Annotated in this window: 59 protein-coding genes (2 of these 59 cut by a window edge); 17 read left to right on the forward strand and 42 right to left on the reverse strand. The window is 60.9% G+C overall.

What is annotated here, in order from left to right; all coding sequences use genetic code 11:
• From AC0Z42_RS03545 to flgB, 4 genes are all read right to left on the reverse strand, one after another.
• Nucleotides 1-331: the start of a flagellar hook protein FlgE gene (locus tag AC0Z42_RS03545; RefSeq protein ID WP_485466866.1), read on the reverse strand. It extends 983 nt beyond the left edge of the window; 331 of the gene's 1,314 nt are visible here — the first part of the coding sequence; the start codon lies at nt 329-331; the stop codon falls past the left edge of the window.
• 63 nt (nt 332-394) lie between these two features.
• Nucleotides 395-1,048: a flagellar hook capping FlgD N-terminal domain-containing protein gene (locus AC0Z42_RS03550; RefSeq protein WP_485466867.1), complete on the reverse strand. Its 654-nt coding sequence runs from the start codon at nt 1,046-1,048 to the stop codon at nt 395-397.
• 3 nt (nt 1,049-1,051) lie between these two features.
• The gene (gene flgC, locus AC0Z42_RS03555; RefSeq protein WP_485466868.1) at nt 1,052-1,468 is read right to left on the reverse strand and encodes a flagellar basal body rod protein FlgC; all 417 of its coding nucleotides are present in this window, start codon (nt 1,466-1,468) and stop codon (nt 1,052-1,054) included.
• Nucleotides 1,469-1,473: 5 nt separating this feature from the next.
• On the reverse strand, nt 1,474-1,839 hold the full coding sequence (gene flgB, locus AC0Z42_RS03560) for a flagellar basal body rod protein FlgB (protein ID WP_485466869.1): 366 nt from the start codon (nt 1,837-1,839) through the stop codon (nt 1,474-1,476).
• A gap of 378 nt (nt 1,840-2,217) precedes the next feature.
• On the opposite strand from flgB, the gene flgA reads away from it, so the two are divergent.
• Nucleotides 2,218-2,739, forward strand: a complete 522-nt coding sequence (flgA, locus tag AC0Z42_RS03565) for a flagellar basal body P-ring formation chaperone FlgA (protein ID WP_485466870.1) — start codon at nt 2,218-2,220, stop codon at nt 2,737-2,739.
• Nucleotides 2,740-2,750: 11 nt separating this feature from the next.
• Here the strand turns inward: flgA and AC0Z42_RS03570 are convergent, their stop codons facing one another.
• From AC0Z42_RS03570 to AC0Z42_RS03655, 18 genes are all read right to left on the reverse strand, one after another.
• Nucleotides 2,751-3,506: a glycoside hydrolase family 73 protein gene (locus AC0Z42_RS03570; RefSeq protein WP_485466871.1), complete on the reverse strand. Its 756-nt coding sequence runs from the start codon at nt 3,504-3,506 to the stop codon at nt 2,751-2,753.
• Nucleotides 3,493-3,933, reverse strand: a complete 441-nt coding sequence (gene flgN / locus AC0Z42_RS03575) for a flagellar export chaperone FlgN (protein ID WP_485466872.1) — start codon at nt 3,931-3,933, stop codon at nt 3,493-3,495. The genes AC0Z42_RS03570 and flgN overlap by 14 nt, the downstream gene beginning before the upstream one ends.
• Nucleotides 3,930-4,220, reverse strand: coding sequence for a flagellar biosynthesis anti-sigma factor FlgM (gene flgM, locus AC0Z42_RS03580; protein WP_485466873.1), 291 nt, complete (start codon nt 4,218-4,220; stop codon nt 3,930-3,932). The genes flgN and flgM overlap by 4 nt, the downstream gene beginning before the upstream one ends.
• Nucleotides 4,221-4,236: 16 nt before the next feature.
• Nucleotides 4,237-5,244, reverse strand: a complete 1,008-nt coding sequence (locus AC0Z42_RS03585) for a flagellar motor protein MotB (RefSeq protein WP_485466874.1) — start codon at nt 5,242-5,244, stop codon at nt 4,237-4,239.
• Nucleotides 5,228-6,142 (reverse strand): flagellar motor stator protein MotA, encoded by a 915-nt coding sequence (gene motA / locus AC0Z42_RS03590; protein ID WP_485466875.1) that lies wholly within the window; start codon nt 6,140-6,142, stop codon nt 5,228-5,230. Before motA ends, AC0Z42_RS03585 begins: the two co-directional genes overlap by 17 nt.
• Before the next feature lie 51 nt (nt 6,143-6,193).
• Nucleotides 6,194-6,949, reverse strand: a complete 756-nt coding sequence (locus AC0Z42_RS03595) for a FliA/WhiG family RNA polymerase sigma factor (RefSeq protein ID WP_485466876.1) — start codon at nt 6,947-6,949, stop codon at nt 6,194-6,196.
• Between the two features lie 27 nt (nt 6,950-6,976).
• A complete protein-coding gene (locus tag AC0Z42_RS03600) occupies nt 6,977-7,453 on the reverse strand; it encodes a flagellar basal body-associated FliL family protein (RefSeq protein ID WP_485466877.1) in 477 nt (158 codons plus the stop codon).
• Nucleotides 7,453-9,477: a flagellar hook-length control protein FliK gene (locus tag AC0Z42_RS03605; protein WP_485466878.1), complete on the reverse strand. Its 2,025-nt coding sequence runs from the start codon at nt 9,475-9,477 to the stop codon at nt 7,453-7,455. Before AC0Z42_RS03605 ends, AC0Z42_RS03600 begins: the two co-directional genes overlap by 1 nt.
• The gene (locus tag AC0Z42_RS03610; RefSeq protein ID WP_485466879.1) at nt 9,474-9,791 is read right to left on the reverse strand and encodes a hypothetical protein; all 318 of its coding nucleotides are present in this window, start codon (nt 9,789-9,791) and stop codon (nt 9,474-9,476) included. Before AC0Z42_RS03610 ends, AC0Z42_RS03605 begins: the two co-directional genes overlap by 4 nt.
• On the reverse strand, nt 9,784-10,173 hold the full coding sequence (fliS, locus tag AC0Z42_RS03615) for a flagellar export chaperone FliS (protein ID WP_485466880.1): 390 nt from the start codon (nt 10,171-10,173) through the stop codon (nt 9,784-9,786). Before fliS ends, AC0Z42_RS03610 begins: the two co-directional genes overlap by 8 nt.
• A 45-nt stretch (nt 10,174-10,218) precedes the next feature.
• Entirely contained in the window at nt 10,219-11,631 is a 1,413-nt protein-coding gene (gene fliD, locus AC0Z42_RS03620) for a flagellar filament capping protein FliD (protein ID WP_485466881.1), read from the reverse strand.
• A gap of 86 nt (nt 11,632-11,717) precedes the next feature.
• Nucleotides 11,718-12,155, reverse strand: a complete 438-nt coding sequence (locus AC0Z42_RS03625) for a flagellar export protein FliJ (RefSeq protein ID WP_485466882.1) — start codon at nt 12,153-12,155, stop codon at nt 11,718-11,720.
• A gap of 8 nt (nt 12,156-12,163) precedes the next feature.
• Complete coding sequence (fliI, locus tag AC0Z42_RS03630; RefSeq protein ID WP_485466883.1) at nt 12,164-13,474, reverse strand: flagellar protein export ATPase FliI; 1,311 nt, start codon at nt 13,472-13,474, stop codon at nt 12,164-12,166.
• On the reverse strand, nt 13,471-14,160 hold the full coding sequence (gene fliH, locus AC0Z42_RS03635) for a flagellar assembly protein FliH (protein ID WP_065306498.1): 690 nt from the start codon (nt 14,158-14,160) through the stop codon (nt 13,471-13,473). The genes fliI and fliH overlap by 4 nt, the downstream gene beginning before the upstream one ends.
• Nucleotides 14,157-15,197, reverse strand: coding sequence for a flagellar motor switch protein FliG (locus AC0Z42_RS03640; protein WP_485466884.1), 1,041 nt, complete (start codon nt 15,195-15,197; stop codon nt 14,157-14,159). The genes fliH and AC0Z42_RS03640 overlap by 4 nt, the downstream gene beginning before the upstream one ends.
• The gene (fliF, locus tag AC0Z42_RS03645) at nt 15,175-16,932 is read right to left on the reverse strand and encodes a flagellar basal-body MS-ring/collar protein FliF (protein ID WP_485466885.1); all 1,758 of its coding nucleotides are present in this window, start codon (nt 16,930-16,932) and stop codon (nt 15,175-15,177) included. The genes AC0Z42_RS03640 and fliF overlap by 23 nt, the downstream gene beginning before the upstream one ends.
• 42 nt (nt 16,933-16,974) lie before the next feature.
• Nucleotides 16,975-17,313 (reverse strand): flagellar hook-basal body complex protein FliE, encoded by a 339-nt coding sequence (gene fliE, locus AC0Z42_RS03650; protein WP_485466886.1) that lies wholly within the window; start codon nt 17,311-17,313, stop codon nt 16,975-16,977.
• A 32-nt stretch (nt 17,314-17,345) separates the two neighbouring features.
• Complete coding sequence (locus tag AC0Z42_RS03655; RefSeq protein WP_485466887.1) at nt 17,346-17,660, reverse strand: hypothetical protein; 315 nt, start codon at nt 17,658-17,660, stop codon at nt 17,346-17,348.
• On the opposite strand from AC0Z42_RS03655, the gene AC0Z42_RS03660 reads away from it, so the two are divergent.
• The 9 genes from AC0Z42_RS03660 (at nt 17,659) to AC0Z42_RS03700 (ending at nt 24,998) form a co-directional block, all read left to right on the forward strand.
• Complete coding sequence (locus AC0Z42_RS03660) at nt 17,659-18,774, forward strand: FliM/FliN family flagellar motor switch protein (protein ID WP_485466888.1); 1,116 nt, start codon at nt 17,659-17,661, stop codon at nt 18,772-18,774. The genes AC0Z42_RS03655 and AC0Z42_RS03660 overlap by 2 nt on opposite strands.
• A gap of 1 nt (nt 18,775) precedes the next feature.
• Entirely contained in the window at nt 18,776-19,141 is a 366-nt protein-coding gene (locus AC0Z42_RS03665; protein ID WP_485466889.1) for a FliM/FliN family flagellar motor switch protein, read from the forward strand.
• Complete coding sequence (fliP, locus tag AC0Z42_RS03670; protein WP_485466890.1) at nt 19,138-19,908, forward strand: flagellar type III secretion system pore protein FliP; 771 nt, start codon at nt 19,138-19,140, stop codon at nt 19,906-19,908. Before AC0Z42_RS03665 ends, fliP begins: the two co-directional genes overlap by 4 nt.
• Nucleotides 19,909-20,181, forward strand: coding sequence for a flagellar biosynthesis protein FliQ (gene fliQ / locus AC0Z42_RS03675; RefSeq protein ID WP_485466891.1), 273 nt, complete (start codon nt 19,909-19,911; stop codon nt 20,179-20,181). It abuts the gene before it with no gap.
• 11 nt (nt 20,182-20,192) lie between these two features.
• Nucleotides 20,193-20,993: a flagellar biosynthetic protein FliR gene (locus AC0Z42_RS03680; RefSeq protein ID WP_485466892.1), complete on the forward strand. Its 801-nt coding sequence runs from the start codon at nt 20,193-20,195 to the stop codon at nt 20,991-20,993.
• On the forward strand, nt 20,983-22,122 hold the full coding sequence (locus AC0Z42_RS03685) for an EscU/YscU/HrcU family type III secretion system export apparatus switch protein (protein WP_485466893.1): 1,140 nt from the start codon (nt 20,983-20,985) through the stop codon (nt 22,120-22,122). Before AC0Z42_RS03680 ends, AC0Z42_RS03685 begins: the two co-directional genes overlap by 11 nt.
• Entirely contained in the window at nt 22,119-24,209 is a 2,091-nt protein-coding gene (locus AC0Z42_RS03690; protein WP_485466894.1) for a flagellar biosynthesis protein FlhA, read from the forward strand. The genes AC0Z42_RS03685 and AC0Z42_RS03690 overlap by 4 nt, the downstream gene beginning before the upstream one ends.
• A 103-nt stretch (nt 24,210-24,312) precedes the next feature.
• Nucleotides 24,313-24,567, forward strand: a complete 255-nt coding sequence (locus AC0Z42_RS03695) for a type II toxin-antitoxin system Phd/YefM family antitoxin (protein ID WP_485466895.1) — start codon at nt 24,313-24,315, stop codon at nt 24,565-24,567.
• Complete coding sequence (locus AC0Z42_RS03700) at nt 24,564-24,998, forward strand: PIN domain-containing protein (RefSeq protein ID WP_485467308.1); 435 nt, start codon at nt 24,564-24,566, stop codon at nt 24,996-24,998. The genes AC0Z42_RS03695 and AC0Z42_RS03700 overlap by 4 nt, the downstream gene beginning before the upstream one ends.
• Before the next feature lie 28 nt (nt 24,999-25,026).
• On the opposite strand, the gene AC0Z42_RS03705 is transcribed toward AC0Z42_RS03700, so the two are convergent.
• The 14 genes from AC0Z42_RS03705 to AC0Z42_RS03770 form a co-directional block, all read right to left on the reverse strand.
• A complete protein-coding gene (locus tag AC0Z42_RS03705; protein WP_485466896.1) occupies nt 25,027-26,097 on the reverse strand; it encodes a hypothetical protein in 1,071 nt (356 codons plus the stop codon).
• A 95-nt stretch (nt 26,098-26,192) separates the two neighbouring features.
• Nucleotides 26,193-27,350 (reverse strand): flagellin N-terminal helical domain-containing protein, encoded by a 1,158-nt coding sequence (locus AC0Z42_RS03710; RefSeq protein ID WP_485466897.1) that lies wholly within the window; start codon nt 27,348-27,350, stop codon nt 26,193-26,195.
• Between the two features lie 110 nt (nt 27,351-27,460).
• Nucleotides 27,461-30,349, reverse strand: coding sequence for an O-linked N-acetylglucosamine transferase, SPINDLY family protein (locus AC0Z42_RS03715; RefSeq protein ID WP_485466898.1), 2,889 nt, complete (start codon nt 30,347-30,349; stop codon nt 27,461-27,463).
• A gap of 421 nt (nt 30,350-30,770) precedes the next feature.
• Nucleotides 30,771-31,130 (reverse strand): class I SAM-dependent methyltransferase, encoded by a 360-nt coding sequence (locus AC0Z42_RS03720; protein ID WP_485466899.1) that lies wholly within the window; start codon nt 31,128-31,130, stop codon nt 30,771-30,773.
• Nucleotides 31,127-32,647 (reverse strand): O-linked N-acetylglucosamine transferase, SPINDLY family protein, encoded by a 1,521-nt coding sequence (locus AC0Z42_RS03725; RefSeq protein WP_485466900.1) that lies wholly within the window; start codon nt 32,645-32,647, stop codon nt 31,127-31,129. The genes AC0Z42_RS03720 and AC0Z42_RS03725 overlap by 4 nt, the downstream gene beginning before the upstream one ends.
• Before the next feature lie 23 nt (nt 32,648-32,670).
• Nucleotides 32,671-33,267: a tetratricopeptide repeat protein gene (locus AC0Z42_RS03730; RefSeq protein WP_485466901.1), complete on the reverse strand. Its 597-nt coding sequence runs from the start codon at nt 33,265-33,267 to the stop codon at nt 32,671-32,673.
• Nucleotides 33,268-33,291: 24 nt separating this feature from the next.
• Nucleotides 33,292-34,392 (reverse strand): class I SAM-dependent methyltransferase, encoded by a 1,101-nt coding sequence (locus tag AC0Z42_RS03735; protein ID WP_485466902.1) that lies wholly within the window; start codon nt 34,390-34,392, stop codon nt 33,292-33,294.
• A gap of 51 nt (nt 34,393-34,443) precedes the next feature.
• The gene (locus AC0Z42_RS03740; RefSeq protein WP_485466903.1) at nt 34,444-34,686 is read right to left on the reverse strand and encodes a phosphopantetheine-binding protein; all 243 of its coding nucleotides are present in this window, start codon (nt 34,684-34,686) and stop codon (nt 34,444-34,446) included.
• 21 nt (nt 34,687-34,707) lie between these two features.
• Nucleotides 34,708-35,859: a Gfo/Idh/MocA family protein gene (locus tag AC0Z42_RS03745; protein WP_485466904.1), complete on the reverse strand. Its 1,152-nt coding sequence runs from the start codon at nt 35,857-35,859 to the stop codon at nt 34,708-34,710.
• A gap of 1 nt (nt 35,860) precedes the next feature.
• Complete coding sequence (locus AC0Z42_RS03750; RefSeq protein WP_485466905.1) at nt 35,861-37,414, reverse strand: class I adenylate-forming enzyme family protein; 1,554 nt, start codon at nt 37,412-37,414, stop codon at nt 35,861-35,863.
• Between the two features lie 2 nt (nt 37,415-37,416).
• Nucleotides 37,417-38,091 carry an acetyltransferase gene (locus AC0Z42_RS03755; protein WP_485466906.1) on the reverse strand — a complete coding sequence of 225 codons (675 nt, stop codon included), beginning with the start codon at nt 38,089-38,091 and terminating at the stop codon, nt 37,417-37,419.
• Nucleotides 38,088-39,230 carry a DegT/DnrJ/EryC1/StrS family aminotransferase gene (locus tag AC0Z42_RS03760; RefSeq protein ID WP_485466907.1) on the reverse strand — a complete coding sequence of 381 codons (1,143 nt, stop codon included), beginning with the start codon at nt 39,228-39,230 and terminating at the stop codon, nt 38,088-38,090. Before AC0Z42_RS03760 ends, AC0Z42_RS03755 begins: the two co-directional genes overlap by 4 nt.
• Nucleotides 39,227-41,905 (reverse strand): tetratricopeptide repeat protein, encoded by a 2,679-nt coding sequence (locus AC0Z42_RS03765; RefSeq protein ID WP_485466908.1) that lies wholly within the window; start codon nt 41,903-41,905, stop codon nt 39,227-39,229. Before AC0Z42_RS03765 ends, AC0Z42_RS03760 begins: the two co-directional genes overlap by 4 nt.
• A gap of 156 nt (nt 41,906-42,061) precedes the next feature.
• On the reverse strand, nt 42,062-43,738 hold the full coding sequence (locus AC0Z42_RS03770; RefSeq protein ID WP_485466909.1) for an electron transfer flavoprotein-ubiquinone oxidoreductase: 1,677 nt from the start codon (nt 43,736-43,738) through the stop codon (nt 42,062-42,064).
• 249 nt (nt 43,739-43,987) lie between these two features.
• On the opposite strand from AC0Z42_RS03770, the gene AC0Z42_RS03775 reads away from it, so the two are divergent.
• Nucleotides 43,988-44,764, forward strand: coding sequence for an SDR family oxidoreductase (locus AC0Z42_RS03775; protein WP_485466910.1), 777 nt, complete (start codon nt 43,988-43,990; stop codon nt 44,762-44,764).
• Between the two features lie 6 nt (nt 44,765-44,770).
• Here AC0Z42_RS03775 and AC0Z42_RS03780 read toward each other — a convergent pair whose 3' ends face one another.
• Nucleotides 44,771-45,337, reverse strand: coding sequence for a LuxR C-terminal-related transcriptional regulator (locus AC0Z42_RS03780; protein ID WP_485466911.1), 567 nt, complete (start codon nt 45,335-45,337; stop codon nt 44,771-44,773).
• A gap of 169 nt (nt 45,338-45,506) precedes the next feature.
• On the opposite strand from AC0Z42_RS03780, the gene AC0Z42_RS03785 reads away from it, so the two are divergent.
• Both AC0Z42_RS03785 and AC0Z42_RS03790 read left to right on the forward strand, forming a co-directional pair.
• Nucleotides 45,507-46,208, forward strand: a complete 702-nt coding sequence (locus tag AC0Z42_RS03785) for a CoA transferase subunit A (protein ID WP_485466912.1) — start codon at nt 45,507-45,509, stop codon at nt 46,206-46,208.
• A 20-nt stretch (nt 46,209-46,228) separates the two neighbouring features.
• A complete protein-coding gene (locus AC0Z42_RS03790; protein WP_485467309.1) occupies nt 46,229-46,879 on the forward strand; it encodes a CoA transferase subunit B in 651 nt (216 codons plus the stop codon).
• Nucleotides 46,880-46,928: 49 nt separating this feature from the next.
• On the opposite strand, the gene AC0Z42_RS03795 is transcribed toward AC0Z42_RS03790, so the two are convergent.
• Nucleotides 46,929-47,345: a DoxX family protein gene (locus AC0Z42_RS03795; protein WP_485466913.1), complete on the reverse strand. Its 417-nt coding sequence runs from the start codon at nt 47,343-47,345 to the stop codon at nt 46,929-46,931.
• A gap of 200 nt (nt 47,346-47,545) precedes the next feature.
• Nucleotides 47,546-48,847 carry a dicarboxylate/amino acid:cation symporter gene (locus AC0Z42_RS03800; protein ID WP_485466914.1) on the reverse strand — a complete coding sequence of 434 codons (1,302 nt, stop codon included), beginning with the start codon at nt 48,845-48,847 and terminating at the stop codon, nt 47,546-47,548.
• Between the two features lie 281 nt (nt 48,848-49,128).
• Here AC0Z42_RS03800 and AC0Z42_RS03805 point away from each other — a divergent pair, with 281 nt between their 5' ends.
• Genes AC0Z42_RS03805 through AC0Z42_RS03815 form a run of 3 tightly spaced genes read left to right on the forward strand, consistent with a single transcriptional unit; the run spans nt 49,129 to nt 52,680 of the window.
• On the forward strand, nt 49,129-50,010 hold the full coding sequence (locus tag AC0Z42_RS03805) for an alpha/beta fold hydrolase (RefSeq protein ID WP_485466915.1): 882 nt from the start codon (nt 49,129-49,131) through the stop codon (nt 50,008-50,010).
• A 56-nt stretch (nt 50,011-50,066) separates the two neighbouring features.
• Nucleotides 50,067-50,417, forward strand: a complete 351-nt coding sequence (locus tag AC0Z42_RS03810; protein WP_485466916.1) for a RidA family protein — start codon at nt 50,067-50,069, stop codon at nt 50,415-50,417.
• A 7-nt stretch (nt 50,418-50,424) separates the two neighbouring features.
• On the forward strand, nt 50,425-52,680 hold the full coding sequence (locus AC0Z42_RS03815) for a RelA/SpoT family protein (protein WP_485466917.1): 2,256 nt from the start codon (nt 50,425-50,427) through the stop codon (nt 52,678-52,680).
• A 10-nt stretch (nt 52,681-52,690) separates the two neighbouring features.
• On the opposite strand, the gene AC0Z42_RS03820 is transcribed toward AC0Z42_RS03815, so the two are convergent.
• The 3 genes from AC0Z42_RS03820 to AC0Z42_RS03830 form a co-directional block, all read right to left on the reverse strand.
• Nucleotides 52,691-53,638: a cation diffusion facilitator family transporter gene (locus AC0Z42_RS03820; protein ID WP_485466918.1), complete on the reverse strand. Its 948-nt coding sequence runs from the start codon at nt 53,636-53,638 to the stop codon at nt 52,691-52,693.
• Between the two features lie 124 nt (nt 53,639-53,762).
• Complete coding sequence (locus AC0Z42_RS03825) at nt 53,763-54,656, reverse strand: pirin family protein (protein ID WP_485466919.1); 894 nt, start codon at nt 54,654-54,656, stop codon at nt 53,763-53,765.
• 31 nt (nt 54,657-54,687) lie between these two features.
• Entirely contained in the window at nt 54,688-55,287 is a 600-nt protein-coding gene (locus tag AC0Z42_RS03830) for an FMN-dependent NADH-azoreductase (protein WP_485466920.1), read from the reverse strand.
• Nucleotides 55,288-55,411: 124 nt separating this feature from the next.
• On the opposite strand from AC0Z42_RS03830, the gene AC0Z42_RS03835 reads away from it, so the two are divergent.
• A protein-coding gene (locus AC0Z42_RS03835) for a LysR family transcriptional regulator (RefSeq protein ID WP_485466921.1) crosses the window boundary here: on the forward strand, nt 55,412-55,435 show its 5' portion. It continues 882 nt past the right edge of the window; the window shows 24 of its 906 coding nt (coding positions 1-24); it begins with the start codon at nt 55,412-55,414; its stop codon lies off the right edge, out of view.

Raw genomic sequence — 55,435 nt, forward strand, 5'->3', positions numbered from 1 at the left:
AATCGACCAGATAGCCGCTGCTGCTGGCGCTGAAAATGCCGACACGGCTGTAGCTCATGGTGTTCTGCGCATCGCGGCTGACAAAGTAGCCACGGCCGTCGATCGCCGCGTCGAGCGTGCGGCCGGTGTTCAGCACGCCGCCGTTGACGCTCATGCTTTGCGTGGTCGAGCCGATTTCCACGCCGGTGGCGCGGTCGCCGGCGTACATCGACGAGAAGTTGGCGCGGCTGCTGCGGAAACCGTAGGTGCCGGCGTTGGCGATGTTGTTACTGGAAGCGGTCAATTGCTCGTTGATGGCCTGGATGCCGGACAGTGCGATGTCGAAACTCATGGAGGTTCCTTTAATGAAGGACGGGATTAATTGGGCAAAAAAGCAAAGGGCGTTACAGGCGTATCAAGAGGTCTTGCCATTGAAACCGGTGATCGCGCCAGGGCTGACTTCACCCAGGTTGGCGACGTTCAAAATCATGCTGCCGGTAGCCGACAGGCGAACGCTGCTGAGTTTGCCCGCGATATCGACCGTCGGTTTCTCGCCGCTGCTGGTGGTCACGGCCATGGTGTAGGTGCCGGCTGGCAGGCCCAGCTTTTCCGGGTCGATGGTGAAGGTAGCGTTGCCGGCCGATTTGGCGCCCAGTTCCATCGTGTATTCCTTGTCGAACGCATCCTTCAGCGTCAGGGTGGTTTTGCTGCTGTTGGACGACAGGGCGATGCTGCCGCTGACTTTGACACCGTCGAGCTGTACCGTGCTGGAATTGACCATCACTTCGGATCCCACCTGGGCGCCCAGCGCCAGTACCTGCATGCTTTGCAGCACGCTGGCGTTGGCGCTGGTCAGGGTCGACAGGTTCTGCATCGCTTCGGTCTGCGCCTGCTGCGTCAACTGGTTGACGAACTGGCTGGGATCGGTCGGCGCCAGCGGATCCTGGTTGCGGATCTGCGCCACCAGCAGCTTGGTGAACATGTCTTGCGTGGCGTTGTTTTGCGACGCGACCGCATTGCTGCTGGTGCTGCCGGTGCCGGTACTGCCGGTAAAAAGGGTGGTTTCCATGGCTTACACTTCACCTAATTTGAGGAGCGACTGCTGCATCGACTTGATGCGGCCCAAAACTTCAACATTTGTTTCAAAAGCGCGCGAGGCCGACATCATGTCGGTCATCTCGGCCACCTGGTTGACGTTCGGGTAGAACACCATGCCGTCCGCGTTGGCCATCGGATGGCCCGGTTCGTACACCTTGCGCAGCGGCTCGTCGCTCTGTACCACGTCGAGCACCTGCACGCGCCCGCCGGCGCCCGAGGCACCGCTGCCGTCCATCACGGCCGCAAACACCGGCTTGCGGGCACGGTAGGTTTCGGCTTCGGAGCCGGCAACCGATTCGGCGTTGGCCAGGTTGCTGGCGATGGTGTTCAGGCGCACGGTCTGCGCCGCCATCGCCGAGCCGGCAATCTTGGAAATATCCTGGAAGCTCATGCTGCTTATCCTTGTCCGGAAATGGCTTTTGCCAGTCCCTTGAGTTTCATGTTGACGAAACTGAGACTGGTCTGGAAGTCGCTGGCGTTTTGCGAAAACGCCGCCTGCTCGACGCCGATCTCGACCGTGTTGCCATCGCGGCTGGGCTGGTAGGGCACGCGGTACAGGGAGGTGGCGTCGTCATCGGTCGACAGCATGCCCGCTTCGCTGTCCTGCAACTGTTGCAGCGCACTGCCGAAATCCATGTCCATGGCCTGGAAGCCTGGCGTGTTTTCGTTGGCGATATTAGCCGCCAGCACGCGCGTACGATCTGCGCGCAGGGCCAGCGCGTCGGCATGCACACCGAGTGCATCCTTGAAATTAATCCCCATGGTCATCCTTTGTGTTGAATTCGGTGGTGCGGGCTGGAGTGTGAATGCAGGAGTAAAATGCCTGCCTGGTCATGTTGACGCATGGTAAGGTCATGCTGTTTCGATGTTTTTGATCAGGATTAGTAAATAAGGTTAGCAATGATTCATTTCACCAATTATGCCGCTGCATCCATCAAGGCACGTGCATGTCGCACATTGCTGCCCGGTCTGTTTTTACTGACCAGCCTCTATAGTAGTGCAGGACGCGCCGAATTGCCAGCCGACAATATATTTTTGCAGGTAGAACAGCTGGCTCAGGAGCAGCTGGCGCAGCAGGCTGCCTCTGCGGGGATGCTGGAACCGCTGTTTCAGGTCACTGTTGTAAAAACCACGCGTGTCATGCCTGCATGCCCGGTGCGAGTGCAGCTGGAAGCGGTCGACAGCCGCTCGCCGCAGCGCATGCGCTTTGTCGCCAGCTGTCCCGGCGCGGGCGGCTGGCGCTATGAAATGCTGGCGCGCGCCACCATTACGGCCAGGGTGGCGGTCACGAAATCGGCCGTCACGGCGAATACGCCGATGGGGCCCGGCGACGTCGAGCTGGCGCGGCGCGACGTGACGATGGTGGCCGACAGCATCTCTTCGCTGCCAGCCGTGGCGGGCCTGTCGAGCCGGCGCAGCCTGCGTGCGGGCGAAGTATTGCGCCAGGGTCAATTGGCGTCGCCGGTGCTGGTCAAACGCGGCGCGCCGGTCAACATCATGGCGCGCAAGGAGCAGGTGCAGGTCAGCATGGACGGCGTGGCGCTGGATCCTGGCGCTCAGGGAGAAATAATCCGGGTGCGCAACGCCACCAGCGGCACGGTGATCCGTGCGCGCGTGGTGGAGGCGGGGGTGGTGGAGCCGGCCGATATCGGCGGGCGGTGACCGATAAGTGATCAGTCTGCCACTGCGGTGCGCTGCAGGCGCGTGGCAAGCTGGCTCAGCTTGGCTGCATAGTTGGGATCGGTGGCATAGCCGCCGCGCGCCAGTCCTTGCGCGAAGGCCTGTGCATCGTTGCCGGTATTGAGCGCGGCGCGGTAGCGGGGATTGTCGAGCAGTACCTGGGCATAGTCGCGGAAGGCGCTGGCCTGGTCCGGATAGCTGCGAAAGCGCTCGGTTTTTTTCAACGCAGTGCCGCTGTCGCCAGCGTATTCGGTGGTCAATGCATTGGCCACTTCGCCTTGCCATTTGCCGCCTGCCTTGATGCCGAACAGGTTATTGGTATCCGTCGTGCCCTGGCGCAATGGGCGCTGGCCCCAGCCCGATTCCAGCGCCGCGTGGGCGGCAACGATTTCCGGCGCCACGCCCAGGCGCGCACCGGTTTCCTCGGTCCATGGTTTGATGGAGGCTAAAAACTGTTGCTGCACTTCGCCGATCTCGCCACCCTGGTTGATACTGCCCAGTACATTCGCCGGCGCACTATTGGCCGACCAGGCACGGCCTTCCGGGCTCAGCATGGTGGCGTTGCCGCCACCCTGTTCGATAAAGGTTGCCACTTCGCCCTGCACCTGCTGGAACACGCTGCTGAAACTGGCGGTCGAGGCGGTGCTGCCGGTCGCGCGCATATTGCTCTGCACGCCAGCAGTGGGGGCAGTCGACGCCGTCGCCGCCACGGCGCGGGCATTGCTTGCAAAAAAATCAGCCTGGCGCATAAATGTGTTCCTCGCCATGCAGCACGCGCTGCATGGTCGTGTATTGTTCAGTTAACAGCTGGCTGTTGCGGGTGTTCAGGCGCTTGCATTCAAGCACCATCTGTTCCAGCACTTCCCAGCTGGCGACAGCCTTGTTGCGCGCGTCGACCTGCAGCAGCGCAAACAGCTGTGTCATGTCGGCCTTGGGGCCGAGCAGGGCGCTGACCAGGCTCATGCGCTGGCGGCGGCGGCCATCGAGCGGCTCGACGGCCGCCACGACCTGTTCGGCCAGTACTTTCAATTGCCCCGTCTGGTGGCGAAGGGTAGCCTGGAATTGTTCTTCCAGCAAAGCCAGCAGTTCGGCATAACCGTGGTGGTCATCGGTGATGCCCTGCAGTACGCGCTGCACGGCTTCCTGGCGCGTGAGACCCTTGCGTGGCGCGGTCATGTGTCGCTGCCATGGAAGCGTTGAATGAGTCCGGCGATCTTCGAAGGATCGAACGGCAGTTCGCCCTTGGCCAGCGCGTCGCGCAGAAATGCCACGCGCTCATGATCGATATCGGGCATGGCGCGCAGTGCGGTAATGGCTGGCTGCAACACGGCCGACTGCAGTTCAGCGCCCGCGGACGAACCGCCGGCAGCCGCAGCGGCGCTGGCGTTCTCGGCGATCGCTTCGGTGGGCGCCACGGCAGAGCTGGGCACGGCGGCGCCGGTATTGCCGGAAGAAATTTTCATGCGTTGACCCTTGCCTTTAATTTGCATTGTCGGCCCGTTCTTTCTTCGCTGGCAGGCCCAGCTTGTCACGTAAACGTTGCAGTGTAGCCGAATCCGGCTCGCCCACCTCGATATCCTGGCCTTGATGCTCGGCTTTTTGCCCGGTCATGCCGAACATGGAGGCGATGCTGTCGGCCTGGCCACGCGTCAATATTAACAGCTCGATGCGGCGGTTGATGCCGGCGCCGGCATTTTTCGTGTCCAGCGGCGCGCGGTCAGCCATGCCGACCACCTGCAACACGCTTTCCGGGTTCATGCTGCCGGCCAGCAGCTGCGCACGGGCCGACATGGCGCGGTTGGCCGACAGCGTCCAGTTGGAATAGCCATCATAGCCAGTATTGGCGTATTGCATCGAATCGGTATGGCCGACGATCAGCATCTGGTTTTCCATCTGCGCAAAAATCGGCCCCATTTCACGCAGCAGCTTGCGGAAACGGTCGGTCGGCACGGCGCTGCCGCGCACAAACATGCCTTGCTTGTCGGTGTCATGCAGCATCACGCGCAAGCCATGCGGCGTCACCACCGATTGCAAGTTGCTTTTCAGGCCGGCTTCGTCGCTGAGCTTGTCGAGCGCGCGCGACAGCGCCATCAGGTCTTCCGGCGTCTGGTAGCTCATCTTCGGCTTGGCGTCGGCGGTATCGGGCTTGCCGTCTTTCGTCTTGCTGCCTTCCGTGCGGGTGTCGCCCATGCCGTCGCGCGGCATCGGGAAACGGTCGATCAGGCTGCCGCGCGGGCCGCCTTTCTGCTCCGGCATCACGCCTTGTCCTTCGCCCTGGCGGCTGCCCGCCAGCGCATCCATCATGATTTCCTTCATCGCCTGCTGTTCGCGCGCGGCGATCAGCCACAGCACCAGGAACAGCGACAGCAAGGCCAGGCAGAAGTCGGCGAAGGCGACTTTCCAGGCGCCGCCGTGGCCATCGTCGTCATGCTTGCGGCCAGCGCGCTTGATGATGGCCTGGTCATGTTTCTCATGCGGCTTTAGCACGGCGGCCTCCCCGGCCTTGGCCCTGCTCAGGTTCTTCGCTGCCGCCTTCGAGCGCATTGATCCAGCTTTCCAGCTGGGCAAAGCTCGGCTTGATATTCAGTTGCACCAGGCGCCGGCCCGAGTCGATCGCCAGCAGTGGCGGCTTGCCCGCCACGTGCGTCACCAGCACCACTTTCACGCACTCCATGGTCGAGCCTTCTTCACCGACCAGTTGCTTCATCATGTTGCACATCGGGTCGAGCACGCCATAGCAAAAGAAAATGCCGATAAAGGTACCGACCATGGCGGCGCCCACTTTCGACGAAATTTCCGCCGCATCGGCGCCGTCGGCCACCGAATTCATGGCCATCACGATACCGAGCACGGCTGCCAGAATGCCGAAACCGGGCATCGCTTCGGCGATCTTGTGCAAGGACTTCGACGGTTGCAGCAATTCGTCGTGGATCGCTTCGAGTTCCTGCTCCAGCACGCCTTCGAGTTCATGCGCGTTGATCTTGCCCATCGCCATCAGGCGGAAGTTATCGACGATAAAGGCCAGCAGTTTCGGCTCTTCCAGCACCAGCGGATAGCGCTGGAACAGCGGACTTTCACGCGGTGCTTCGACGTGGGCGTCGAGCGCCTTCAGGCCGCCGGCCGCCGTTTGCAGCAATTCATACATCAGCAGCAGCAACTGGCGCTGGAATTCCGAGCCTTGCTTCTTGTGCGTGACGACCTTGCGCATCTGGTGCAGCATTTCACCGAGCACATGCTTGGGATTGCCCAGCACCAGCGCGCCGACGGCGGCGCCGATAATAATAAGCAACTCGACCGGATGCCAGATCGCCTGGACGGTACCGCCCATCAGGGCAAAGCCCCCGAATACGCATCCCATCACGATTAAGATACCGAAAATTACCATGTCAACTGCCTTTCTGCTTGTGCTGCATCAATTTATGGGTGGAGCTTGTTCTTACTTATCCTGCAGCATGGCTTTCATCTTCCCCAGGGCCATCTTGTTCAACTGGCAAACGCGCGCGTCGCTCAGGTCGAGCACGGCGGCGATTTCCTTGTAGCTCAGCTCGAACTCGTAATACATCTGCACCACGCGCTGTTCACGCTCATCGAGCGCGCGCAATGCCTGCTCCAGGCTGCGCCGCACCATCAATTGCTCTTCCGGGCTCGGCGCGCTGTCGGCCTGGCCCAGGCTTTCATGCAAAATATCGTCGAAGCTGGCAATCAATTCGGCGTTTTCCGCCAGCTGGTATTCCTGGTACGCTTGCGGCGTCAGCTTCAGCGCCGTCATGATTTCCGCCTCCAGCGGCTCGCGGCCTAGGCGCCGGGTCAGTGCACGCACGCTGTCGCGCAGGCGGTGGCTTTCCTGGCGCACCGCGCGCGGGCGCCAGTCCTGGCGCCGCAGCTCATCGAGGATGGCGCCGCGGATGCGCAGGCTGGCATAGCTGCCGAAGGACTGGTCCGGCACGCCGTAGCGGCGCAGCGCTTCGAGCAGGCCCATCAGGCCAATCTGCTCCATGTCGTCGCGGTCGATGGCGCCCGATACCTGCGAATTGAGCTGGCGTACGATGCGCTTGACCAGCGGCGCGTAAGCGACCAGGTGGCGCTGTTCCTCCGCCACGCTGAGCACGGCCGTGGCAGCGCTGGCGGCGGCATATTCGCCGGCGCCGTAGGCCTCCTGATATTGCTCGGCATAAGCCACGGTATCTCCCATCAGTCGAACTGGCCTGCTGGCGTCGGCTTATTCAATGATCAGCTTGCCTACCATGACTTCACTGAACGGCTTTTCCATCTGCTCGCGCTCATAGCTGACAGTGAACGCCTTGTTGATCTGCTCGGCGTACTGTTCCACCGTCATGGTTTGCGCCTTGTCCATCGAAAAACTCGACAGGGTGCTGACGGCGATCGAGCGCATCAGCGGCAAATGCGATTTCGCCAGTTTTTCATTCTCTTCGGTGGTGGCGATCACCAGGTCGGCCGACAGATAATGCGTGTCGGTTTCGCCGGGACCGTGGCGCAGCATCACGATGACTTTGTCGAGCGTGAGGAATTTGCGCGCTTTCTTGCCGGTCGCCGGCGGCGGCAGTGGTTTTGCTGCGGCCACCTCGCCGTGGCCGGCCACCGGCTTGGCCAGGTACCACATGGCGCCGCCGGCCGCACCGGCGGCCAGCAGGGCCACCAGCACGAAGCCGCCGATCAGTTTGACTTTTGTATTCATCAGTTGTATTCCCGCTCATGCATGGCAAAGGTTGTGCCGTATCGTGTATCGGCAGGCGTGCCGTCGGACAGCGCGCGTCCCGGTTCGGCATCATCCTGCTGGCGTCCTGGCTGACGCTGGCCGCGGGCATCGCCCTCGGCAAACGCCTGCGCGGCCGGGCTGCGCGGCGTGGCGCTGATATTCACGGCCACCTCGGTGTACTGGCGCTGCGCCAGGTCATTGCGCATGTTTTCGCCGATACCCTGCAACTGGCGCAATACTTCCGTGTTCGAGGCCGAGAGGTTCACTTGCAGCATGCCGGCCGTGTGGCGGATGGAAATGTCGATCCGGCCCAGCATCGGCGGATCGAGGCGGATTACCGCGTGCTCGCTGTTGCGTCCGATCTGCGTCTGCAGGCGTTCGCCCAGCGCTTCGCGCAGCGGTTCCTGCCATTGCTGGGCTGTACCGTTGAGTTTGATGATATCGCCGCCCTGCGCGGGTAGCGTACTGGCCGCAGCCGGCGTCGTCAGGCCCGGGCCGGTGGCAGGCGCCACTGCGGCTGTGTTGGAAGCAACGTTGCGTTCGGTGTCCATGCTGGCGGCGTTGCTGGCAACAGGGGCGGCAAACGATGCGCCGGCCGTGCTTGCCTTTGCCGGCATGCCGGCAATATCGGCCGGCCCGGAATGCGGGCGTAGCGCCGGCCGGGCATCGACGGTGGTCTCGGCAGCAACGGTATTGCTGACAAATGTATTGCTGACAAGTGTATTGCTTACAGGCATGGATGGCAACACGGCAGCGGCTGGCATGCCTGGCTCGGCGACGGTGGCGGGCTCGAATGCCGCAGCCGTCACATCGGGCCTGGTCGATAGGACAGGTGGCGGCGTACTGCCTGGAATTGCCGGTGCCACGGCAGGGGGCGCGGACAGGACGGCGCTTGCGGCCAGGTCGTCCGTGCCAGAGGCGGGTGCCGCTGGCACGCTGCCAGGCGCGAACGTTGCAACGGCAACTGGCGTGATGGCCGGAATGAATGTTGCCGCAACAGCAGGCTGCACGGCAGTAACCGGTGCTTCCACGGCGGCCCGCATGGCTTTGCCGCGAGCGGCAGGCGCTGCGGTTTCCGTTTCGCCAGCCGGCGCAGGCATGGCCGCAGCCAGTGGCTCGCCCAGTTGGGGCGCGGGTACCAGGGTGCCCAGTTGCGCATTGAACTGCATGGCGACCGGCCGCACTGCCAGAGGCGTGGTGGTCGTCGCGGTCATGCCCTGCAGTGCGCCGGCAACGGCGACGTGCTGCAAAGCTGCGTGGGTGGTTTCCGGTGTCGCTGCCGCGGTGGCGGCAGGAGCCGGCGTGGCGAGGGGAACGACCGTGGCCGCTGGCGCCACTGCCACAACCGGAGAGGTTGCCACAGTTACCGCGGTTGCCACAGTTGCCGCGGTTGTCACAGCCGGAGCAGCAGGAATTGATATCGCAGCAGTGGCAGGCGTGGCGTTGACTGGCGCGATGGTGGCCGTCCGCGTTACAGCAGGCTCCGCGGTAACGACGGCTGCTGCGACTGCGACCGGGGCGGTTGTAGCAGAGGTCGCGGCAACCGGCGCTGTGCCCGGTTCTGCCGGGGTGATCGTGGCCGGTGCCGCCATGTCGTTGCGCTGGTCATGGTCACTGCCGTGCCGCAGTGGCACCGCTGGCGGTGCCGCTGTCACCTGCGCGGGCAGCCATGGCGCGGCCATGGACTGCAAAGGGATTTCTTGCGGTAACACGGGCAGGCCATCGGCCGGCGGCTGCTCGGGTTCGTCCGTCTTCGCGGGTGCGCCGGTAGCCGGACTGGCGGACTGCGCGGCGTCGCCCAAGGCGTCCGCAAACAGCGGCCGGGCCGGGGCGGGACGAATGCCGGGCAGCACAGGTGGCAGGGCAGGTGGCAGCGATGTCACTGTCGGGCCTGCGTTAGTGTCGCCAGTCATGGGAGTGCCGCCGACGGTCACCGCTGCCATCGTGCCGAACAGATCGGCTGCGTTAAAACCCGCCACGTTGAGATTGTTAGTGATATTCATGCTTGATTTCCATCTTGATACATGTCGCTTTCCAGCGCGTAGGCGACCCAGCCTTCCTGCTTGGAATGGATTTCGCCCAGTTGCAGGCCCAGCCTGTGCTTTTCGGCGGAGCACAATTGAAACGCGCGCGCATGCGCCGCACGCAGCGTGCGCAGCGCTGCCTGTTGGTTCGCGTTCACGCCGGCCGGTTCGGACAGCAGCGCCAATTGGCGCGCCAGGCGGCGGTCCAGCAGATCGAGCGCAGCCCAGTCCTGCTGGTCGGCAGCGGCCTGGATCTCACGCGCGAACTGCAGCAGCAAGGTGCTGTTATCCATGTTTGGCCTGGACGCCCAGCCAGCCCTGCTTGATGGTGGTGAGCAATGTCGTCACTTCATCGACCAGCGTCGGGTCCAGGTTGACGCCGGCCAGGTACAGGCGACCGGTGCAGTATTCATACAATCGCCCCAGGTTGGCCACAACTTCGCCACCCTGTTCGAAGTCGAGCGAGCTCGACAAACCGTTGAGGATTTCCGTGCATTTGTTCAGGCTGACCGCCTTTTGTTCATAGCGCTTGCCGACGATATGTCCGCGCGCGCGCGCCAGTTCTTCCAGCAAGCCGTCGGTGAGCAGCAAGACCAGCTCGACTGGCGTGGCGCGCGAGGTCTGCGCATCCAGGTTGACGGCGTGGTAATCACTGTAGGCATCGTGGTTCATCATTTTCTTTCACTTTAAAATGCTGAGACTGGCAAGCGGCGCCAGCCTCTATTTGGACTTGTCGTCGCCAAACAGGGCATCGAACATACTGGTCGTTTGCGCCATCCGCTCCTGCAAAATTTGCAGGTCAGTAAATTGCGCCTTGTAGCGGTTGTACATGGTCGTGTAATCGGTTTCGAACTTGGTCTGGCGGTCTTCCAGCGTTTTTTGCAGCTTGGCGACCGAGGTTTCGCGCTGGGCCAGCTGGCCGTTGCTTGAGGTCCAGATTTCAACGAATTTGTCGAGCTTGCCGGCGATGCCACTGGGCGCGCTGCCCGAATTGTTGCCGATGGCTTTGTCCAGGCCGGTTGGATTGGCTCTCACCGCCGCCTCAAGTTTGGTGGTGTCCAGCGCCAGGGTGCCGTTGCGCTGCGCCGTGATGCCAAACGTGGCCAGCGCGCCGGTGGCGGTTTCGCGCAGGGTGCGCACAAGCTGGTCGCGCAGCACGCGCACGCCGCTGTCGGTGGCAAAGGTGCCGGCGGCCTTCTGCGACGCCGGATCGCCCGGGTCGGTCAGGCCGTCGAGCACGGCCTTGAGCTTGTTGTAGGCGGCGACAAAGCTTTGCGCATTGGTGGCGGTGGCCGAAGTGTCGAGCGCCACCGTCAGGGTGATCGGTGCGTCGCCGCTGGCCTGCGCTTTGGTAAAGGTCATCTTCACGCCGTCGATATTGCTGAAGGTATTCGACGACTGCTTGACGCGGTTGCTGATATCGCTCGGGTCGGCAGGCTTGCCGCCGACCCATATAATCGCATCCTCCGCCTTCACCAGTTCCTTCGGCGCCGCCGCCAGGGACGTTTTCAGGTCGCCGTTGACCATCGCGCCTGCGTCGAGCGACAAGGCGCCTTCTTCGCCGCTGACGTTTGACGTCAGCACCAGCTGGGCAATGCCGCCGATGGTAATCACGGAGGCGGTGACGCGCGAATTGTTCTTCGGTTCGGCATTGATGGCGGCGGCAATTTCCTTGGCCGACAAGGTCAGGTTGCCATCGATATTGGCCTGGCTCAGGTCGACCGTGAAATCGCTGTTGTTGGCCAGTTTGATTTTCAGATTGCCGTCGCCGCTGGCGGGCACCGCACTGCCGCCGATGCCGCCGAGCGAAATCTGGTTACTGGTGGCCACTTTTTCCACGAACAGCGAATAGGTGCCGGCCGCTGCGGAGGCGCCGGCCGTGGCGCTGCCGATCGCGGTATTGCTGAAGGTGGCGCCCTGCGCGACCATAGTCTTGCCGCCGGTCAGTGACAGCAGGCTGGACGTGAAGCTGGTCAGCGCCATCTTCATGTTCGTCAGGCCAGCCGACGTTGCCGTTGCAGCCTTGGTCTGTTCCGTGATGCGCTTCTGCGCTTCGGCCGTGTATTTGTCGGTCAGCGCCTGTGCCGATGCGGTCGGATCATAGGTATTCGATGAATTGGTGGTAATGGCCATGTCAGACTCCTAAAATTAGCATGCAGGATATACACAATGACAAGGCGACCAAATATCGTCTTTTCTGAAATTATTTCTGCAAAACATCATTTTACCTGTCCGCGGAACCAGAATTGGGTCGCCAGCTCATCCTGCCGCTTGGCATCCATTCTCTGTTGCTCATGCGCAACGACGCGTTGTTTTTGCGTCAGTACCTGGTCCAGCACTTCCCGTTTGGCCCAGGCCGTGTTGAGGGCGCGCTGCGACACCGCCATATTGGCTTCGTGCAGATGCAGGTCGGTACGGTGCTGCTGCGCCAGCTCCATCACCGACTGCTTGAAATTGCCGCAATTGACCGACAGCGCCAGGTGCAGCGCACCGCTGGGGCCGCTATCGGTGTACAGGCTGGTCAGGCGGTCCAGGTTTTTCTGGTAACGGTCGCGCACGGCCGTCTGCGCGGCCATTTCGGTTTGCAGGCGTTCCACTTCGGTGCTGCGCAGGCCGACCAGGGTGGTCAGGTTGCGGATGGTATGCGAGTTGCTCATCAATATGCCTAGGACATGATCTGTTCAAGTTGGCTGATGCAGGGGGCCATCGGCGCTTCTTCCTTGGTGCCCTGGCACAAAAATGCTTCGATCTGCGGATGCAGCTGCACCGCGCGATCGGTAATCGGATCGGCGCCCGGCACATAGGCGCCCAGCGGGATCAGGTCGCGCACGCGCGCATGGCGCGCCATGGCAGCTTTCAGGCCGCGCGCCGCCTGCATGTGGGCCGGTTGTATCACCTGCGCCATGCAGCGGCTGATCGAGGCGGCCACGTCGATGGCAGGGTAGTGGCCCCGTTCGGCCAGTTCACGCGTGAGCACGATATGGCCGTCGAGAATCGCGCGCGCCGTGTCGACCACCGGGTCCTGCTGGTCGTCGCCCTCCGCCAGCACGGTGTAGATGGCGCTCATGCTGCCATTCTGGTGCGCGCCGTTGCCGGCGCTTTCGACCAGTTGCGGCAAGTTGGAAAATACCGATGGCGGATAGCCGCGCGTGGCCGGTGGTTCGCCCAGCGCCAGCGCCACTTCGCGCAGTGCCATGGCGTAGCGCGTGAGCGAGTCGACCAGCAGCAGCACATGTTGGCCCTGGTCGCGGAAATGCGCGGCGATCGAATGGCACAGTTCGGTGGCCATGATGCGCATCAGCGGCGATTCGTCGGCCGGCGCGATCACCAGCACGGCTTTTTTCAAGCCTTCCTCGCCGAGCGACTTTTCGACGAATTCGCGCACCTCGCGGCCGCGCTCGCCGATCAGGCCGACCACCACCACGTCGGCCACGGTCTGGCGCGTGATCAGGCCCAGCAACACGCTTTTTCCCACCCCGGAACCGGCCATCAGGCCCACGCGCTGGCCTTTGCCCAGGGTCAGCATGCTGTTGATGGCGCGCACACCGACGTCGAGTGGCTCGACCACCGGCTGCTTTTTCAGCGGATTGATCTTCGGCGGCGAGACGTCCAGCACATGCTCGCCACCGAGGCGGCCCAGGTCGTCGATCGGCTCACCGAGCCCGTTGACCATGCGGCCCAGCCAGGACGGTCCGATCTGCAGGCTGGCCTTGTCGGGCAGCGGCAGCACGCGCGCGCCGGTGGTCAGGCCGGCGGCCTTCTTGAACGGCATCAGGTAAGAGACTTTTTCGCGAAAGCCGACCACTTGCGCGTCGAGCCATTCGCCGCTGACGGTTTCGATCTGGCAGCGCTGGCCCGTGTGCAGCTTGCAGCCTGCGCTTTCGAGCAGCAGGCCGGAAGCGCCCACCAGGCGGCCGGTGGGCGTGGCCACCGGGATGTCGCCCATCTCGAAACTGCGCAGCGTGTCGGCGATCATGCAGGCGCGCCCTGGTCGGCGTGTTCGGCGGCCAGCGCCAGGTGGCTGCTGACCTGGTCCATGCAGGCGGCCAGGCGCTGATGGCAGCCAGCATCGACTTCATTGTCGCCGGCCTTGATGCGGCATTCGCCGGCGTCGAGGCGGGCGTCGGCGATCAAATTCCAGCGCTTGGCGCGCTTCGGATCGAGTTCGCTGATGCGTTTCAGTTCTTCCGGGTTCAGGTAGACGTCGATTTCTTCGCGCGTTGGCGGCATCGAGGCCAGCGTCTCGTCGACCAGCGCCAGCAGCTGCACCGGCTGCAGCGCCAGTTCGGCGCGGATCACCTGGCGCGCTACCTTGGCCACCAGATCAACCACTTCCTTGCGCTGGGCGGCGCGGTAATCGGCGCGCACTTTCTTCAGGTCGCGCAAAATCGCGTCGACCGGGCGCGCCAGCTTGTCGAGCGCCACCAGGGTTTCGTTGCGGCCTTCTTCGCGGCCCTGCACCACGCCGTCGTTGCGGCCCGAGTCATAGCCGTCCTGCTGGCCGCGCACCAGGCCCACTTCATAGCCGTCGCGCTGGCCCTGCTCGAAGCCTTCCGAGACCGAGGCCTGCCACTGGCCGTCGGTGTCCTCGGAACTGGCGCGCTGGCCGGCGGCGATAAATTGCGACAGCGGCGGAAAACGGTAGGTGCGAAAAGGCTTCATTCGATCACCGCCTCGGCAAACAGCTGCACTTCGATTTCGCCGGCGTCGGCCAGACCCTTGACGGTGGCCATGATTTCCTGGCGCGTCTGTTCGATGCGCGACAGCGGCACGGGACCGGAGCGGCGCATCATGTCTTCGAAGCTCTGGGCCTGGCGGCGCGGCATGGTTTTCAGCACCGCGTCGCGGATCGCCGGCTCGGCACCCTTGAGGGCAATCGCCCACTGTTCCATCGGCACGTCTTCCAGGATGCGCGTGAGCGTGACATCGCTTTGCGTGGCCAGGATCAGGAAGTCGTACATGCTCAGTTCGATTTCCGACACCACCGCCGGGTCGTGCGCGCGCAGCAGTTCGACCAGCGCGGCGCGGTTGCCCGGCATGCGGTTGAGGATTTCGGCGGCCTGGCGGATGCCTTCGACGCTGGTGCTTTGCGTGTCGAGCGTACCCAGGCAGCGGCTCACCAGTTCGTCGAGTTCGACCAGCAGGTCGCGGTCGATCTCGTCCAGGCGCGCCAGGTTCAGCAGTACCAGATCGCGTCCCTCGACGGGCAGGGCATCAAGAATCTGGCCGGCCAGCGCCGGCGGCAAAAAGGCCAGGAACACGGCCTGCATCTGCACATGCTCGTTGACGATGTATTCGGCTAGCCATTTCGGCGAGGCCCATTGCAGGCGCGCCATTTTCGGGCGGATCGCGTCGCCGTAGATATTGTTCAGCACGCTATTCGCGATATCGCTGCCCAGCGCCATGTCCAGCGAGCGCTTCAGGTAGCTGCGCGAGGCGCCATGCACGCCACTTTGCTGGCGGTAGTCGTCGAAGAAGGTTTGCATGGCCGTCTTCACGGCTTCGACCTTGATGCCGCTCATGCGCGACATCACCTGCGTCACTTCCAGCAATTCTTCGCGCGACAGGCAGCGCAGCACGGCCGCCGCCTGTTCCTCGCCTATGCTCAGCAACACGATGGCCGCCTGCTCGACCGGCGTCAGGCTGGCGTTCTCGTCATCCTGCTCGTCGGGGAAATTATTGTTGTTGAATTCGGCCATTTTTCTGCATCCATTGTTTGACGACTTCGGCGACACGTTCCGGTTCTTTTTCCGCCAGCACTTTCAAGTGGTCGACCATTACGTCGACGGCCGAACCAGGCGGTGGCAAGTTGTAGTTTTCCAGCAACGGCACCACCGGCATGCTGTCGCCAGCCGCCTTCGCCGTGCCTTCCAGCGCTGGCGCGCCAGTTGCGCCAGGTACGCCGCCAAGCGAAGGCGTGGTTGCCGCGGCACCGGCTGTGTCGCCTGCCGCCGCGACCCCATTGCCGGCCAGCGCCATGGCCGGATCCAGTGTCTTCAGCTCCGGCGGCGCCAGGCGCGTGGTCAGCAGGCGCAACAGCGGACGCAGGACCAGGAAATAGCCCAGTACGGCACCCAGCGCATACAGCAACCAGCTGCTGAAGTCGACCACAGTATCGCGTTCTTCCCACCACTGCGCCACTGGCTGCTTGGCAGGGAAGGCGAGGGCGGTCAGGCTCAGGCTGTCGCCGCGCTGGGCGTTGATGCCCAGGCCGCTGCGCAGCATTTTTTCGATATTCGCCAGTTCGGCCGGGGTCCAGCCGGTTTTTGCGTCAGGCGCTGCCGCGCTGTTGAGCACCACGGCCACGCTGAGTTTTTCCAGGCGGCCACGGCTGCGCTTGATCTGCGTGATGCTGCGGTCGTAGGCGTACTGGCGCGTGGTGGCGTTCTTGCGGGCGGTGCCGTCTTCGGGTTTAGGTGCGCCGCCATCGGCGGGCGCTGCCACACCGGTCGGGCCGGGTACGGCGGCCGCTGGCGGACGGTTCGACAGGCTGCCCGGAATGCCGGCCACGGTGCGGTTGCGTTCCTGTTCTTCGCGCATCGCTTCACTGGTCACTTTAGGTGCTTCGCCGTATTTTTCCAGGGTTTCCTCGACCCGGTCATTGTCGACCGCCGCTGTCACGCTGAGCTTGAAATTGTCTTCGCCGATGACCGGGCCAAGCAGGCCCGTCACGTTGCGGCGGATCTCATCCTGGTAGCGTTTGGCGCCCTCATTGCCGGCCGCCGAGGCATCGAAGCCGTCGGCCAGGTCAACGTGCGCGGACAACAGGTTGCCGCCCTGGTCAACCAGGCTCACGCGCGTTGGCGCCAGGCTGGCCACGCTGCCCGAGACCATGTTGATCACGGCGGCGATCTGTTCCGGCGCCAGCGTGCGGCCTGGCTTCATGGCCACCACGATCGAGGCCGACGACTTGTCGCCATCGCTGGCAACAAAGGAAGTGGACTTGGCGATCGACAGGTGTACGCGTGCCGAGGCGATCGCATCCATGGTCATGATGCTTTGCGCCAGTTCGCCCTCCAGGCCGCGCCGGAAGCGCACGTCCTGCACGAATTGCGACACGCCCAGCGGGTCGTTCTTGTCCATCAGTTCCAGGCCGGCCGGCAGCTGCGCCGTCACGCCTTTCGAGGCCAGCAGCATGCGCACCTTGCCCAGCATGGCGTCGGGCACCAGCACCTGGCCGCTGTCCGGATGCAGGCGATAAGGAATATGTTCGGCGTCCAGCGTGGCCATCATGTCGGTTACTGCGACTTTTTCGCGTGCGCCAAACACCGGCTTGTAGTTGGCCTGGTCACGCCAGAAGTACACCATGACCAGGGCAGTGATGCCGATGGCCAGAACAACGATGGGAACCAGGTTTTTCAGCAGGGCGGGCGAAACAGCGGGCTGGGCGCTGACGCGCCAGCGCGCAAATGCGGACTTCAGGGGGGTAATCACGTGTATAACTTTCGCTTGGAGGCTGGGCGTGGTGTGAGCGTATTACAGAGGCAATTTGATCAGTTCATCGACGGCGCCCATGACCTTGTTGCGTACTTGCATCAGCATGGAGAAAGACAGGCTCGCTTCCTGGCTTGCCAGCATGGCACCGACCAGGTCGTCGCTTTTTCCGCTGTCAACATCGCTCATCTTCTGCGCTGCCATGCGGTCATCGGTGTTGATCTTGCTGAAGGTGTCCTGCATGGTTTGGGCGAAGGAAAAACTTGCCGGCTCCTGCGCACCGAAGGTTGCTGCCGGAGCGATGCTCGTTCCCAGGGCGCGCGCATCGTTGCTTAATGCGGCCAGGTCGGCCTTGATCATTCCTGCGAGTTCGTTGCTCATCTTGCCCTCTAATTATCTAAATGCGCTGTGGTTCAATCAGAATTACTGGTGTTGCGATGTTGCCTGGTCCGCCAGTACATGGACCCATCAGTTTTATCAGTTGCCACGCCACGCAATGCGAGAACGATTTTCAAGCAAACCCACACTGTTTTATGCAATATGTTTGCATCGCCATGAGAATAATATTCAACCGATAAAAGTTTCTCGAAGTGGCTAACTAAATTACCATCAGGAATCAAATCAGGAGGTCGAATGGCGCGCTGCAAAACGATATTTTGTAGGCGGAAGCTTACCTCGCGGCAACTATAAAGTAAAGCTCGGATTACCCCATGCTTATATTGATCCATGGCAATATTCACGAATTTACTGTATCGTTCAGCACCGTGGGGATCTAACATTCAGCCTGTAGGCGCCATTGTTTTTTTGCATCTCGCCGTTGATGCGCTGATTTTTGCCTGGCCTGCAATGGCAAGCTGCCGGTCCATATGCGCTGTATATGCGCTGTATATAAGCCGCATGCAAGTTCAGGCGATCCCGTATAATTTGCTCTGCCACCGCAACACCGACACGACCCACATGATAACTACCAAGACAGATCAAACTTTGCGCCATCAAGTCCTCGATTCCTGTCTGCTTGGGCGTCCTGTCCACTTGTTGCACGTCTTCGGCGCGCAATTGCGCGACGATCTGGCGGCCGGCCTGCGCCTGCCCATGAGCCGCCGTTACTGGGGTAATTTCCAGATCGACGACGTCAGCTTGTCGCGCGTTGACAACGAAGACGGCAGCAACCGCTGGCTCAGTTTCAGCACGCCTGCGGGACAGGCCGGCTTTTCCCTGCAACGCCAGATACTGCTGTCCGTACTCAACTATCGCTATGGTGGCGCTGGTGCGAACGGGGCTGTCAAGAGCGCCCCGGTCGACCCGGCTCAAGTGCGCTTGACCGCCACGGAAGAACGTTTGGCTGTGGTTCTGGGACAACAACTTATCGCCAGCCTGTTTTCACGCATTCATAAAAACCTGCAAGCCGTCGGCAAGGCCAGCAGCATCGATCCCGCTGCCGAGTTGCCAGCGCAGGCCGGCGTCCGCCCTGCGCGCGGCAGCTGGGTCGTCAGCGTGGCCGTCAGCGACGTTGAAGCCGGGCAGAGCGGCCAGATCTGGTTCTCGCTGGACAAGCAACTGATGGCCGATGTGCTGCGCGGCCTGCTGCCCGAACGGGCGCAGGCGAAAAAGGCGCTGCGCAGCGTGCGGCCACTCGCTTCACGCTTGCAGGTGACCCTGGAGGGAAGGCTGGTCAGCAAGCAGGTGCAGCTGGGCGCCTTGTTCGACCTGCGCGTCGGCGACGTGATCCCGGTCAGCCTCAGCCGCACCGATGTCATGCTCGACGATTCGCGCCTGTTTACCGCTGCCGTTTCCGAGCACAAGGGCAAGCTCTGTTTAACCTCATTTGAAGATGTTGAATAACATGAATATTACCGATACCAACCAGAGCGAAACCTTGCTGGAAGACCTGGGCGACGAGATGATCATCGACCAGAACGAAGTGAGCGAGGTCAGCAGCACGCGTGCGCGGCGCGACATTCCGCAGATGATGCGCAAGATTCCCGTGACCCTGACGCTGGAAGTGGGCTCGGCCCGCATTTCGCTCGAAGAACTGATGGCGATCGGCCCGGACAGCGTGCTCGAACTCGACATGCTGGCCGGCGAACCGCTGGTGATCAAGGTTAACGGCACGCCGATCGGCCGCGCCGAAGTGGTGGTGGCCGGCGAGAACTACGGCCTGAAGGTAATCGATCTCGATGGCCTCAATCTCGACCTGATGACAGCATGAAGCTGGCGGTAACCGGCTGGCACCGCCACCGTGGCGTGCTGGCCGCGGCGCTGGCCGCGCCGTTGCTGATGATGGCGTGCGCCAGCGCCGGCGCGCAGGATCTGCTGGCCGGCGTGGTGCCGGGTGCGAAGACCGATCTGTCGGTCAAGATGCAGATCCTGGTGGTCATGACCTTGCTCGGGCTGTTGCCCGTGATGGTCATGATGATGACCAGCTTTACCCGTTTCGTGATCGTGCTGTCGCTGTTGCGCCAGGCGCTGGGCCTGCAGCAGGGCTTGCCCAACCGTATCGTCACCGGCATCGCCCTGATCCTCACCTTGCTGGTGATGCGGCCGATCGGCGAGCAGGTGTGGAAGGATGCCTTCGTGCCGTACGACCGCGACCAGATCGGCCTGCAGCAGGCCCTGAAGGTGGCCGAGGTGCCGATCACGCGCTTCATGCTGGCGCAAACGAGCAAGGCCGCGCTGGCGCAGATCGCCCACCTGGCCGGCGAGCCATCGACCATGCGCCCGCAGGACCACAGCTTTACCGTCAAGTTGGCCGCTTTCGTGCTGTCTGAGTTGAAGACGGCGTTCCAGATCGGCTGCATGCTGTTCATTCCGTTCCTGATCATCGACCTGGTGGTGGCGTCGGTGCTGATGGCAATGGGCATGATGATGCTCTCGCCGCTGGTCATCTCGCTGCCGTTCAAGCTGCTGCTGTTCGTGCTGGTCGATGGCTGGACCCTGACTGTCAACACGCTGGTCACCAGCATACAGGCCTATTAAATGCTGACGCCGGATGTTGCCGTCGACCTTGTCATCGAAGCGCTGCATATCGTCATGCTGCTGGTGGTGGTGCTGGTCGTCCCCGGTTTGCTGATGGGCTTGGTCGTGGCTCTGGTGCAGGCCGCCACGCAGATCAATGAACAGACGCTGAGCTTTTTGCCCCGGCTGCTGGTCACCCTGCTGGCGCTGATCCTGGCCGGGCGCTGGATGTCGGGCTACCTGATGGATTATTGCGTGTCGATTTTTCAGCGCGCCGCCACCCTGGTTGGCTAGCGGGCGCGCGCATGAACGAGATTTTCAACCAGGTGCTGCCGTTCCTGCTGGCTGTATGGTGGCCGTTCTGCCGCATCCTGGCCATGCTCAGCGCCTCGCCCGTGATCGGCGACGCCACCGTGCCGGTCACCGTGCGCATCCTGCTGGCGCTGATCCTGGCGATCCTGATGCTGCCGGTGATGCAGGCCTCCGGCGCCAGCCGCGAACTGCTCGCCATCGACCCCTTGTCGCTGTACGCGATTGTCGCGACCCTGGAGCAGGCCGTGATCGGTTTTGTGCTGGGGCTGGCGTTTCACTTTGCCATGTCGGTCATGTCGGTGCTGGGCTTTGTGGTATCGAGCCAGGTCGGCTTTTCGATGGCCGTCATGAACGATCCCCTGAACGGCACCTCGTCCGACGTGATCTCGGGGCTGCTGACCATCCTGTGCATGATCGTGTTTTTCAGCGTCGACGGCCACCTGGTATTGACCGGCGTGATCGGCGCCAGTTTCAAGGCCTGGCCGGTGGGGCAGGGCTATGGTCCGATGCTGCTGCAGACGGTAGCGTACAACGTGGCGTGGATTTTTGCCGCCGCCATGCTGCTGTCACTGCCGATCGTGTTTTCCACCATGGTGGTGCAGCTCGGTTTTGGTTTCCTGAACCGCGTGGCACCGTCGCTGAACCTGTTTTCGCTGGGCTTTTCGATGATCACCGTGTTTGGCCTGTTGATGCTGGTACAGATCGTCAAGTTCATTCCCGAGCACTATATTGCCATGACCAACCGGGTACTGGATATGTTGCAGGAACAGATGCGGGTGGCCCATGGCGGATAACAGCAGCGGCGACAAAACCGAAAAGGCGTCACAGCAGAAGCTGAAGAAGTCGCGCCAGGAAGGGCAGGTGGTGCGCTCGCGCGACCTGTCGACGGCGCTGGGCATCCTGATCAGCATGAAGCTGTTCGTCTATCTGCTGCCCGGCTACCTGGAGTCGTTCCGCCAGCTGTTCGCCATGTCGTTCATGCCGCTCGACAGCACCGGCGCGCTCGACAATGCCATGTCGACCGCCTTCAGCACTTCGGTGGGCCTGCTGATCAAGATGATCTTGCCGCTGTTCTGCGTACCGTTCTTTGTCGTGCTGGGCTCGTTGATCCCCGGCGGCTGGGTCATCAGCACCAAGAACTGGGCGCCGAAGATGGAGCGCCTGAGTCCGGCGAAAAACCTGGGCCGGCTGCTGACCCCGAAGCATGGTTTTGAATTCGGCATTTCCATCGCCAAGGCGGTGGTGCTGGGCATGGTGCTGGTGCATGTCAGCCGCTCCAGCCTGGCGCAATACGTGGACCTGCAACACCGGCCATTGCAGCAGGCCATGCTCGATGGCTCGGCCTTGATGCTCGATGGCCTGATGGCGCTCATTTCCGTATTCATCCTGTTTGCCATCATCGACGTGCCGGCACAGGCGTTTTTCTTTGCCAAGAATCAGCGCATGAGCAAGCAGGATGTGAAGGAAGAACACAAGAGCAGCGAAGGGCGGCCCGAAGTGCGCCAGCGCATTCGCCAGTTGCAGCAGCAACTGGGCCGGCGCAGCGTGCGCAAGACGGTGCCCGACGCCGACGTGGTGATCGTCAATCCCGAGCATTACGCAGTCGCCCTCAAGTACGACCAGGACCGCGCCGAGGCGCCGTTCGTGGTCGCCAAGGGAGTCGATGAAATGGCGCTGTATATCCGCCAGGTGGCGAAGGAACACAATATCGAAACGCTGGAACTGCCGCCGCTGGCGCGCGCCATCTATAACACCAGCCAGGTGCAGCAGCAGATTCCGGTGCAGCTGTACCAGGCCGTATCGCAGGTGCTGAACTACATCCTGCAACTGAAAGCATTCCGGTCCGGGCAGCGCGCTGCCCAGCCGTTGTTACCCACCGAGATGGCCGTGCCATCGAATCTGAGCGAGGTTGTACCGTCATGAATTTCCTGAACCGACTGGTTGCCGAGATGCGCCGCCACAAGTTCGCCACGCCAATGTTCCTGTTGGTGATACTGGCAATGATCATCTTGCCGCTACCGCCGGTGCTGCTCGATATCTTGTTCACATTCAATATCGTGCTGGCCCTGATCGTCATCCTGGTCAGCGTCTCGGCCAAGCGGCCGCTCGACTTCTCGGTCTTTCCGACGGTGATCCTGGCCACCACCATGCTGAGGCTGACCCTGAACGTGGCTTCGACGCGGGTGGTGCTGCTGCACGGCCATACCGGCGCGGACGCAGCCGGTAAAGTGATCGAAGCGTTTGGTAACGTGGTGATCGGCGGTAACTTCGTGGTCGGTATCGTGGTCTTCGTGATCCTGATGATCATCAACTTCGCCGTCGTCACCAAGGGTGCGGAACGGATTTCCGAGGTGTCGGCGCGCTTTACGCTGGACGCCTTGCCGGGCAAGCAGATGGCGATCGACGCCGACCTGAACGCCGGCCTGATCAACCAGGAAAAAGCCCAGCTGCGCCGCAAGGACGTGGCCGCCGAAGCAGACTTCTATGGCGCCATGGACGGTGCCTCGAAATTCGTGCGCGGCGACGCCGTCGCCAGTATTTTGATCCTGATCATCAACATGGTCGGCGGCGTGGCGATCGGCTCGCTGATGCACGACCTGTCGTTCGGCGACGCCTTCCGCCAGTACGCGCTCCTGACCATCGGTGATGGCCTGGTGGCGCAGATCCCGGCGCTGCTGCTGTCGGCCGCGGCCGCGATCCTGGTAACGCGCATCAGCGATTCCGGCGACTTCGAGCAGCAGGTGGCAGGGCAGGTGCTGACCTCGCCGACGGTTCTCTTCAGCGCGTCCGGCATGATGGTGGCGCTGGCCCTGATCCCGGGCATGCCGTGGTTCATGTTCATGACGTTCGCAGCGGTGCTGGCTTTCGTGGCCTGGCGCCTGACGCAGCGGCACATCAAGGCGCCTGATAATTCGGGCATGGCGGCGATCGAAGCGGCCTTGCTTGGCGATAAACCGGCCGAACTGGAATGGCAGCAATTGCCGGCCGTTCAGCCGCTGATGGTGATGCTCGGCTATAAACTGGTGGGCATGGTCGACAAGACGCAGGGCGAGCCTTTGAACAAGCGCGTCAAGGGCGTGCGCCAGAGCCTGTCCGAAGCGATGGGTTTGTTGTTGCCGCCGATTGGCGTGCGCGACGATCTGGCGCTGAAACCGTCGCAATACACCATCATGCTGTCGGGCACGGTGGTGGCCCAGGCCGAAGTGCAGGCCGACCGCCTGATGGCGATTCCGTCACCGAATGTGTATGGCCAGCTCGACGGCATTCCCGGTATCGAACCTGCCTACGGCATGCCGGTAACCTGGATCGAGCCGGGCGCGAAAGCCCATGCGCTGGGCATGGGCTACCAGGTGATCGAGGCGCCGAGCGTGATCGCCACGCACTTGTCGAAGATGATCCGCGAGTACCTGCCGGAGCTGTTCCGCCACGAAGACGTCTCGAACATGATGGAACGCCTGAGCGCGCTGTCGCCGAAACTGTCGGACGCGCTTGGCAAGGCGCTGACGCACACGCAGCTGCTGCGCGTGTTCCGCGTGCTGCTGGCCGAGAATGTGTCGCTGAAAGATATCGTGCCGATCGCCACCACCTTGCTCGACAGCTCGGAAACCACCAAGGATCCGATCCTGCTGGCGGCCGAGGTGCGCTGCGCGCTGCGGCGCCAGATTGTCGGCGGCCTGTTCGGGCAAAAGCTGGAAATGCAGGCATTCAACCTGGGTGGCGAACTGGAAAACATGCTGCTGGGGTCGTTGAACCAGGCGCGCCAGTCCGGCAAGGTCACGCTGGACAATTATCCGATCGACCCGCACCTGCTGTCGCAACTGCAGGTGAACATGCCGGTCGCGCGCGAGCAGATGAAGCAGCAGGCCACGCCGCCGCTGCTGCTGGTGCTGCCGCAGATCCGTCCGCTGCTGGCGCGCTATGCGCGCCTGTTCGCGCCGGGCCTGCACGTGCTGTCGTATAACGAGATTCCGGAAAACCGCGAAGTGAGCATCATCGGCACGGTGGGTTGACTCGCCGGGCCAGGCCATGGCGGCTTGCCGATTCTAAAATAATTGCCCCTGTTTTGATGCTGTAGTAACATAGCTACATTATCCAATCACGCGAGGTGTTGCCATGACCATTACCACCTTATCGAGTCGGGAGTTCAACCAAGGAGCGAGCGAGGCAAAACGCGCCGCAAACCATGGCCCGGTGTTCATTACAGACAGAGGCCGGCCAGCGCATGTGCTCATGAGCATTGAGCTTTATCAGCGCATGACCCGAAATCACAAGAAGATTGCTGATTTGCTGGCGATGCCGGACATCGCTGATGTTGATGTTGAGATTGTGCGTTCGCGTGATCTTGCACGACCGGTAGACTTTTCCTGATGTTCCTGCTTGATACCAACGTGATTTCCGAGCTGCGAAAAATTCGCATGGGCCGAGCTGATAAAAATGTAATGCAGTGGGCCGACAGTGTGGATGCCGCAGACCTGTATTTGTCGGCCATCACCGTGCAGGAATTGGAAATGGGGGTGTTGTTGCTTGAGCGCCGGGACCCTCCACAAGGCGCTATTTTCCGGACCTGGTTCGAGAGTCATGTTTTGCCCGCCTTTGCTGGCCGCATCCTGCCGGTTGATACAGCCGTTGCACAGCGTTGCGCAGCGCTTCATGTACCCGACCCGCGTCCAGCCATGGATAGCCTGATTGCAGCAGCTGCGTTGGTTCATGGCATGACCTTGGTAACGCGAAACGTGGCGGATTTTCTATTATCCGGCGTGGCGATCCTCAATCCGTGGGAGACACCGGAAAACCGGTAGGTCAGTATTATCGGCACCGTCGGATAACTCAATCCTGCTCGTCGATGGGGGTGAGCAGTTCAGGTTCCTGTGCATCGGCCGGCAGCACGATTGCTTCCATCGTGGCGTCGCCCCAGTAATCCTTCGGCGCCGCCACTTCCTTCGAGACGATGACCGGTTCTTCCGCCGCCGGTGCCGGTGCTGCTTCCGGCTCGGCCGGATCATGCGCCGCTTCCGCTGGCGGGCGCGTCAGCAGCAACGCCACCTCGGCCATCGCCTGGAACAGCGGCTGCGACAGGGCAGCAGCGGCCGCCTGCATCGGGTAGCCGGCGTGCACCGGCTGCGCATGCAGCACGCGGTTCAAACGGCAGCGCAGCAGCCGCAGGCCGGCCTGGCGCACGCAATCGGCGATCTCGGCCAGCATGCGGCGCAGGTGCGCCAGCGCCAGCTCTTCATCGGATGCCAGTTCCAGCAGCACGCCATCGCCCGTCGGTTCCATCTGGATCACCACGCGCCCCACGCCGTCGATCAGCAGTTCGACCCGCAGCGCCACCTTGCCGTTGCGCTTGCGCGGCGCGGCATCTTCCTCGCCGCCAGGCAGCACGCGCAGCAGCAGGCGCTGCCCGCTCCAACCGTAGACGACAAAGCGCCACGCTTCCGTGTCAAGCGGCAGGGACGGGCGCAGCACCGGCTGCTGCTCGGCCATGAACAGGTTGCCGGGCAGGTGCTGGCCGCGCGCGTGTTCCTGCAGCGCCGCGTATTGTTCGCCGTAGGTTTTCACCATCACGCGCCAGGACGCGGCCAGCTGCGCCGCATCGGGCGGCTGCCACACCAGCTGGCGCGTAAAAAACAGTTGATTGACCTGCATCGCGCTGCTGTCGCGCGCGGTGGCGCCCAGTCCCGGGTCGCCGGCATTCGGCTTGATCAGCGATGCCAAGCCATCTTGCGCCTGCGCCAGCTGTGCCGGCAGCGTGCCGGCATCGGGTGCCGGCGCCATGAAGGGGCCGACCGGCACCAGCGGCATCACCACGCCGGGCGTCAGCGGCGTGGCCGCACTGACGTCCAAGCGCTGCGTAATCAGGGGCAGGGCATTGCCTGCGGAGATGCGGTCTATGGCCATTGCTGTTCCTCCCGCCTGGGATGAAAAAAAAGCCAACTGCTTGCGCAGTTGGCTCTGGTCTGCCTGACCTGAGCCAGGTCAGGAGAATAATACTATTATTGCAGCAGGGACATGACCATCGACGACATGCTGTTGCTTTGCTTCAGCATGGCGGTACCAGCTTGCAGCAGCATTTGCGACGCGGTCATGTTCGAGCTTTCGGTCGCGAAGTCGGTGTCCATGATGCGGCCCGAAGCAGCTTGCGTGTTGGTGCTGACGTTGGCCAGGTTGGTAGCAACGTGGTCCAGGCGGTTGCCGGCGGCACCCAGTGCCGAACGGGCGGTGCCGACTGCGTCGATGGCGGTTTGCAGTTTGTCGATGGTAGTCGAAGCCGAGCCAACAGCGGTCAGTTCGTTACCTTTCAGTGCCGAAGCGGCGCCGAACGAGTTGTATTCAGCCGAAGCGCCACGCAATGCGGTGTGCACCGCGCTCAGTTCCGTGGTCAGGTCCAGGCCCATTTTTTCGCCGGTCGAGGCACCGATCTGGAAATTGATGGCGTCGCCGAATTTGCCTGCAGTACCGCTGTTCGAAGAGGCCAAGGTTGCTTCGGCGTAAGCTTTCGCGGTATTGTTCGCTTTCAAGGCGTCAGCGCGCGTTGCCAGGCCTGTCTCCAGGGCGGCTTTGGCTGCTGCCAAGGCTGCGATACCAGTGGCGTCTTGCGTGGCGGCAGCTGCGTCGTTGTACTTCTTTTGCAGACCGGTGGTAGCATCCGTGATGGCAGTATCTGCATTGGTGTAGGCAGTGTTAGTCGTGGCAAAAGCGCCGGTGGCGGCGGTTGCATCGGTTGCGGTAGCCTTGGAATTCAACAGTTTTGCGCCACCGAACGAGGTATTGCCAACGATGTTGGTCAGCTCAGCCGTCAACGTGTCAAATTCAGCTTGCATGGCTTTTTTGTCGTCAGCGGTCGACGATGCATCGGCAGCTTGCGTGGCCAGGTCTTTCATGCGAACCAGGATGTTGACGGTCTCACCCAGCGCGCCATCGGCGGTCTGGATCATCGAAGTGGCGTTCTGTGTGTTGCGCATGGCCATGGCCATGCCACTGGTTTGTGCTTTCAGGCGGGTTGCAATTTGCAGCCCGGCAGCATCATCCATTGCCGAATTGATGCGGTAGCCGGTGGAGAGGCGCGTCATCGAGGTCGACAGCGATTGTTGTGTTTTCGAAATCGACGATTGGGCGGACAGGGCCGCTGAATTGGTGTGAAGGCTCAGCATGAAAGATACTCCAGTTAGTTTGTTCGGTTCGGAGCAGCAGTTTTGCGCTCTCATTAGTACAAGACGACCATTGCCGTAGATAAATTAAATCCTTATGGAAATTTTTTAAATTATTTTTCGACAGCGTGCACTTTGCTAGAGTCCATTACTGAAAATCGTAGCAATTGTTGCTGTGCAGTTTCGTTCGCCGGATCGACGGCCAGTGCCTGATGGTGGCTCAGCGCCGCCTCTGCGAGCAGGCCCAGCGCCTCTTGCGCATTGGCCATGTTGCAATAAGCCTCTGCAAAAGTTGGATTCAGCATGATCGCCTGCTGATAATTGTTGATGGCCAGCGTATATTCTCCCGCTGTCTGCCATGCGTTGCCCAAATTTCCGTGTGCCTGGGCATCATGCGGCGCTAGTTCCACCGCTCTCTGCAGTGTTGCCAGCGCGTCTTTTCCCTGCACTTGCAGGGCCGTACCAAGCACGCTCCAGGCAAAACCCGAAGCGGGGTAACGGGCCACCAGCGCACGCGAGGCTTCTTCGAGTTCGATATACTGACCGGCCTGGTACAGGCCAAAAATATGCTCTGCCTCTGCCTCCGATGGTTGCGCATCGTCGAAGGTTGCCTGTATCTGCGCGTGCATTGATTGCAGCGCATGATTAGGAGTGCCGTGTGCCATCGCCGCTATCAATACATCGAGTGCCGCGTCTGCCTGCCCGTTACGTTCAAGGGCTTGTGCGTAGGATAAGCAAAACTGTACTTCGGCTGGCGCTGCGGCATGTGCGGCCGCCAGATGCAATAGTGCTTCTGCTGGATATCCCAATTGGCTGGCCAGCAAACCCATATTATGGTTGGCGATAGTATGGGCTGGTTCTTTGTGCAATATTGCCATGTACAGGGTTTCAGCTTCCACGAAGCGATTGGCCTGGTGGTGTTCGATTGCCAGCAGTAGCGCAGCGTCTACTTTTACGTCATGTAACGATTGCATGCTGGCCGCGCGTTTGCTGAGTGAACTTAATGTGGGGTCGGCATCAAACGAGACAGCTGGCAAGTCGGCGCACCAGCGTTGCCAGATCTGTCGCAGTGCGTTATCAAGGCCGGCGGCGATCAAGGCCGGCTGACCTAGTGCTGACTTACTCATGCGCATGCGCATACCGCTGCGCAGTGCAGACAATTGTTCGAGTTGGCCGGCGATGGCGATGCCTTTCTGAAGGAAGTCAGTCTCGTCATGTGCGATGAAATCGTCCAACCCAGCATGGCCAAGAATAGTGGCGCCAACCCGGCCTGGCAATGTATCGCCGGCCATGGTCAGTGTTGGCACACCCATCCACAGGGCATGCGAGGTGGTGGTGCCGCCGGCGTAAGGAAAAGTATCAAGGCAGACATCGACCAGTCGATGCAGTGACAGATAGTCGTGCATGTTGGTCTGCAGATAAAAGCTGAGTCTTTCGCTGGCTATGCCTTGTCTCATAAATGCCTGACGCATGTTGTCGCACACCTGGTCACTCGACATGCCGCCAACGATCATTCGTGCCGCTGGTATCGCCTTGAGCAAGTTGCTCCACTGTTCAATGACGGCCGGGCTGATTTTGGCTGGGCGGTTAAAGCTGCCAAAAGTAATGTGGCCATTGTGCAGGCCTGGCGCAACGCTGACGTCGGGAGCATCTTGGGCTGGCATAAAGGGAGCAGTCGCCGGCAAACGCAGCAGTTTTTCCGTGAATTGCGCGTCAAGCAAACCGGGTGGTGAACAATGAAGATCGGTCAGGTAGTAATCCATTGCCTGCAAGCCCGAGGTCATGGGGTAACCTATCCACGTCAGTTGTAAAGGGGCAGGTTTGCGCGCAAAAACTGGTAGCCGGTTAAATGCGGTGTGTCCAGAAAGGTCGATCAGGATATCGATGCCATCGTCTTCAATCTGTTGTGCCAAAGCAGTATCGGATAAATGCTGCACGTCATGCCAGTTTGGCATGGTTTCACGCAATTGATCTGTCACCACATCGCGAATGTTATTGTTGCAGTAGATCACCAGTTCAAGAGTATTGGCGTGTCGCAAATGGTCCAATACTGGGTCGAAGAAACTCATTACAGCATGTCTGTACAAGTCGGCCGACACAAATCCGATGCGCAATTGCCGGTCTGGGGCGCGCTCGTTGCGGTGTTTTGGCCAATTGCTACGCCGAGGTGCTTCGAACTGCTGAGCAAATGCCTGATGCGCGCGAAATTGGCCCTTTGCATCAAGACCCGCGGTGTGGCTTTGGATGAATAACTTGCTGCTATGGATTTCTGCGAGGCTGGGATTGATTTTCAGTATCTGCTCGCAAGTGACAAGTGCTTCTTCCAGCAATCCCAATTTGTTTTGCATGGCTGCCAGATTGATATATGCCGGCAGCAAGGCGGGATTGAGTTTGATGGTGTCTTTGAAGATGGCCATGGCAGCGTCATACCAGCCCAAATGCATCAGACAACTTCCCGCATTCAAATGCGCCAAATCGAATTCCGGTTCGGCAAGTAGTGCGTGATGATAATTTTGCATCGCCTCTTGGAAGCGGTTTTGTGTTTGCAGCAGGGAGCCGATATTGTTATAGGCCACGGCATTGCCTGGTGACAGGCGCAACATCTCGCGATGGGCAGCGAGCGCCAGATCAAGCTGGCCTGTTTCCTGATATGCAAATCCCAGGTGATTGTAGATGGCGCGATTGTCGCTATCATCGATCAAGGCCTTCTGCCATAGGTCAATTGCTTCGGTGTGACGGTTTGTCTGTGCCAGCAATTCCCCATAGGCGCATATGGTTTCGCTTGTGGGTGCAAGCTCAATGGCTCGGAGGAAAGCAGATTCCGCCTCCTGATGCTGCTCCAATATCGCCAAGTTGGTCGCCAGTTCGTCATGCAACGATGCTACGTCAGGACGATTCGCCAATGCCTTGCGGCAGCGTGCTATGGCGGCGCTTGCTGCCGCTTTCTGTTGCTCAGTTACGGAAGGCGTGTGAATAGCCAGTTGGACGAAGGACTTGGACATAAGTAGAGGTAGGAATTGATTAGTGGCGATTGTAAAGGCTGACGCCGCAGGGTGGAAATCTTTCGTGGCACGGCATACGTTTCATGAATCTTTTGGCGATTTTCGTATTAGGGGCCGACACGTCAAGGTAGTAGTGGTCGCAGTGCGCCACTTCAGCTCTGATTACTCGTGCTTCTGTTGCTTGATCGCTGGTTGCCGTATCTTCGAAGAGAATCGTACTGTTACTGGAAAGTAGCTGACATGGAAAATAGTAGGAGGCTGTATTGGCAGGGATTGTAACCGGTAACGATTACTCGGAAAGTTAGCATGTTTGAAGCCCACGATAGACTGTACGGCTTCTGGCTTTTGAGAATCAGGTTGAACTGACGGCGATCGCAGGTTGAATCCATCTGCGATGTACCCGGCCGTGCAAGCCGGTGCTTTAGCTTATCTGTAAAAAAAGTGCCGTTCCCATGACAAAAGCCGAACTGATACGCGTTTGGTTCTCTGCCAAAAATTCATCCCCCACCCGCCGTGGTCCATCGCCATAAGGCCACACGTAATCGTCGATGATGATCCAGCCACCCGGCACGACATGGCCGCTCCATGTATGCACGTCATCGCGTGCTGCTTGATAGCTATGGTTGCCATCTATATGTAACAAGGCAATCTTGCCGCTATATATGGTGTCGCCGAAACTTGCCGTACTCACGACGCGTTGTGCCGCATAGTGTCGGGCAGGCGCAGTGGACGGCAGGCGCAGATAATTGATATCGCCATTACTATAAGGAAGCAAACTCATCTCAAAAACGTGCAGTACTTCGTCATAGTCGTAATGATGGCGGCATCGGCATTGACAGTGTGCAACGCCTTGCTGCTTGTCGCGCGCTGGCTGAGTGAACTTTGCGTCGCATCGGCACTAAATGCGACTGGTGCCAGCCCCGCGCACCAGCGTTGCCAGATGACGCGCAGCGCGCTGTCGAGCCCTGCGGCGATCAGCGCTGGCTGGCCCAGTGGCGACCCGGCAAAACGCGCGCGCAGTTTCCCGCGCAGATCGATCACCTGGCTGATATCGGCGGCAAGCGCCACGCCTTTGCGCACAAAATTAGCCTCATCATGCGAAATGTATTCATGCAGGCCCATGTGTTTGGCAATCATCGCCCCGATCCTGCTGAGAAGGGTAGGGCCCGTCATCGTCAATGTCGGAACCCCCATCCACAGGGCGTTATAGGTCGTCGTGCCGCCCGGATAGGGAGCGGTGTCGAGGCAGACGTCAACCAGGCGATGCAGCTCCATGTACGCGCGTACACCGGTGCGCTGATGAAAGCTCAGTCGTTCCGGCGCGATTCCTTCGCTGGCAAAACAGTCTCGTATCATCGCGATGGTCTGTTCGTCCGGCATCGCGGCCACGACCATTTTTGCGTCCGGCACGGCGCGCAGCAATGCGGCCCAGCGTGCAAGCAAGCTGGGGCTCAATTTGTTGGAGCGGTTGAAACTGCCGAAGGTGAGGTAACCATTCACGCTGGCCGGCGCCGGGGCCACCGGCGGCACGTCTTGGGCCGGCAGGTAGACGCCCCCGGCGGGCAGATTCAGCAATTTTTCAGTGAATTGATCGTCCAGCAAGCCGGGTGGCGATAAAAAAGGGTCGCTTAAATAATAGTCCATTGCCTTCATGCCGGTCGTCATGGGATAACCGAGCCAGGAAAGCTGCAGCGGCGCAGGCTTGCGCGCGAAGACGGGCAGGCGGTTGTGGGCGGAGTGGCCGGACAGGTCGATCAGGATATCGATGCTGTCGGTTGCGATGCGTTGCGCAAACTCGTCATCAGAAAACCGTTGAATATCTTGCCAATTGATGACCAATTTGCGCTGGTGGGCCGTGATGTGATCATTCACCCGGTTGTTAGAATAGATGTACAGTTCGAGGCCCGTCGCATCGACCAGGTTTTCCAGCACCGGCGTGATGAAGTTGGCCATTGCATGGTTATACAAGTCGGCCGAGACAAAGGCAACGCGCAGCACGCGCTTGGGATCGCGTTCGTTGGCGTGTTTCGTCCGCTTGGCAAGCCAGGGCCTTTCTAATTGCCGCCCGAAGCGTTGATGCTCCTTGAATAACTCATTGGCGCCGATGCCGGCGCCATGCGACAAGATAAACAGCAGGTTGCTGTGCATGACGCTCCACTGCGGATAGATCTTGATGGCATGACGGCATACCGCGAGCGCCTCATCGGTACGCCCCAATTCGATCAGGCCTGCAAGCAGGTTGTAATGGGCCAGTTGCAGCTTCGGATCAAGTTTGATGCTGCTGGCAAGCCATGGCAAGGACTCTTCGGTCCGTCGCATGTTCAACAGGCAGGTACCGAGGTTGCAATGGGCAAAGGCAAAGTCGGCGCTATTTCCAGCACTCGCCGATACTGCTCCATGGCGGCTTCAAAATGCTCTTGTATTTGCAATACCGAACCAATATTGTTGTAGGCGACGTGGGCGTCAGGTATCAGCCGCAGCAATTCTCGATAGGCGACAAGCGCCTCATCGAGCCTGCCTGCCGCTTGCAGCAGAATACCCAACTCATTGTGCGCCGTGGCATTTTGCGGTTCGATACGTAATACTGCCTGATAGGCTGCGATCGCTTCCTCGTCGCGCTGGCAAACTTTCATCAATATTGCTAACTGCGACAATGCCGCCGTCGAGAACGGAGCCAGTTCGATGGCGCGTCGATAGGCTGCCTCGGCCTCTTTGTATTGCCCGGCATCCTGTAAGCGTTGGCCAAGATCGCGGTACGCGCCAGCCTTGGCGGGCATGGTGCTTGTAAGCTTGGCCGCTGGCACTGTGGCGGGGACCGGCAAGGCGTATGGGCTATATTTTTGCAGTGATTCGGAAGCGGATGGAAATATTGATGTTGGCTGTATGGGCATGGGAATACGGTAGGAAAGGTTTGCCATCGGCGATGGTAACTGCTGGGCTGATCAGCGCATCTGCAAAAACAGGGCGGTGCCCATGACGAAGGCACAGCTGATACGTTCGCGCTGCTGTGCCAGGAATTCATTGCCGGTGCGCTGCGGTCCGTCGCCATACGGCCACACATAATCGTCAATGATGATCCAGCCGCCGGCCACCACATGCCTGGCCCAGGCGGTAATGTCGGATCGCACCGCTTCGTAGGCATGGTTGCCGTCAATATGCAACAAGGCAACGCCTCCGGCATAGTCGGTGCTGCCAAACGAAGGGCTATGCACCGGCGTTTTCAGGCTGTAGTGTTGCTCCGCTGCCACCGAGGGCATGCGCAGATAGTTGATGTCGTTGTTGCTGTAGGGAAGCAGATTCATTTCAAACACACGCAACGCCTCGTCGAAGTCGTAGTCGTCGATACAGCTGTCAACCAGTCCGCCATCATCGTTCTGCACCAGATATTCACTGTGCCACGGATCGATGCACAAGGTTTTGCCGATGCCATACAGACGGGCCAGGCGCGCCAGGATAAACGCCGACTTGCCCCAGGCGCTGCCAATTTCGACGACATCGCCCGGCACGCTGTGGCGGGCAATTTCGTACAGGGCGCTAACTTTCTGATTGTCGCACATGCCGGGAATGATATTTCCATGACGGAACAGTGTCGCCAGTTCCAGTTCGGACAAGGCTGGCTTGCCGTTGATCTCGGAGGCGATCGACAATGGCGTCGACAAGGTCTTGCGGGCATGTGCCACCGCCGCCCGGTAGCCGCTCATTTCGTCGTGCACCGGCGATGGATTGACCAGTTTGACCTGTGGCTGCATCTGCTTGAGCACTTCGCTCAGGTAACTCCACACCACCGGATTGGGCGTATAAATGCCGGCGATACCGCGTTCGGTGATCAAGGTCTGCAGCGCATGCTGGAAGCCGGGATCGTTGACATAGGGCAGGAATGCCCACTCGGGGTACTGCGCCTTGCTCACGTCATAGGCGAGCGAAGACGAGCCGATGACTGCCTGGCCGTCGCGTTTGCAGCGATCCAGGTATTCAAGCGAGCGCGGCACGCCGGCAGGGAAGATCAGGACCGGCTTGTTGACGGCATTGGGGGAGGCTGGCATGGGGAAATCCTGGTTGGGTGGGGGACAGCGTGAAGGCGGCACGGCGGCGTGTCAGGCCAGTTTTTGTTCGATCAGGGTGACCAGGCCGCGCACCGAGCGAAACTGCGCCGATGCGATATCGTCGTCGTCGAGCGCAATGTCGAACCTCGATTCGAGCTCCAGGATGAACTTGATGACGGCCATCGAATCGATAATGCCGGCGGCAAGAAAATCGCTGTCGTCATCAAAGTTGACCGGCAGCGGTGATTTACGGGCCAGCAGGGCCAGGATGAAGGTGCGGATGTCATCTTGCATGGTGTTGCTTTCTAAATAGGGTCAGGTCGCGATGGTTTCCCAGCGGCGGCTTTGTGAAGAGGCGACCATGGCCTCCAGGAAATGCATGCCTTCCAGCGCCAGTTCGGCGCCATAGACCGCGCCGCCTTGCCACGGCTGGCCCTGCCGGAACTGGCGTACGCCAGTGGCGATATCGCCGTACAAATTGGCGAACGCCTCGATGAATCCTGCCGGGTGGCCGGCCTTGAAACGGTTGTAGCGCAAGGCGTTGGTGACTTCGACCTGGCCTGCGCGGTCGATGATTTCGCGTCGTCCATCAAGGTGCGAGAAGATCAGTTCTTCGGGCTGGCCCTGGAACCACTCGGCGCTGGCAAGATCTCCATAGATGCGTATGCGCAAGCCATTGCGATGGCCGAGCGCCGACTTGCTGAACCAGAATTGTCCCTGGATATTGCCCTGATAGCGGCACAGGCAGCCGGCATTGTCGACGACGCCGTCAAACCAGCCATAATGATTTTGATCGGCAACCAGTTCGATCGGTTTCTGGCCCGTCAGATACGACACCATCTGGTGCAGATGCACGCCCAGGTCCAGGTGCAGGGTAGGGATGGCGCCATCGGCCAGGCGCCATGCCTGCGGCGTTGGCTTGTTGCCGCTTGCATCGACACGGACAAAGCCTTCCTGCGGCATTTCTGCCTGGAAGTGCAGGATCTTGCCCAGCTTGCCATCACGCAGCTTGCGCTCGAGTTCGCGCAGCATCGGGTAGCCGGCATAGTTATAGGTCACGGCCAAAAAAGCCCGGTGCTCGTCGCGCACCGCGATAATCTGGCGCGCCTGTTCGCTGCTGACGGCCAGGGACTTTTCGCAGATTACCGCAATGCCGGCGCGCATGCAGGCCAGCACGCTGTCGACATGCGAGGGCGTCGGCGTCAGGATCACCACCGCATCGATCCGGCCTTGTTCGGCGGCCAGCAATTGCTGCCAGTTTGCGTAGATGCGCCCGGGATCGACGCCATAGATCTGGCCGCTTTCCTGGTTCGAGGCGGCATGCCGGCTGAAGCAGCCGGCCACCAGTTGCCACAAGCCATCCATGGCGCTGGAGACAAAATGGGAATAGCCGACCGCCGAACTGCGCGAGCCGCCGATAAAGGCCAGTCGCAGCGGTGCAGCAGGTTCTGGGAGAGTAGGTTCCATGTTATTCCTGTGGTGTTGGGCTGGCGTAAGTTTGCACCAGCTGAAATTTCATCAGTTTGCCCATGCTGTTCCTGGGCAGCTGCTCGACGATGAAAAAACGGCGCGGCTGCTGGAAGTCGGCCAGCAGGTGGGCGCAGTGAAAGCGCAGCTGGCGCAGGTCGAAGCTGGCTGCGTCGTTCGGCACCAGCGCCACGGCCACCACCTCGCCCAGGCGCGCATCGGGAAAGGCAAAGGCAGCGCTTTCCCGTACCGCGCCGTGGGTGGCAATCGCCGCCTCGATATCGGCGGGGTAGACATTGATGCCGCCCGAGATGATCAGGTCCTTCTTGCGCCCGAGATAATACAGGAAGCCGTCTGCATCAAGCCGGCCCAGGTCGCCGGTGCGAAAGTAGTCGCCGTGCATGGCCGCAGCCGTCAGGCCGGGCAACTGGAAATAGCCGCCAAACAGCATGCTGGTCTTGCAGATGATTTCGCCCGCTTCGCCTGGCGGCAGCTCAACGTCGTTTTCGCCCAGGATGCGCAGTTCGACACCAGGCGCGGCGCGGCCGACCGATTGCATTTTGTCGCGCGCTGCATGGCCGTCGAGATTGGTGGCGATGGCAATTTCCGAGGCCCCGTAGCATTCGTGGAAGTCGCACGAAAAGCGCGCCATCAAGTCTGCCTTGACGGCGTTTTCCAGCAGCGCCGAGGACGACACGATGCAGCGCAGGCTGCTAACGTCATGCTCTCCTTGCGCCATGTGCGCGGCGATCTGCTTCAACTGTGACGACACCGCTATCGTGAAGCTGACCTGGTAGGCCTGTACGCAGCGCAGCCAGGCATCGACCGAAAAATGCTGCATCAGGATGCCGCTGCCGCCGGTCAGCAAGGGCAGCAGTACCAGCCGCTCGGCCAGCGAGTGATACAGCGGTGTCGCCGCCAGCGTGCGGTCCTGCGCCGTGACGCCATACAGCTGAACTGCCGCGCGTACCCGGTTCAGCTTGGTGTTCTGCGTCAGCACGATCGGTTTCGGTTGGCCGGTCGAACCCGAAGTCATGGTCAGGATCAGGGCGTCCTCGCCGCGACCGGCAAACAGCGGCGCCGCGTCGGTCGGCGCCGTCTGCAGCAGGTCGGACAACGCCAGCGCGCCGGCGCCAGCGTCGTCAATGCTGAGCCATAAACCGCCCAAGGCAGCGCTGGCGCTTTCCGCGCGCAGCGCTGCGATCTGGCCGGCAGTCGCGACCAGATGTTTGGCCTGGCCGGCCTGGAACGCATGCAGTGCGGCTGGCGCAGGCAAGCCTGTGCTGATGGGAACCAGGCCGGCGCCCAGGTCGGCCGCAACCAGTATCAGCGCGACGAATTCGATCGTGTTGGGCAGCATGACACCGATCTGGTCGCCACGCCGCACGCCATGTGCCGCCATCGCATTCGACCAGCGGCACACCAGCTGCGCCAGCTGCGCATAGCTGGTATCGACGCCATCGCAGGACATGGCCAGCTGGTCCGGCGTGGCGGCGGCGTGAGCGAAGAAGATGCGGCTGATGGTTGCCACATCCGGTTGCTGAATTTGCGTCATGGTTATCCCAGCATGCTGGAAAATTGAAGGAATGATTTGCTCTTCAGACGGAACAGCTGGCCTGCTTCGGACAGATAGACCTGGTCATCGAGCGTATTCTTGTTGATCAGGGTGTTGGCGGCAATGAAATTGCGGGCGCCGATCTGCAGCCCATGCGCCGCAGACGAATTCACGCCAAAAAAGCATGCCTCGCCGATCTCGCAGCCGCCTGCGATCGACACCCCGGCATTGATCCAGACATGGGCGCCGAGCTGGCAGTCGTGGCCCAGATTGACGTTGCTGGAGATGAATGTGCCACGCCCGATACGGCTGCCCGGATGAATCGACACATGGTCAAGCACGATGCAGCCGTCTTCGAACACCACCTCATCATGGCGTATTACGGACTCGTGCACGAAACTGGCCAGGTGATAGCCTTTTTCTTCCGCTTCACGCTGCTTGCGGGCGCGCAGGGCATTCATTTCCAGGAAGCCAACGGCAATCAGGATAGCGTGATCGGCTGGCGCCAGATGCTGCTCGACCTGGCTGAAGGGCAGCAGCGGCAAGCCCAGGAAGCTGCCTGCATCGCCGCTCATGCAGTTGTCATCGACCGTAAAGGCAACGATATCCATGCTGTGGCGCGCATAGGAAAATAACAGTCGGGCGATGGCCCCGGTGCCATAGATAATGGTTTTCATGCCGGGCTGCCATTCGCCTGACCCTGGCGGATAATCTCAACGATGCGCGCCTGCTGTGTTGCCTGCAAGTCCGGGTAGATCGGCAGGCAGATGACCTGGCTTGCCATGTCGGCGGCGAACGGCAAATTGGCGCGCGCGGCCGAGGGCATGTTGCGGTACATGGGGAAATCGCTGATCAGCGGGTAAAAATAGCGCCGGGCGAAAATGCCCGCATCGCGCAGTTGCTGGTACAGCGCATCGCGCGATATCGGATACGACGCCTGCACCAGTATCGGAAAATAGGAATGGTTGGGCAGTGTGTCCGGTGCATCGGGCGGACAGACGATACCCGTTACCGGCGCCAGCTGCGCGCGATAACGCTGCGCGATCTGCAAGCGGCCCTGCAGTGCGTCATCAATGTTTTTCAGCTGCAACAAGCCAAATGCTGCGCTGACTTCGTTCATCTTGCCGTTGATGCCGGCTGCCACCACCGTCACTTCGTCGATAAAGCCGAAGTTTTTCAGGTGATCGATGTGGCGCTTCATTTTTGCGTCACTGCACACGATGGCGCCGCCTTCAAAAGTGTTAAATACTTTCGTGGCGTGAAAGCTCAGCACGGATAAATCGCCATGCGTCAGCAGGCTTTCGCCTTGAAGGCGAACGCCGAAGGCATGCGCAGCGTCGTAAATGACCTTCAGGCCATAATTGGCTGCAATTTCTTCGATCGCCGCCACATTGCAAGGCCGGCCATAGCAGTGTACCGGCATGATGGCGGTGGTCTGCGGCGTGATTGCCGCTTCGATTTTTTTCGGATCGATATTGAAGGTATCGGGTTCGATATCGACAAACACCGGCTTGATGCTGTTCCACAGCAGGGAATGCGCCGTTGCCACGAATGAATACGGCGTCGTGATGACTTCGCCTGTAATGCGCAAGGACTGCAAGGCCGTCATCAGCGCCAGCGTGCCATTGGAAAACAGCGAAATGTATTTGACGCCCAGATACTGCGCCATGGCCTGTTCGAGCTGCTTGTGGAACGGGCCGTCATTGGTCAGTATCTTGTTGCTCCAGATCTGCTCAAGATAGGGAATGAAGTCCTGTAATGGCGGCAGGACCGGCTGGGTAACGTAGATCGGGGGATTTTTTTCTTCTTCGCTCATGGCAAGGGTGCTTTCTGGGGCCGGACGACGACGTCGGCGGTGTCGACTGCGAAAGCTGCTGGCGCCTGGCCGGCGCACCAGCGCTGCCACATGCTGCGCAGCGCACTCTCGAAGGCAGCGGCGATCAGCGCTGGCTGGCCGTTCGGGGATTGTTGCATGCGTTCGCGCATGCCCAGGCGCAGTGAGTTCAGGGCCTCGACATCGGTGGCCAGCAGCCGGCCTTTTTCCAGGAAGTCGGCTTCGTCGCTGGCGATGAATTGCGTCAGCCCTGCGTTTGCCAAGATGGAGGCGGTAACATAACCGGGCAAGGTGTCGCCCACCATCGTCAGCGTGGGCACGCCCATCCACATGGCATTGAAGCCGGTCGTGCCGCTGGTGTAGGGATAGGTGTCGAGACACACATCGACCTTGCCGTGCAGCGCCAGGTAATCGTGCAGATTGGTGTAGCCATGAAATGTCAGGCGGCTGGCCGCAATGCCTTCGCTGACGAACCAGGAGCGCAGCTTGTCGCTGGTCTGCGTGTTGGGCATGGCGGCCAGCAACATGGTCGAGCCGGGCACCAGGTGTAACAAGCGGGACCAGCGCGCGATGACTTCGCGATTTATTTTTCCGGCGCGGTTGAAACTGCCAAAGGTAATATAGCCGTTGCTGACCGCCGGCGCAGGGCTGACCGGCGGTGCTTCGGGCGACGCAAGAAACGGTGCGGTAGCAGGCAGGCGCACTATTTTCTCGGTAAATTGCGCATCGATGGCGCCGACCGGTGGAAAGTGGCGGTCCATCAGGATGTAATCCATCGCTTGCAGCCCGGTGGTACCCGGATAGCCGATCCAGCTCGACTGCACCGGCGCCGGCTTGCGCGCAAAAGTTGGCAAGCGGTTGAAGCCGGTATGCCCCGACAGGTCGATCAAAATGTCGATCTTGTCGCTGGCGACTAACTGGGCCAGCTCCCCATGGGTCAATTTTTCGACCTGGCGCCAGATGCTGAACAGACCGTGCAAATGCCGGCTGACCACATCATCATGGAAGCTGTTGGCGTAGGCCACCATTTCCAGACGTGGCGAGTCGGCAAGGTGTTCCAGTACGGGCGTAATGAAACTGGCCACGGCGTGGTTGTACAGATCTGCCGAAACGATGCCTATCCGAAGACGCCGTTCGGGGTCCCGCACATTGCTGTGTTGCGGCCAGGATGCGCGCAGCGGAGTTTCGAATTGCTCAGCGTAGTGCAAGTGTTCAGCAAACAGGTCGGCGGCCTTCACGTTCGGGCTATGTGTGAGGTTGAACAGCAGGTTGCTGTGTTGTTCATGCCAGTCCGGATGAACCTTGAGCACAGTGCGGATGTGACTGATTGCGTCGTCGATGCGACCCAGTCTGACCAGGGTGGAGCCGATGTTGACATGCGCCCGGCGGTTGTCCGGCTCCAGCTTGACCACCGTTTCAAAGCTCCCCAGGGCCTCACTCAAGCGTCCCGCTTCCATCAGGCAGGTGGCCAGGTTGAAATGTGTGGAAGCCACTTTGGGACCCAGTTTCACGGCGCGCCGGGAGCTTGCCAAAGCCGCCTCCGGCTGGCCCATGGCATTCAGGATGGCAGCGATATTATTATGGCTGATCGGATTCTCGGGCGCGATGGCCAGCACTTGCTGAAACGAAGCCAGTGCCTGATCCAGTTGGCCGTCTTCCTGCAACGCCATGCCCAAATTGTTTATCGTATCGATATTGCCGGGCTCCAGCAACAGCGCCGCCCGGTAGACGGCAATCGCTACTTCTTTGCGGCGGGTTTCGCGCAGCAGATCGGCGAAGTGCAGCATCGGCGCGGCAACCGTTGGGTCCATTTCGATGGCGTGCCGGTATGCCGCTTCAGCCGCTTCGGTCTGGCCCAGCGCATGCAGGCTGCGAGCCAGCCCATGGTGATGCGCAGCAATTGCCGTGGTGTGTCCGGTAGCGGCGCGATAGCTGGCTTCCGCCTGCTGGTGGCGGCCTAGCCTGAATAACACATTGCCCAGCCCACCGTGTGCCATGGCATTGGCAGGATCAGCCAGCAAGGCTGCGCCATAACGCTCGATGGCTTGCTCGGGCCGATTCATTTCCACGCTGATGTCGGCCAGCTTGCGGTGCAGCTCGGAAGCATCTGGTGCGAGCGCCAAGGCTTCCCGGTAACTTGCTTCGGCAAGCTGGAATTGCCGCTGCGCGTAGTGGATATCGCCCTTGCCCAAGTGGGCCATGGCCAGCTTTGGTTCCAACTCCAGCGCACCGCGATAGCACTCTCCGGCTTCCTTCAAATGGCCCTGCGCCTGCAGCACATCGCCCAGGCGGCTCAAGGCCTCGGCAAAGCCTGGCGCAATCTCGAGCGCGCGCATGAAGCAGGCCTGCGCCAGCTCAAGCTGGCCGCTGGCCAGATAGGCATTGCCCAGATGCAGCTGTGATTCGGCATCGTCCGGCGCCAGTTCGACGGTTTTCAGCAGGGCGGGCAGGGCGTCCTGGCCTTGCGATTGCAAAGCCACCGCCAGCACGCTCCAGGCGAAGGCCGACGCCGGATGGCGATCGAGCAGCGCGCGCGTGGCGCTTTCCAGTTGTACGGCATCGCCGCGCTCGTACAGCGCCACGAGTTGATCGAGGTCCTGTTGCGAGGGTTGCTGCTCGGCACTGAGTGGGACTGCGGCAATATCGTTGGCGTGCATGACTGGGCGATGGAATGGTGGCGAGTGTGAATTGTAACTGTTAGCAGTGCAATCGAGAAACTGTTCTGCAGGAGTCCGATCACGGGCCGCAACGAAAAATGGCGTGGAGACCATCAGGTGTCCACGCCATGTTACCGCAGCTTGCTGCGACAGTGCTTACATATTCGGGTAATTCGGCCCGCCGCCGCCCTCAGGCGTGACCCAGACGATATTTTGCGTCGGGTCCTTGATATCGCAGGTTTTGCAGTGCACGCAGTTTTGCGCATTGATCTGCAGGCGTTCGGCGCCGTCGTCGTTTTTCACGAATTCGTAGACACCGGCCGGACAGTAGCGCGCTTCCGGGCCCGCATACGTGGCCAGGTTGACGTCGACCGGCACGCTGGCGTTCTTCAACGTCAGGTGGATCGGCTGGTCTTCGGCGTGGTTGGTGTTCGAAATGAACACCGACGACATCTTGTCGAAAGTGAGCTTGCCGTCCGGTTTCGGATACACGATCTTTTTCGACTGCGCGGCAGGCTTCAGGCATTCGTGGTCGCCATGCGTGTGGTGCAGGGTCCACGGCGCCTTGCCGCGGAAGATGATCTGGTCGATGCCCGTCATCAGGCTGCCCAGGTACAGGCCTTTCGACAGCCATGGCTTGACGTTGCGCGCCACATGCAGCTCTTCATGCAGCCAGGATTGTTCAAACGCTACCGGGTAGCTGGCCAGTTCGTCGTGCTGGCGCTGTTCGCCCAGCGCGCCGAACGCCGCTTCGGCCGCCAGCATGCCGCTCTTGATGGCCGCGTGGCTGCCCTTGATGCGGCTCATGTTCAAGAAACCCGCATCGCAGCCGATCAGCGCGCCGCCGGCAAACACCAGCTTCGGCAAGGACTGCAGGCCGCCGGCCGTGATCGCGCGCGCGCCGTACGAGATGCGCTTGCCGCCTTCGAAGAACTTGCGAATTTCCGGATGGGTTTTATAACGCTGGAACTCTTCATATGGCGACAAATATGGGTTCTCGTAATTGAGGCCCACCACGTAGCCGACCATTACCTGGTTGTTTTCCAGGTGATACAGGAACGAGCCGCCATAGGTTTTCGCGTCCAGCGGCCAGCCGGTCGAGTGGATCACCAGGCCCGGCTGGTGCTGCGCCGGATCGATTTCCCACAGTTCCTTGATGCCGATGCCGTACGATTGCGGGTCCTTGCCCGCGTTCAGGTCGTATTTCGCCATCAGCTGCTTGCCCAGGTGGCCGCGCGCGCCTTCGGCAAACAAGGTGTACTTGGCGTGCAATTCCATGCCCAGCTGGAAATCGGGACCCGGCTCGCCGTCGCGCTTGACGCCCATGTTGCCGGTCGCCACGCCCTTCACCGAGCCGTCGTCGTTGTACAGGATCTCGGCGGCAGGGAAGCCCGGGAAGATTTCCACGCCCAGGTTTTCCGCCTGCTGGCCCAGCCAGCGCACCACATTGCCCAGCGAAACGATGTAGTTGCCGTGGTTTTCAAAGCAGGCCGGCACGGCGAAGTTCGGCGTTTTATAGGCTTTGGTTTCGGTCAGGAACAGGATGCGGTCTTCCGTCACGGCCGTGTTCAAGGGCGCACCGAGTTCTTTCCAGTTCGGGATCAGTTCGGTCAACGCTTTCGGGTCCATGATGGCGCCCGACAGGATATGGGCTCCCAATTCGCCGCCTTTTTCCAGCACGCAGACCGACACTTCCTGGCTTTTTTCAGCGGCCAGCTGTTTCAGGCGAATGGCTGCGGCCAGGCCGGCGGGGCCGCCGCCGACGATCACCACGTCGTATTCCATGGTTTCGCGCGGTCCGTATTGTTCAACTAAGTTATTAGGCTGTGTCATGGTCTCGTTTTATGGTTACTGAATTCGGTGTGTAGGCAATCGCGGGGAAATTTAAGCACGAGTGTGCTTGTTTTTCGCGCGGATTGCAACTTTGGCGCCATTTTGCGTGACAATGCCCCTCGCCGCAATCAAATTCAGGGCATTTTGTGTAATGATGGCGTTTACTTTAGCCCAGCCGTGGCTCGCAGGAAGTTGTCCTGTTGCCTATGCCAGCGGCAAAGTGTTGTTCAAATAGAATAGGAGTAGCTCGTGGGCATAGAAGTCAATTTCGAGGGCAAGATTGCCCTGATTACCGGCGCCTCCAGCGGCCTTGGCGCACGCTTTGCGAAAGTGCTGGCGCAGGCCGGCGCCCAGGTCGTGCTGGCCTCGCGCCGCACCGAGCGCCTGAAAGAACTGCGTGCCGAGATCGAAGCCGATGGCGGCGCCGCGCATGTGGTGGCGCTCGACGTGACCGACTTTGCCAGCATCAAGTCGGCCATCGCCCACGCGGAAACCGAGGCGGGGCCGATCGACATCCTGGTCAACAACTCTGGCGTATCGACCACCCAGCGCCTGGTTGACGTCACGCCCGAAGATTATTCCTTCGTGATGGACACCAATCTGCGCGGTTCGTTCTTCGTGGCCCAGCAAACGGCCAAGCGCATGATTGCGCGCGCCAAGGGCGACCCGAAAAAACAGCACCGCATTATCAATATCGCCTCGATGGCGGGCCTGCAGGTACTGCCGCAAATCGGCGTGTATTGCATGAGCAAGGCCGGCATGGTGCACATGACGCGCGCCATGGCGGCTGAATGGGGCAAGTATGGCATCAATACTAACGCCATTTGTCCGGGCTATATTTCGACCGAGATCAACGAGGATTATTTTGCCACCGAGCAGGGCAAGAAGCTGATCCAGATGCTGCCGAACAAACGGCCGGGCAAGCCGGAAGACCTCGACGGTTTGTTGTTATTGCTCGCTGGCGAAGATTCGCACTTCATCAATGGCGCGATTATCTCGGCCGACGGCGGCATGACAGCCTTCTGAGGCAATCTAGGCTTGCCACTTCAGCCCGACGAGCTTGTGCACCAGCTCCGACGAGGTCGATGCGGCAAACTTGCGCATCAGCTTGGCGCGGTGCATTTCCACCGTGCGGGGGCTGAGGTCGATCTGGCGCGCGATCAGCTTGCTGGTCTTGCCCTCCACCAGCAGCGCAGCGATTTCGCGCTCGCGCGGCGTCAGCTGCGCCGTTACCGGGCGCTTTTCGCTGACATCCTCGAACGTCCAGATGCCGGCCCCCAATGGCTGGCCCGGCAGCATGGCGTGGCCCGTCACATGGCACCAGAACAATTCACCGTTGCCGCGGCGCATGATGCGCTCGTCCGAATAGCGGCCCCTGGCGTTCATGATGGGAATAATGCGCTCACCGGTGCGCAGGAATTCATCGTGGGTGGGGTACAGTACTTCGAAGGACTTGCCGTCGAGCTGGGTGCGCGTGTAGCCGAACATGTCTGCCAGCGCTTCATTGCAGCTGCGCATGACGCGGTGCTCCGACATGCACATGCCGACCGGCGCGTGCAGGAAGATGCTTTCATAGTCGACGGCGGGTACGGCATTCATCGGATGGGCTTCACTCTCGCAGGTGGACTGGTGGCACGGCGCCGGTAGTTCTACGGTATTGTACTTTCGACCGGCGTATTTTATGCTCAGTTGCTGCAGGCGTCAGCGATCCGTGCCAAGATGCCGCAAAGAATTTCACAATAAACTCAAACACACCAGAGGGACACCCATGAATAAAGTTTATCCTGACGCCGCTGCGGCGTTGGCAGGCATCGTCCAGGACGGCCAGACCATCGCCGTCGGCGGCTTCGGCCTGTGCGGCATCCCTGAAGCCCTGATTGGCGCCTTGCGTGATTCGGGCGTCACGAACCTGACCGCCATTTCCAACAACGCCGGCGTCGACGGCTTCGGCCTGGGCCAGCTGCTTGCCACGCGCCAGATCAAGAAAATGATCGCCTCCTACGTCGGTGAAAACAAGGAATTCGCGCGCCAGTACCTGGCTGGCGAACTGGAGCTGGAATTCACGCCGCAAGGAACGCTGGCGGAAAAACTGCGCGCCGGCGGCGCCGGCATTCCGGCCTTTTTTACCAAGACCGGCGTCGGCACCATCGTTGCCGACGGCAAGGAAATCCGTGAATTCGACGGCGAACAATACGTGATGGAACATAGTCTGGTGGCCGATGTGTCGCTGGTGAAGGCCTATATGGCCGACCGCGCCGGCAACCTGGTGTACCGCAAGACGGCGCGCAACTTCAATCCGAACGTGGCGATGGCCGGCAAGATCACCATCGTCGAAGTGGAAAAATTGGTCGAAGTGGGCGAGATCGACCCGGACGACGTGCATACGCCGAGCATTTTCGTGCACCGCATCGTGGTCAACGCCACGCCGGAAAAACGCATCGAGCAGCGCACCGTGCGTACCGAAGCATAAAAAAGAACAAGGAGATAATGATGGCTTGGACCAGAGATGAAATGGCGGCGCGTGCCGCAAAAGAATTGCAGGACGGTTTTTATGTGAACTTGGGCATCGGCTTGCCGACCCTGGTGGCCAATTATGTGCCGGACAATATCGAAGTATTCCTGCAGTCGGAAAATGGTTTGCTGGGCATCGGCCCGTTTCCGCTGGATGCCGAAGTCGATGCCGACCTGATCAACGCCGGCAAGCAGACCGTCACGGCCTTGCCGGGCGCTGCCTACTTCAGTTCGGCCGATTCCTTCGGCATGATCCGTGGCGGCAAGATCAACCTGGCCATCCTGGGCGCGATGCAGGTGTCGGAAAAAGGCGACCTGGCGAACTGGATGATTCCGGGCAAGATGGTCAAGGGCATGGGCGGCGCGATGGACCTGGTGGCCGGCGTCAAGCGGGTGGTGGTGCTGATGGAACACGTCGCCACCGCCAAGGACGGCACCACCTCGCACAAGCTGCTCAAGCAATGCGACCTGCCGCTGACCGGCGTGGGCGTGGTTGACGTCATTATCAGCGACCTGGGCATGATCGATGTCACGGAAAACGGCCTGAAGCTGGTCGAGCTGGCGCCGGGCGTCAGCAAGGAGCAAATCCAGGCCGCCACCGGCGCGGAACTGGATGTGTCGGCTGTTTAAGCGGCGCTGTCGGTAAATACAAGGGCGGGCAGCGATGCCCGCCTTTTTTTCAGCTGCGCGCCTTGCCGCGCAGTCCATCAAGGCTGAACGCGCCGCCGCCCGCTGCGGCGAAATACAGGAACAGGAAGCTGTACAGCACCGCCAGTTCGCCGCCGTTCAGGATCGGCAGGAAGCCTTGCGGCGCATGCGCCATGAAGTAGGCGGCCGCCATCTGGCCGGACAGAACAAAGGCGACCGGGCGCGTGAACAGGCCCAGCAGCAACAGGGCGCCGCCCAACAGTTCCAGTATGCCCGCCACGCCCATCAGCGAGAATACTTGCAGCCCATCGAACATGGCCACGTGCGGTGCGCCGAACAGCTTGGCCGTGCCGTGCTGCAGATACAAAAATCCAGTGATGATGCGCAAGATGCCCAGCAGGCGCGGGGTCCAGGTGGCGAGCAAGGCGGAAGAGGGGGTGGCAGACATGGCGAACTCCATTCAAAGGTGAGATGAGCCGGTGGCATGCTGGCAATTGCATGAGCTTGCCGACGAATGGCTCAACTGTAAACATTTTTTATTGGTTGATCATCCTGTCATATGTTGATGCATCATTTGCTCAATGTTGATGATGAGCATGAAAAAAAGCCCCGCAGATTACTCGGCGGGGCTTTTTGGTGGGTGAAGGATTACTTCACGATACTGACTGCGGGTGTGACGAGCACGTCATCGGCAGGGTGGGTAGGATGGGCCAGCTCGCTGTGCAGCTTGTCCATGTCCAGTTCTTTTTCCCATTTCGACACGACGATGGTGGCCACGCCATTGCCGACAAAGTTGGTCAGCGCGCGGCATTCGCTCATGAAGCGGTCGATGCCCAGGATCAGCGCCATGCCGGCCACCGGGATCGTCGGCACCACGGCCAGGGTGGCGGCCAGGGTGATGAAGCCGGCGCCGGTGATGCCGGAGGCGCCTTTCGAGGTCAGCATCGCCACGCCCAGGATGGTCAGCTCCTGCCAGATGGTCAGCTCGGTGTTGGTGGCTTGCGCCACGAACAGGGCGGCCATGGTCATGTAGATGTTGGTGCCGTCCAGGTTGAACGAGTAGCCGGTAGGAACCACCAGGCCGACGACCGGCTTGGAGCAGCCCAGGCGTTCGAGTTTTTTCATCAGGGCCGGCAGCGCCGATTCCGACGAGCTGGTGCCCAGCACGATCAGCAGTTCTTCCTTGATGTACAACAGGAAGCGGCCAATCGAGAAGCCCGTGTATTTGGCGATCAGGCCCAGTACCACGAACACGAACAGGAAGCAGGTCAGGTAGAACGAGCCCATCAGTTTAGCCAGCGGGATCAGCGAAGCCAGGCCGTATTTGCCGATGGTAAAAGCCATCGCACCGAAAGCGCCGATCGGAGCGACTTTCATGATGATGTTGACCATGCCGAAGATGGCATGCGACAGTTCGTCGATCAGCTTGGTAACCGGACGGCCGCGCTCGCCCAGCAGCGACAACGAGAAACCGAACAGGATGGCGATCAGCAGTACTTGCAGGATGTCGCCCTTGGCAAACGCATCAACGAAGGTCTTCGGGATGATATTCATCAGGAAGTCGGTGGTGGTCAGGCCTTCGGCATGCGTGTATTGCGCAATCGACTTGGCATCGAGGTGGGCCGGATCGGCGTTGAAGCCGGCGCCCGGTTTCAAAATGTTGGCAACGAGCAAGCCGATGGCCAGTGCAAAGGTGGAGACCACTTCAAAGTACAGCAGTGCCTTGCCGCCGACACGGCCGATTTTCTTGACGTCCTGCATGCCGGCGATGCCGGATACCACGGTACAGAAGATCACCGGAGCAATGATCATCTTGATCAGTTTGATGAAGCCATCGCCGAGCGGCTTCATGTCGACGGCGTTCGATGGATAGAACACCCCCAGCAGCACGCCCGCCACGATGGCGAACAGCACCTGTACATACAGGATTTTATAGAATGGTTTTTTCACGGAAAGTCTCCTCTTGCGGGTTGATGGATGCGATCATCCGCGCAATGGATCGCCCGCTCAATTGTGGATAACCGCAGATATGCACATTTTGTATATCGGGTATTTAAGAAGGAAAAGGTGGTGCTGCACATGTTGCACCGCAGCAAAATTAGATCGATTCAGCCGTGCGCTTGGAGCATTGCCCGTGCTGCGCTACACTTCGCCAGAAGCTTGCGCGCGGCACCCGGCACATGGTACGGCGCGCTGCTGTTTTTCCATCGATACCACCACCTGGAATTAGCATGATCGAAGCCCGTATCCGTACCGTCCAGTGCATTTCCCCGGCCGGCCTGCACAGCATGTCCTATAAAGAATGGGGTGCGCCCGACAACCCGAACGTGCTGGTGTGCGCCCATGGCGTGACGCGCGTGGCCGACGATTTCGACAGCCTGGCGCAGGCCATGGCCAGCGACTACCGCGTGATCTGCCCCGACGTGGTCGGGCGCGGCCGTTCCGGCTGGCTGGCCAACCCGGAGTTCTACCGCGTGCCGCAGTATGTCAGCGACATGGTGACCCTGCTGGCGCGCGTGCTGGCCAATGGCGAACGGCAGACGGTGGACTGGTTCGGCACTTCGATGGGCGGGCTGATCGGCCTGGGCCTGGCGTCCTTACCGCACAGCCCGGTCAGCAAGTTGATCCTCAATGATATCGGCCCGACCCTGGCGCCGGAAGCCTTGCAGCGCATCGGCGACTATATCGGCCAGGACCTGCGCTTCGATACGTTCGAACAGGGCGCTGCTTTTGTGCGCGCCGTGTCGGCCAGTTTCGGCCCGCACACCGAGGCGGAATGGCATAAGCTGGCGCTGGATGTGTTGCGCCAGGACAAGGACGGCTACTGGCGCCGCCATTACGATATGGGCCTGGCGCTGCCGTTCCGTTCGGCCACGCCGGAGTCTGCCGCCCGCGATGAGACCATGCTGTGGGCCGCCTACGATGCCGTGCGCTGCCCGACCCTGCTGGTGCGCGGGTCCGAATCGGACCTGCTGACACACGACACGGCGCAAGCCATGTTGCAGCGTGGCCCGAAGGCCCAGCTGGTGGAAATTGCCGGCGTCGGCCATGCGCCCACCTTTATCCACGACGAGCAGATCGCCATCGTGCGAAAGTTTTTGCTGAACAAGTAACAGGCAGCGTTCTACCGATTTTGCAACACGATTTTGAAACAAACAGAAAGAACAGCATGGAAATTACCCGCTTGCACGTAGGCAAACGCCTGTCCGAAGTTGCCATTCACAATGGCACCATCTACCTGGCCGGCCAGATCGCCGAAGATACCAACCAGGACATCGTCGGCCAGACGCGCGAAGTGCTGGGCCATGTCGACCGCCTCCTGATGGAAGCGGGCAGCGACAAGACCTGCATCCTTTCGTGCCAGATCTATATCGCCGACATGCAGCACTTTGCCGGCATGAACGAAGTGTGGGACGACTGGGTAGCCTCCGGCCATACGCCGCCGCGCGCTACAGTCGAAGCGAAACTGGCCAATCCGGCATGCCTGGTTGAAATCGTCATCATCGCTGCAGAACGCTAAGGCCACCATGGTTTCCACTTCGGCCCCGAATAGCGCCACCACGGAACAACTGGTCGAGGGCCTGAGTGCGCCGGACAGCGCGCGCGTGCTCGATGCGCTGGCTTATGCGACCGAGGCGTATGGCGACAAGCTGACCTTTGCCGGCCGTCCCGCGCTCGACTTCGCCATCGGCGTGGCCAGCACGCTGGCGTTCCTGCGCAGCGATGCGGAAACCCGCATTGCCGGCCTGATGTTCGAACTGACCTTGCTTGAACCGGACACGGCGGCCGATATCGAGCCGCGCTTCGGCAAGCAGGTGTGCGACCTGGCCACCGGCGTGCGCCAGCTGATACGGCTGCGCGCGCTGACCCAGACCTCGCATGCCGGCGGCGCTGGCGGGCGCGGCAAGAACGCGGCGCAGCAGGCCGTGGCGCAAGTGGAAACCCTGCGCAAGATGCTGCTGGCGATGGCGTCCGACATGCGCGTGGTGCTGGTGCGCCTGGCCTCGTGCGTGACCACCCTGCGCTATTTTGCCGAACTGAAATTGTTCAACGACATGACGCGCGAATACGGCCGGGAAACCCTGGACCTGTACGCGCCGCTGGCCAACCGCCTGGGCATCTGGCAGCTGAAGTGGGAATTGGAAGACCTGTCGTTCCGCTTCATCGAACCGGACGCCTATAAACGCATCGCCAAGATGCTCGAAGAAAAGCGCATGATGCGCGAGGGTTTTGTGTCCTCGGCAATTTTGCGCCTGCAGACGGAGCTGGCCGCAGCCGGCATCCAGGCCGAGGTATTTGGCCGCCCGAAACATATTTACAGCATCTGGAACAAGATGCGCGGCAAGGAACTCGATTTCACGGCGCTGTACGATGTGCGCGCGTTTCGCGTGATCGTCGCCGACGTGAAGACCTGCTACACGGTGCTGGGCGTGGTGCACAATATCTGGACGCCGATCCCGAAAGAGTTCGACGACTATATTTCGCGTCCGAAACCGAATGGCTACCAGTCGCTGCACACGGTGGTGATGGCCGACGACAGCCGGCCGCTGGAAGTGCAGATTCGCACCAACGAAATGCACAGCTTTGCCGAATACGGCGTGGCGGCGCACTGGCGCTACAAGGAAGAGGGCGGCTCGAACTTTGCCGGCCAAAAATACGACGAAAAGATCGCCTGGCTGCGCCAGTTGCTGGCCTGGAAAACCGAGGTGGCCGATGCCGTTGTCGGCCAGGAAGAAATCCAGCGCGAGTGGGTAGAAAAACTCAAGTCCGCCACCCTGGACGACCGCATTTTCGTCATGACGCCGCAGGCACGCGTGCTCGAGTTGCCGGTCGGCGCCACGCCGGTCGATTTCGCCTACCACCTGCACAGCGACGTCGGCCACCGTTGCCGCGGCGCCAAGGTCGACGGCGTGATGGTGCCGTTGAACACCCAATTGAAAAACGGCCAGACCTGCGAAATCATTACCGCCAAGGGCGCGCCGGGCACGGCCGGACCGTCGCGCGACTGGCTCAGCGCCGGCTACGCCGTCAGTACCCGCACGCGCTCGAAAATCCGCGCCTGGTTCCATGCGATCGACATGCAGGAAACCCTGGGCCACGGCCGCGCACTGGTGGAAAAATCGTTGCAGCGCGAAGGCAAGACTGCCGTCAACCTCGAAGCGCTGGCGCACAAGCTGGGTTTCGGCAAGGTTGACGAGCTGTTTTTGTCGGTCGGCAAGGATGAATTCAGCCTGCGCCATGTTGAGCAGGCGCTGCACGACAATGGCGAAGTGGTGGAGCCGGCAGACGCCGTGCTGGTCGGCAAAAGCCGCGCCTCCAGCGTGGAGCAGGGCGCCAAGTCCGGCGTGCTGGTGGTCGGCACGGAAGGCCTGATGACGGTGCTGGCCAAGTGCTGCAAGCCGGCGCCGCCCGACAGCATCGTCGGTTTTGTCACGCGCGGCAAGGGCGTCTCGATTCACCGCGCCACCTGCAAGAATTTCGAGGAAATGCGCGCCAAGTCGCCCGAACGCGTGCTGTTTACGGAGTGGGGCAGCACCGGCGGCCAGGATACCGTCTACCCGGTCGATATCTTCATCCTGGCCGGCGACCGCCAGGGCCTGCTGCGCGATATCTCCGAGATCTTCTCGCGTGAAAAAATCAACGTCATCGGCGTCAACACCCAAAGCGCCAAGGGCCAGGCCCGCATGACATTTACCGCCGAGATCAGCTCGACGGCGCAGTTGCTCAAAGCCTTGAATGTCATCAAGGACGTCAGCGGCGTGCTCGAAGCGCGGCGCAGTTAAGCCGGCCGCATCAGTGCGTCTTGTCGTCCTGATGCAAGCCCGCCATCGCAGTCGTCTCCGGCTGCAAGGTGATATGGTCGATGCCGTGGCTGGCCAGCAGCATCTTTTTGATGGCGCGCAGCACCGACGGCCACCGGTCCAGGTGTTCGATCTGCACGTGGCCGATCAGCGCCGGCTGGCCCGGCGACATGTCCCACACGTGCAGGTCGTGTACCGACAGCACGCCGGCGATCTGCTCGACGTCGGCACCCACCTGCAGGTAGTCGATCTGCTGCGGCACGCCTTCCATCAGGAAGTGGTACGAGTCCTTCAGCACGCCAAAGGTCGATTTCAGGATCAGCAGGGATACCAGCACCGACAGCAGCGGGTCGATTTGCATCCAGCCCGTGAAATAAATCACGGCGCCGGCGACAATCGCCGCCACCGAACCGAGCAAGTCGCCCATCACATGCACCAGCGCGGCGCGCGTGTTGACGCTCTCTTTGTCCTTGGCCAGCACCCATGCCACCACCAGGTTGATCGCCAGGCCGATGACGGCCACTACTACCACCGTGTCGCCATGCACGGCTTCGGGCGTGGAAAAACGCAGCACCGCTTCATAGCAGATCCAGCCGACCACGCACAGCATCGCCAGGCCGTTGACAAAGGCGGCCAGTGCCTCGGCGCGGCCAAAGCCGAACGAGTGGCGCGGCGAGGGCGGGCGGCGCGCGATGACCTGCGCCAGCAGCGCCAGGCCCAGCGCGGCCGCGTCCGTCACCATATGGCCGGCGTCGGAAATCAGCGCCAGCGAATTGGACAGGAAACCGAACGCCACTTCGACGCCGGCAAACGATAACGTCAAGCCTAGCGCCCACGCCAGCACGCTTTGCTTGCGCCCCGTGAACGAGTGCGTGTGCTTGGCGTCGCCTTTCAGGTGGGCGTGCAGATGAGTGTGGTCGTGGTTGCTGGTGTCGTGCATGGGATGCTTATGAGAATGATCTTGCCGCCAGTGTAAAGGAAAGGCCGGCGCGCCGTCAGAACGGCAGGCATAAAAAAACCTGCATGGCCGCAAGGCGATGCAGGTTTTCTTGCGGAAGCGTCAGTTACGCCACTGCGGTCTCGCCGAACTTGCCCTCACGGAAGTCCTGCACCGCCTGGAACACCTCGGCCTGGGTATTCATCACGAACGGGCCGTACTGCGCGATCGGCTCGTTCAGTGGCTGGCCGGCCACCAGGATCACGCGGCCGCCTTCGGGCGCGGTGATGCGCACGCCGTCGCTGCCCGGGGTATTGGCCAGGATCGCCATGCGCAGGGCCGGTACCGGCTTGCCGTCGACCTCGACCGCACCGCGGAAGGTGTACAAAAAGGCGTTATGGCCGGCCGGCAAGGGCTGCTCGAACGTGCTGCCGGCCGGCAGGTCGATATCGAGGTACAGCGGTTCGGTGCGTTCGCGCTGTACTGCGCCCGCCACGCCATGGCTGCTGCCGGCGATGACCTGCACCGCCACGCCGGCGCTGGTGGTGTAGCGCGGGATCTCGCTGCTGTTGAAATCGCGGTACCAGGGCGTGCGCATCTTGTCGCTGGCGGGCAGGTTCAGCCACAACTGAAAACCTTCCATCACGCCGGCTTCCTGTTCCGGCATTTCCGAATGGATCACGCCGCTGCCGGCTGTCATCCACTGCACGCCGCCCGAGCTCAGCAGGCCTTCGTTGCCGGCGCTGTCGCGATGGCGCATGCGGCCCGTGATCATGTAGGACACGGTTTCAAAGCCGCGGTGCGGGTGCTCGGGGAAGCCGGCGATATAGTCGTTCGGCTGGTCGCTGGCAAAATTGTCGAGCATCAGGAACGGATCGAGGCGGCGCTGCAACTGCTGCGTCAGCACGCGGTTGATCTTCACGCCGGCGCCATCCATAACGGCCTGGCCGGCAATCACGCGCTCGACCTTGCGCGGCGCGGTGACGGTGCTGGTGGTGGTAACGGTAGTGAGGTTGTTCATGATGCTCTCCAGTCAGTATTTTTTTGAATGCTTACACCAGGATGGCGTTGATCTCGGCGTCGGCCTGGGCTTGCGCCTTGGCGACAGCTTCCGGACCCATGCCCATGCCTTCCGAATACACGTACTGCACGTCGGTCAGGCCCAGGAAACCGAACATGGTGTTCAGGAATGGCACCTGGCTGTCGGTCGCGCCGCCACGGTGCAAGCCGCCGCGCGACAGGCCAACATAGACTTTTTTGCCGCTCAGCAGGCCGACCGGGCCTTTTTCCGTGTACTTGAAGGTGACGTTGGTGCGGGCAATCGCGTCAAACCAGCTTTTCAGTTGCACGGTGATGCCGAAGTTGTACATCGGCGCGCCGACCACGATCACGTCGGCCGCTTGCACCTGGGCGATCAGGGCGTCGTCGAGCGCCACGCGTGCCGCCTGTTCGGCGCTGCGCTGCTCGGCCGGCGTGAACAGTGCCTGCAGGGTCGCTTCGTCAAGCACCGGATGCGGCTGGGCTGCCAGGTCGCGGCGCACTACGGCAGCGTCCGGATTGGCGGCGAGCACGCGGGCGACCAGGGCATCGGCCAGGCGGGTGGAGGCGGAACCGGTGCTGCGGGCGCTGGAATTGATTTGCAGGATGTTCATCTTGTTTCTCCGAGTGAGTGAGTTGTCTTGCGATGGATGAACTATAGCAATTCCAAAATTGATGCGGAAGGCGTTAAAATGGATAACATTAATCCACTGATGGAACAATCGAAGAAGGAATGAGATGGACATCGATCCCGGCGATTTG

The sequence above is a fragment of the Janthinobacterium sp. 1L-D-8-B-C4 genome (assembly GCF_057291295.1).

Coding starts and splice junctions, on each gene's coding strand:
- AC0Z42_RS03750 (WP_485466905.1), bottom strand. CDS start 37,414: ATGACGCAAATTCAGCAACCGGATGTGGCAACCATCAGCCGCATCTTC.
- AC0Z42_RS03715 (WP_485466898.1), bottom strand. CDS start 30,349: ATGTCCAAGTCCTTCGTCCAACTGGCTATTCACACGCCTTCCGTAACT.
- AC0Z42_RS03705 (WP_485466896.1), bottom strand. CDS start 26,097: ATGGCCATAGACCGCATCTCCGCAGGCAATGCCCTGCCCCTGATTACG.
- AC0Z42_RS03710 (WP_485466897.1), bottom strand. CDS start 27,350: ATGCTGAGCCTTCACACCAATTCAGCGGCCCTGTCCGCCCAATCGTCG.
- AC0Z42_RS03760 (WP_485466907.1), bottom strand. CDS start 39,230: ATGAGCGAAGAAGAAAAAAATCCCCCGATCTACGTTACCCAGCCGGTC.
- AC0Z42_RS03655 (WP_485466887.1), bottom strand. CDS start 17,660: ATGGATCAATATAAGCATGGGGTAATCCGAGCTTTACTTTATAGTTGC.
- AC0Z42_RS03570 (WP_485466871.1), bottom strand. CDS start 3,506: ATGCGCCAGGCTGATTTTTTTGCAAGCAATGCCCGCGCCGTGGCGGCG.
- AC0Z42_RS03755 (WP_485466906.1), bottom strand. CDS start 38,091: ATGAAAACCATTATCTATGGCACCGGGGCCATCGCCCGACTGTTATTT.
- AC0Z42_RS03595 (WP_485466876.1), bottom strand. CDS start 6,949: ATGGGAGATACCGTGGCTTATGCCGAGCAATATCAGGAGGCCTACGGC.
- AC0Z42_RS03735 (WP_485466902.1), bottom strand. CDS start 34,392: ATGCCAGCCTCCCCCAATGCCGTCAACAAGCCGGTCCTGATCTTCCCT.
- AC0Z42_RS03600 (WP_485466877.1), bottom strand. CDS start 7,453: ATGAATACAAAAGTCAAACTGATCGGCGGCTTCGTGCTGGTGGCCCTG.
- AC0Z42_RS03680 (WP_485466892.1), top strand. CDS start 20,193: ATGAACGAGATTTTCAACCAGGTGCTGCCGTTCCTGCTGGCTGTATGG.
- AC0Z42_RS03790 (WP_485467309.1), top strand. CDS start 46,229: ATGGCTTGGACCAGAGATGAAATGGCGGCGCGTGCCGCAAAAGAATTG.
- AC0Z42_RS03660 (WP_485466888.1), top strand. CDS start 17,659: ATGGCAATATTCACGAATTTACTGTATCGTTCAGCACCGTGGGGATCT.
- flgA (WP_485466870.1), top strand. CDS start 2,218: ATGCCTGCATGCCCGGTGCGAGTGCAGCTGGAAGCGGTCGACAGCCGC.
- AC0Z42_RS03550 (WP_485466867.1), bottom strand. CDS start 1,048: ATGGAAACCACCCTTTTTACCGGCAGTACCGGCACCGGCAGCACCAGC.
- flgN (WP_485466872.1), bottom strand. CDS start 3,933: ATGACCGCGCCACGCAAGGGTCTCACGCGCCAGGAAGCCGTGCAGCGC.
- AC0Z42_RS03805 (WP_485466915.1), top strand. CDS start 49,129: ATGATCGAAGCCCGTATCCGTACCGTCCAGTGCATTTCCCCGGCCGGC.
- AC0Z42_RS03740 (WP_485466903.1), bottom strand. CDS start 34,686: ATGCAAGATGACATCCGCACCTTCATCCTGGCCCTGCTGGCCCGTAAA.
- flgC (WP_485466868.1), bottom strand. CDS start 1,468: ATGAGCTTCCAGGATATTTCCAAGATTGCCGGCTCGGCGATGGCGGCG.
- AC0Z42_RS03795 (WP_485466913.1), bottom strand. CDS start 47,345: ATGTCTGCCACCCCCTCTTCCGCCTTGCTCGCCACCTGGACCCCGCGC.
- fliE (WP_485466886.1), bottom strand. CDS start 17,313: ATGAGCAACGAACTCGCAGGAATGATCAAGGCCGACCTGGCCGCATTA.
- fliQ (WP_485466891.1), top strand. CDS start 19,909: ATGCTGACGCCGGATGTTGCCGTCGACCTTGTCATCGAAGCGCTGCAT.
- AC0Z42_RS03770 (WP_485466909.1), bottom strand. CDS start 43,738: ATGACACAGCCTAATAACTTAGTTGAACAATACGGACCGCGCGAAACC.
- flgM (WP_485466873.1), bottom strand. CDS start 4,220: ATGAAAATTTCTTCCGGCAATACCGGCGCCGCCGTGCCCAGCTCTGCC.
- AC0Z42_RS03820 (WP_485466918.1), bottom strand. CDS start 53,638: ATGCACGACACCAGCAACCACGACCACACTCATCTGCACGCCCACCTG.
- AC0Z42_RS03815 (WP_485466917.1), top strand. CDS start 50,425: ATGGTTTCCACTTCGGCCCCGAATAGCGCCACCACGGAACAACTGGTC.
- fliI (WP_485466883.1), bottom strand. CDS start 13,474: ATGATCGCCGACACGCTGCGCAGTTTCGAGATGGGCGACATCCCGGTG.
- AC0Z42_RS03665 (WP_485466889.1), top strand. CDS start 18,776: ATGAATATTACCGATACCAACCAGAGCGAAACCTTGCTGGAAGACCTG.
- AC0Z42_RS03625 (WP_485466882.1), bottom strand. CDS start 12,155: ATGAGCAACTCGCATACCATCCGCAACCTGACCACCCTGGTCGGCCTG.
- fliD (WP_485466881.1), bottom strand. CDS start 11,631: ATGGCCATTACCACCAATTCATCGAATACCTATGATCCGACCGCATCG.
- AC0Z42_RS03825 (WP_485466919.1), bottom strand. CDS start 54,656: ATGAACAACCTCACTACCGTTACCACCACCAGCACCGTCACCGCGCCG.
- AC0Z42_RS03785 (WP_485466912.1), top strand. CDS start 45,507: ATGAATAAAGTTTATCCTGACGCCGCTGCGGCGTTGGCAGGCATCGTC.
- motA (WP_485466875.1), bottom strand. CDS start 6,142: ATGGTAATTTTCGGTATCTTAATCGTGATGGGATGCGTATTCGGGGGC.
- AC0Z42_RS03605 (WP_485466878.1), bottom strand. CDS start 9,477: ATGAATATCACTAACAATCTCAACGTGGCGGGTTTTAACGCAGCCGAT.
- fliS (WP_485466880.1), bottom strand. CDS start 10,173: ATGATGAACCACGATGCCTACAGTGATTACCACGCCGTCAACCTGGAT.
- AC0Z42_RS03610 (WP_485466879.1), bottom strand. CDS start 9,791: ATGGATAACAGCACCTTGCTGCTGCAGTTCGCGCGTGAGATCCAGGCC.
- AC0Z42_RS03810 (WP_485466916.1), top strand. CDS start 50,067: ATGGAAATTACCCGCTTGCACGTAGGCAAACGCCTGTCCGAAGTTGCC.
- AC0Z42_RS03685 (WP_485466893.1), top strand. CDS start 20,983: ATGGCGGATAACAGCAGCGGCGACAAAACCGAAAAGGCGTCACAGCAG.
- fliH (WP_065306498.1), bottom strand. CDS start 14,160: ATGAAGCCTTTTCGCACCTACCGTTTTCCGCCGCTGTCGCAATTTATC.
- AC0Z42_RS03780 (WP_485466911.1), bottom strand. CDS start 45,337: ATGAATGCCGTACCCGCCGTCGACTATGAAAGCATCTTCCTGCACGCG.
- AC0Z42_RS03765 (WP_485466908.1), bottom strand. CDS start 41,905: ATGCACGCCAACGATATTGCCGCAGTCCCACTCAGTGCCGAGCAGCAA.
- AC0Z42_RS03640 (WP_485466884.1), bottom strand. CDS start 15,197: ATGGCCGAATTCAACAACAATAATTTCCCCGACGAGCAGGATGACGAG.
- AC0Z42_RS03690 (WP_485466894.1), top strand. CDS start 22,119: ATGAATTTCCTGAACCGACTGGTTGCCGAGATGCGCCGCCACAAGTTC.
- flgB (WP_485466869.1), bottom strand. CDS start 1,839: ATGGGGATTAATTTCAAGGATGCACTCGGTGTGCATGCCGACGCGCTG.
- AC0Z42_RS03830 (WP_485466920.1), bottom strand. CDS start 55,287: ATGAACATCCTGCAAATCAATTCCAGCGCCCGCAGCACCGGTTCCGCC.
- AC0Z42_RS03730 (WP_485466901.1), bottom strand. CDS start 33,267: ATGGCAAACCTTTCCTACCGTATTCCCATGCCCATACAGCCAACATCA.
- fliP (WP_485466890.1), top strand. CDS start 19,138: ATGAAGCTGGCGGTAACCGGCTGGCACCGCCACCGTGGCGTGCTGGCC.
- AC0Z42_RS03720 (WP_485466899.1), bottom strand. CDS start 31,130: ATGAGTTTGCTTCCTTATAGTAATGGCGATATCAATTATCTGCGCCTG.
- AC0Z42_RS03745 (WP_485466904.1), bottom strand. CDS start 35,859: ATGGAACCTACTCTCCCAGAACCTGCTGCACCGCTGCGACTGGCCTTT.
- AC0Z42_RS03695 (WP_485466895.1), top strand. CDS start 24,313: ATGACCATTACCACCTTATCGAGTCGGGAGTTCAACCAAGGAGCGAGC.